Genomic DNA, 57671 nt, shown 5'->3' on the forward strand with positions numbered 1-57671 from the left:
TAGGCCTGGCTGCCGGTGTAGCCGAAGTGGGTCAGGTAGTCGATCGCCTTCAGGCAGGCCTGGCGATAGGCGACGGTGGCGTCGAGGTAATAGTTGACGCCGTTCTCGACGCTGATGCCTTCGAAGGTCAGCCATTGCTCGTAGTGCGGCTTGACGATGCTTGGCATGAAGATAGGCGAGCTGATGTTGTACTTCGCCATGCCGCCCTTGATCAGGTCGAAGCCGACGTGGCTGACGCCGTCCATTTCAATCGCGCCGCAGAAACCGATTTCGCCGTCGCCTTGGGAGAAGTGCAAGTCGCCCATCGAGAAGCCCGCACCCTTCACATACACCGGGAAGAAAATCCGCGTGCCGGCCGACAGATCCTTGATGTCGGTGTTGCCGCCATGCTCGCGCGGCGGCACGGTGCGCGCCGCGATCTTGGCCATCTCGTCGAACTTGGCGCCGGTCAGGCCGCGCAGCACGGCGGTGCTCGGATCAGGCGGCTTGGCCAGGCCCTTGGCGGCCAACGGCGCTTCGCGGCGATTCCATTCGGCCAGCAGATCGTGCGACGGCAGGCAACCCATCAGGCCCGGATGCGTGAGACCGGCAATGCGCACGCCGGGGATGTGGCGCGAGGTGGCGTACAGGCCCTTCAGGTCCCAGATCGCCTTGTCGGCATCGGGAAAATAATCGGCCAGGAAGCCGCCGCCGTTCTCCTTGGAAAACACGCCCGAGAACCCGACCGGCGTGACCGGCTTGATGTCGAGCAAGTCGATCACCAGCAGGTCGCCCGGTTCGGCGCCTTCGACGTGGAACGGGCCGGTCAGCGGATGCGCGCGCGTGAGGTCGACGTTCTTGACGTCGGAGATGTCGTCGGTGTCCTTGATCTGTGCATCGAGGAAATCCAGCGACTCGATCAGGATGGACTCGCCCGGCTTGACCGACGACAGGAACGGCAGGTCGGGATGCCAGCGGTTGTGTCCGAGTTCAGGCTGCTCTGCCAGCGGTACGCCGGGCTTGATCTTGAAGTGTTGCATGCGACTCTCCTTCTCGTGTGGAATGCGGATGAATTGACGATTTATTCGTTGGGAATGCCGGGCACCGGGCACTCCGGCGTGCCGGCGGTCTTGCGCGTGATCGCCTCGACCTGGGCGCGCGCAGCCTGCGGATCGTTGACCCAGGTCTTGTAGAAGTCGAGCGGGCAATCGGCCACGCCCGCCGAGGACTCGCCGGAATTGATCTTGCCGGTGTAGCCGCGGTGCAGCAGCTTGAACAGATGGTTCTGCGACTGCCAGTTGCGGCGCGCATCACGGATTGCGCTGACCGACAGTTCGGCGTACTGGATGCCCATCTCTTCGGTCTCGCACTCGCCCAGCGTGCGGCCGTCAAAGCCGATGATTGCCGAGTGGCCGAAATAGGAATACACGCCGTCGAAGCCGGCCGCGTTGGCGACCGCAACGTAGACGTTGTTCATCCACGCCATCGCCTTGGACACCAGTATTTGCTGTTCCTTGGCCGGGTACATGTAGCCCTGGCAGCGCACGATCAATTCGGCGCCCTTCATGGCGCAGTCGCGCCAGATTTCGGGATAGTTGCCGTCGTCGCAGATGATCAGGCTGATCTTCAATCCCTTGGGGCCGTCGCAGACATACGTCTTGTCGCCCGGATACCAGCCCTCGATCGGCGTCCACGGCATGATCTTGCGGTACTTCTGCACGATCTCGCCTTGGTCGTTGATCAGGATCAGCGTGTTGTAGGGCGCCTTGTGCGGATGCTCTTCGTGGCGTTCGCCGGTCAGCGAAAACACGCCCCAGACGCCGGCGATGCGGCAGGCTTCCGAAAACACGCGGGTCTCTTCGCCGGGGATGCTGGCGGCGGTGTCGTACATTTCCTTCTCGTCGTACATGATCCCGTGCGTCGAGTACTCGGGAAAAATGACCAGATCGAGGCCGGGCAAACCCTGCTTCATGCCGATCAGCATGGCCGCGATCCGGTTGACGTTGTCCATCACTTCAGCGCGGTTGTGCAGGCGCGGCATCTTGTAATTGACGACCGCCACGCCCACCGCATCTTTACTGCTTGATATGTCTCCATGCCTCATGACGCTACTCCTCCTTCAAAACGTTTCAGAACAGGTTCTTACACCGACAGGTATTTGCTGATGGTCGGCGCATCGACGTTGGCGCGCGTGTCTTCGTAGACGAAGCGGCCCTTGTCGATCACCAGGAAGCGGTCGGCGATCTCCAGCGTGAAGCTCAGCACCTGTTCCGATACGATGATGGTGAGCTCGCGGATCTTGCGGATCTCTTTCAGGCTGCGTGCGATGTCCTTGATGATGGACGGCTGTATGCCTTCGGTCGGCTCGTCCAGCAGCAGCACGCGCGGATTGGTCGCCAACGCGCGCGCAATTGCCAGTTGCTGTTGCTGCCCGCCCGACAGGTTGCCGCCCTTGCGGCTGCGCATCTCGTACAGCACCGGGAACAGTGCATACAACTCGTCCGGCACCTTGCCGCGCGCATCAGCGGCGAGGCCGGTCTGGATGTTTTCCAGCACCGTCATGCCGGGGAAAATCATGCGCCCCTGCGGCACGTAGGCGACGCCGCGCGAGACGCGCTGATGGCTTTCCAACGCGCCCAGTTCGACGCCGTCGATCTTGATGCTGCCGTCGCGCAGCGGCAGGATGCCCATCAGCGTCTTGAACAGCGTGGTCTTGCCCATGCCGTTGCGGCCCATGACGGCGACGATTTCTTCCTTCGCCACCGACAGGTTGATGTCGTGGATGACGGCACTCTGGCCGTAGCCGGAAGCAAGGTTGGATACGTTGAACATGACTGGCTCCGGGAATGAATTAATGACCTAAGTAGACGTCGATAACCTTCGGATCGGACTGCACCTTGTCCATGCTGCCTTCGGCGAGGATCTTTCCCTGGTGCAGCACGGTCACCTTGTGTGCGATGCTCTTGACGAAATCCATGTCGTGCTCGATCACCACCACCGAACGGCCCTGGCTGATGCGACCCAGCAGTTGCGCGGTCTTTTCGCGTTCGGACACGCTCATGCCGGCGACCGGTTCGTCCAGCATCAACAGTTCCGGTTCCTGCATCAGCAGCATGCCGATCTCCAGCCACTGCTTCTGGCCATGCGACAGCAAGTCGGCTTGCGTATATAAGTGCTGATCGAGGAAGATTTCTGCCGCCACCGATTCAACGCGCGCCACCACATCCGGCGAGCGCTTGAAGGTCAGCGCGCCGAACACCTTGCGGCCGCGCGGGAAGGACATTTCCAGGTTCTCGAACACACTGAGGTTTTCATAAATCGACGGCGTCTGGAACTTGCGGCCGACGCCGGCGCGCACGATGGCGTGCTCGCTCATCTTGGTCAGCTCGTGGTTGTTGAAGCGGATGCTGCCCGAGGTCGCCTGGGTCTTGCCGCAGATCAGGTCCAGCACGGTGGTCTTGCCGGCGCCGTTGGGGCCGATCACCACGCGCACTTCATTGCGCTGGACGTAGAAATTAAGCTTGTCGACCGCCGTGAAACCGTCGAAGGAAACCGTCAGGTCCTCGATCGCCAGCACGGGGTGATCGGTCGATTCGAATCCGATGGGTGCGTTGCTCATTTGCTGGCCTCCAGGTTGGCGCCGTCGATGCTGATCTCAGTGGAATCCGGCTTGGTGGCCGCTTTCGGTTTCGCCGCGTCAGGCTCTGCCGCTTTTTTCGGCTTGCGGGAGAATTTTTCCATCAGGCGCTTGCCCTGCTTTTCATACACGCCGGCCAGACCATTCGGGAAGTACATCACCACCGCGATGAACAGTCCGCCCATCAGGAACAGCCACAGCTCGGGGAAGGTTTCCGAAAAATACGTCTTGCCGAAGTTCACCAGCAAGGTGCCGTACACCGCGCCGAGCAGCGACATGCGACCGCCGACCGCCGCGTAGATCACCATCTCGATCGACGGCACGATGCCGACGAAGGACGGCGACATGAAGCCGACCTGCAGGGTGAACATGGCGCCGCCGATGGCCGAGAACATCGCCGCCACACAAAACACGAAGACCTTGAAGCTGGCCACGTCGTAACCGGAGAAGCGCACGCGCTCTTCCTTGTCGCGCATCGCCATCAGCAGGCGACCGAGCTTGGAGGTCAGGATGTAGCGGCCGAACAGGATGCAAGCGAACAGCAGTCCGGCGTTGACGAAGTACAGGATCACCTTGGCGCTGTCGGTGCGGATGTCCCAGCCCATCAGCGTCTTCAGGTCGGTGATGCCGTTGACGCCGCCGGTCAGGCCTTGCTGGCCGATGATCAGGATCGACAGGATCGCGGCAATCGCCTGCGTCACGATGGAGAAGTAGACGTCGCCGACACGGCGCTTGAACATCGCCATGCCGATGATCAGCGCCAGCAAGGTCGGCACCGCCAATACCGCCAGCACGGTGAAGCTGAAGCTGTGGAAGGGCTGCCACATCGTCGGCAGCGAGGTGATCTGGTTCCAGTCCATGAAATCGGGGATGCCGGGCGTGGACTGGATCTTGGTGCTGATCGGGTCCGACGCTTCGAGCTTCAGGAACATCGCCATGCAATAGCCGCCGACGCCGAAGAACACGCCCTGGCCGAGGCTCAGGATGCCGCCGTAACCCCAGCACAGCACCAGGCCGACGGCGACGAAAGCGTAGGACAGGTATTTGCCGACCAGGTTGAGACGGAAGATGTCCAGGCCCAGCGGAAAGATCACCAGCAACAGCACTCCCAATATCAGCAGTCCGATCAATCCGGATCTGCCGCCCAATAATTTTTCGTATGCTGCATTCATTGTCGAACCTCGCTAAGGGAATCTGGGATAGCTTTTTCTTACTTGCGTACGCGTGCCGAGAACAATCCCTGCGGACGCAGCATCAGGATCAGGATCACCGCCGACAACGTCAGCACCTTGGCCATCGAACCGGTCAGGAAGAACTCGGCGGTGGACTGCGTCTGTGCAATCGAGAAGGCCGAGGCGATCGTGCCGATCAGGCTCTGTGCGCCGCCGAACACCACCACCAGGAAGGTGTCGACGATGTACAGCGAACCGCTGGTGGGACCGGTCGAGCCGATCGTGGTGAACGCCGCGCCGGCCACACCCGCGACGCCGCAACCGAGCGCGAAGGTGGTGCGATCGACCTTGCGGGTATTGATGCCGACGGCGCCGGCCATGACACGGTTCTGCATGGTGGCGCGCACCTGCAAACCCCAGCGCGAACGGAACAGCAGGATGAAGATGCCCCCTGTCAGCAACACTGTCAGGCACATCATGAACAGGCCGTTGATCGGGATGTCGATGGCGTCGGTCGGCTTGAACGAACCGAGCAGCCAGTCGGGCAAGGTGGCGCTGACTTCCTTGGCGCCGAAGATGGAGCGAAAGGTCTGCTGCATCGCCAGGCTCAGGCCCCAGGTCGCCAGCAGCGTGTCGAGCGGCCGCTTGTAGAGGCGGCTGATCAGCAGCAGCTCGGTGAGGTAGCCAAACCCGTAAGCGACGATGAACGACAGCACCACCGCGCCGAAGAAATAGAACGGTTGCAGGCTGGGCGCATAGGTCGTGGTCAGGTGCGACAGCAGGTAAGTGATGTAAGCGCCGATGGTCAGGAATTCGCCGTGCGCCATGTTGATCACGCCCATCTGGCCAAAGATGATGGCCAGGCCCAACGCCATCAGCAACAGCACGCAAAACACCGACAGGCCATTGAAGCCCTGCATGGCGAAGATGGCGAAAAATTCCGTTAGTGAGACCATGTTGACTCCCGCCCTGGGTGATTGATAAGCAATGTCCGGGTACTTCAAAATTCAATGATTCAACTGCAACTGCAACTACGTGGGCGGCAGCGCCCGCATGTCACTACAGACGCCGCCGCTTTGCTGCCAACAAATCAACTACCGGTAGGCGATTTATTGATAACCCTTGGGGAAAGGATTCGGTTCGATCAGGTCCGACTCGTAGATGACTTTGAACTGGCCGTCCTTCTGCGCTTCGCCGATGCGGGTCTTGCTCCACAGGTGATGGTTGGCGTGGACCTTGACGTAGCCTTCCGGCGCGGTCTTCAGTTCCAGACCAGGCGATGCGGCGACGACCTTGTCGACGTCGAAGCTGCCGGCCTTTTCAACTGCCGCCTTCCACAGCCATGGGCCGAGGTAGGCTGCCTGCGTAACGTCGCCGATCACCGAATTGGCGCCGAACTTGGCCTTGAACTCGGCCACGAATTTCTTGTTGTTCGGGTTGTCGAGGCTTTGGAAATATTTCATCGAGGCGTAGAAGCCTTCGACGTTTTCGCCGCCGATGCCGAGCATTTCATCTTCGGTCACGGAGATAGTCAGCAGGTTCTGCGTCTTTGCCGTCACACCGGCCGCCTTCAGCTGCTTGTAGAAGGCGACATTGCTGCCGCCGACCACGTCGGCGAAGATGACGTCAGGTTTTTTCAGCTTGATCTTGTTGATCAGCGAACCGAACTGGGTGTTGCCCAGCGGGTAATACTCTTCGCCGACCACCGAACCCTTGAGCACGTTCTCGATGTGCTTGCGGGCGATCTTGTTGGAGGTGCGCGGCCAGATGTAGTCGGAGCCGATCAGGAAGAAGGTCTTGGCCTTCTTCTCTTTCGCCACCCAGTTCAAGCCGGCCAACACTTGCTGTGTGGCTTCCTGGCCGGTGTAGAAGACGTTCTTGGATTGCTCCAGGCCTTCATAGAAAGTCGGGTAGTAGAGCAGACCGTTGTCTTTTTCGAAGACCGGCAGCACGGCTTTGCGCGAGGCCGATGTCCAGCAGCCGAACACGGCGGCGACGTGATCGTTCTCGAGCAGCTTCTTGGCTTTTTCGGCGAAGGTCGGCCAGTCGCTGGCGCCGTCTTCCTGGATGATCTTGATCTTGCGACCGAGGATGCCGCCCATGGAGTTGATCTGGTCGATCGCCAGGCGCTCGGCCTGGATCGAACCGGTCTCGCTGATCGCCATGGTGCCGGTGGCCGAGTGCAGCTGGCCGACCGTGACTTCGGTGTCAGTGATGGCCAGCTTGGTGGTGTTGATCTTGGCGGTCGGGAACTGCTGCGCCATGGCCAGGCCGGGGAACGCCATGGCTGCACCGGCGGCGCCTGCGACGATGCCCATCATGATCTTGCGGCGTTGGGATGAAGGCGGTTTGGAAGAGGAACGGTGCGACATGCGGTACTCCTTTCGAGCGTTATTGGAAGTAATCGGACGTGGTCGTGTCGATCAGGCTGAATCAGTTAAATCGATTGATTCGATTGAAACAAAACGAGGCGAAAGCCGGGACCGACATGCGAGTGTTCTCTCCCTCCCACTGTGCTTCCTGCTCGTTCTGGGATGGAGAATAGGTTTTGCGGTGCGGCGCAACAATACGTTGTTTGACGTAAAACCCGGGAGCGGGTGGGCGTGATTGCGAGCGCCCGGTCGCACAGGTTTCGCTCGTGCGCGGCATGGTATTGGTGCGTTTTCGTGAGATCCGGAGGGGGCGCGGCTGCCGTGTTTTGGTGAATCGAAGCAAAACACGGCCGCATACGCCTGTCCGCATACGTCATTTGACGTATGCCGTCCTGGGCCGATTGGTTTGAAAATTGCTTCGTCGGGAAGAGGTCGCGGCGATTGCACACGGAGTGCCGTAGTCGCCGCTTCCGCCCTCACCCCGGCATTGATCACCAACGCGAGCAAACATTGACCAATCCCGCCATCCAACGCATCGTCAAAGTCCGGCGCGACTACAACACCTGGGTCGCCAACGAGACGCTGGAAGACTACGCGCTGCGCTATACGCCGCGCTCGTTCCGGCGCTGGTCCGAGTTCCGCCTGGCCAACACCGCCCTGGGCGCGACCTCGTTCCTGGCGCTGGAAGCGATCAGCGGCGCGATCACGCTCAGTTATGGCTTTACCAACACTTTCTGGGCGATCGCCTGCGTGGTGGTGCTGTTCTTCCTGACCGGGTTGCCGATCAGTTATTACGCCGCCAAATATGGCGTCGACATGGACCTGCTGACGCGCGGCGCCGGCTTCGGCTACATCGGCTCGACCGTCACCTCGCTGATCTACGCCAGCTTCACCTTCATCTTCTTCGCGCTGGAGGCGGCCATCATGGCGCAGGCCATCGAGATCTATTTCGGCCTGCCGCTGGTCTATGGCTATGTGCTGTGCTCGCTGATCGTGATTCCGATGGTGGCGTACGGCATCACGCTGATCAACCGCCTGCAGATGTGGACGCAACCGCTGTGGATCGTGCTGCTGACGCTGCCGTATATCTGCGTCCTCTATAAAGAACCGGAAGCGCTCACCAACCTGATCACCTTCGCCGGCCGTGCCGAAGAAGGCGGGTCGTTCAACATCTATCTGTTCGGCGCGGCGGCGACGGTGGCGTTTTCGCTGATCGCGCAGATCGGCGAACAGGTCGACTTCTTGCGCTTCCTGCCGGAAAAGACACAAGCCAATCGCGGCCGCTGGTGGACCGCGCTGCTGCTGGCGGGTCCGGGATGGATCCTGCTGGGCGGCGCCAAGATGCTGGGCGGCGCACTGCTGGCCTTCCTGGCCGTGCAACATGAAGTGCCGATGGGCAAGGCGGTGGAGCCGACCCAGATGTACCTGATCGGCTATCAATACGTGTTTTCCAATCCGGCGCTGGTGCTCGGCGCGGTCGCACTGTTCGTGGTGGTGTCGCAGATCAAGATCAACGTCACCAACGCCTATGCCGGCTCACTCGCCTGGTCCAACTTCTTTGCACGGCTGACGCACAGCCATCCGGGCCGGGTGGTGTGGCTGGTGTTCAACGTGCTGATCGCGGTGCTACTGATGGAGCTGGGCGTGTTCAATGCATTGGAACACGTGCTGGCGCTGTACAGCCTGGTGGCGATCTCGTGGATAGGCGCGGTGGTGTCGGACCTGGTCATCAACAAACCGCTCAAGCTGAGCCCGCCGCATATCGAATTCAAGCGCGCGCACCTGTACGACATCAATCCGGTCGGCGTGGGGTCGATGGCGATTGCCTCCATCCTCTCCGCCATCGCGATGTCGGGCGTGCTCGGCAAGCTGGCGGCGGCGATGTCGCCGTTCATTGCGCTCGGCACCGCCTTGCTGATGGCGCCGCTGATCGCCATCGCGACCAAGAGCCGCTATTACATCGCGCGCGAAGACACATTGCCGGAACATCTCCATACGGGCAAAGATGCTGATCATCAACACGCCGAGCTCGAATGCGTCATCTGCGGCAACCAGTTCGAGATGCCCGACATGGCGCACTGCCCGGCGTACCAGGGTGCGATCTGCTCGCTGTGCTGTTCGCTCGACGCGCGCTGCAACGACCGTTGCAAGACGCCGGCGGCGCGGCTGCCCAATCAGGTTTTCAGCACCTTGCAGGCCCTGCTGCCGTCGCGCTTCACGCTCAAGCTCAACACCCGCATCGGCCACTACCTGATCGTGTTCGGCCTGATCTCGGGCGGCCTGGCGGTGGTGCTGTGGATGCTGTACTTCCAGCAGATGGCCGGCATCTCGGGGCTGACGCCGAGCGGTCCCGATTCCATCCAGAGCATTTTCATCAAGCTGTTCTGTACGCTGCTGGTGCTGATCGGCGTCGGTTCGTGGTGGCTGATCCTGACCAATGAAAGCCGCAGCGTCGCGCATGAAGAATCGGAACGCCAGACCAATCTGCTGCTGCAGGAAATCGAGGCGCACAAACAGACCGACGCCGAACTGCAGCGCGCCAAGGAAGCTGCCGAATCCGCCAATCTGGCCAAGAGCCGTTTCGTCACCGGCATGAGCCATGAACTGCGCACGCCCTTGAACAGCATCCTCGGCTATGCGCAGATCCTGCATGTCGATGCCACCATCCCCCCGGCGCGCAAGGATGCAATTGCGGTGATCCGCCGCAGCGGCGAACATCTGCTGAGCCTGATCGACGGCCTGCTGGACATCGCCAAGATCGAAGCCGGCAAGATGCGGCTGGCTTCAGATGAACTGGCGCTGTCGGAATTCCTCGAACAGATCGCCGGCATGTTCGCGCCGCAGGCAGAGCAAAAAGGCCTGAGCTTCCGTTTCGAAAAAACCGGCCGCATCCCGCACATCGTGCATGCCGACCAGAAGCGCCTGCGCCAGATCCTGATCAACCTGATCGGCAATGCCGTCAAGTTCACCGACAGCGGCAGCGTGACGGTGCGGGTGCGTTACCTGCGCGAGATCGCCTACTTCGACATCATCGACACCGGCATCGGGATTGCCGATGACGACCTTGATCGCATCTTCCTGCCGTTCGAACGCAGCAGCGCCGCCAACCTGCGGGAAGACATCGGCACCGGCCTCGGCCTTGCCATCAGCAGTATGCTCACCCACATCATGGGCGGCGAGCTGGCGGTCAAGAGCAAGGTTGGCAGCGGCAGCAGCTTCCATCTGAAGATCTATCTGCCGGAAGTCCACGTGCCGCGTCCGCGTCTCAAACTGGAAGACCAGATGTCCGGCTACATCGGTCCCTCCAAACGCGTGCTGGTGGTCGACGACCAGGCCTCGCAACGCTTGCTGCTCAAGGAGATGCTGCTGCCGCTGGGCTTCGAGGTGGTCGAAGCCGACGGCGGCATCGCCTGCCTGGAAGAACTCACGCGGCGTACACCGGACCTGGTGCTGCTCGACATCGCCATGCCGCTGATGGACGGCTGGTCGGTGGCGCGCGCCATCCGCGCACGCGGGCTGACGCAGCTGCCGATCATCATCGTCTCGGCCAACGCCTTCGAGAGTGGGCACGAGCGCGGCCACGAACGCAGCAACGACGGCGACGGCGTTGAGCCACCGCTGTACAACGACTTCGTTGTCAAGCCGGTGTCGTATAACGAATTGCTGTCAAAGATCCGGCAGCAGCTGCGCATCGACTGGGTATCGGCGGTGGTCTTGCCGCTTTCCACTCCCGCGAAAGAAGCCGTCGTCGCGCAGCCGATGATGCTGGTTCCCTCGCAGGAAAAATTGCAGACGCTGCTGGAGCTGGGTTCCATCGGTTACGCCAAGGGCATCCTCAAGAAGCTCGACGAGATGGAACAACAGAATTCGGCTTACCTGCCCTTCACCACGGAACTCAGGCAACTGGTCAAGCAGTTCCGCCTGAATGAATATGTCACCCGTATCAAGGAGATGATTCGTCATGATGTCAACAACGTTTGATCGGCATGTCGTCCTGATCGTCGACGACAAGCCCGACAACCTCGCCATGCTGTCCGACTCGCTCGACGAGAGCGGCCACATCGTGCTGGTCGCCACCGACGGCATCAGCGCGCTGGAGCGGCTCGACTACATCACGCCGGACCTGATCCTGCTGGACGCGATGATGCCGGGCATTGACGGCTTTGAAACCTGCAAGCGCATCAAGCTGATCAAGAGCGTCAACCACGTGCCGGTGGTGTTCATGACCGGCCTGACCGAGACCGAACACGTGGTGCGCGGTTTCGAAGTCGGCGGCATCGACTACGTGACCAAACCGATCAAGCCGCAGGAAGTGGTGGCGCGCATCGGCGCCCACATCAAGACCGCGCGCATGATGTCGCAGGCGCGCGGCATGCTCGAACACGCTGCGCATGCCGTCATCGTCCTCAGCGGCAACGGCCTGCCGCTGTGGCAGACCAGCAAGGCGTCGCTGTGGCTGGAAAAATATTTCCCGGCCGGCACTGCCGCCGTGAATGCCGGTCACAAGCTGCCGATGATGCTGCAATCCTGGCTCAACGAAAGCCTGGTGCGCCAGCGCCAGGGCAATGGCGACATCCGCCCGCTGGTGACGACGCAAGGCGACTGCGAACTGCGCATCGCGCTGTCGGCGCCCGGCCAGGGGAATGAAATCACCTTGCTGCTGGAAGAGAAAAATATCGGCGCTGAAATTGCAGCCGCCGCAGCAACAGCAACCACTGCCCTGCTCCGTTCAGCCGTGCAAGGCAGCGAGGCATTGACGCCCGGAAGCTTCCACCTGACCCCGCGCGAGAGCGATGTACTGGCGTGGCTGGGCAAAGGCAAGACCAACCGCGACATCGCCGAGATCCTCGGCATGAGTCCGCGCACCGTGAACAAGCATCTCGAACACATCTTCGTCAAACTCGGCGTGGAAACACGCTCGGCGGCGGCGGTGCTGGCGAGCAGTGTGCAACAGGCGCCGACGCCGAGGAGCGGCAGCGGCCTGTTGCAGTAGTCGCCGTCAGGCAGCAACCGCGGCGGACTGATCAGCCTTCATCGTTTCCCAGAATGCGCCGTCGCCGCGCACCGTGGTGCGATTGAGCACACGCCGTTGCAATGGCGACAAGGGCGTGGCGCGATGCGCGACACGGAAGTTGTCCGCCACCACGAAGTCGCCTTCCTTCCATTGATGCCGGTACACCGCGCCTTCGCGCGACAGATGACGGTCGAGCGTGGCGATCAGCTGTTCGGTGGCGTCGCGTTCCATGCCGATGATGCTGTTGGTGAGGCCGACGTTCAGGTACAGACCGTCGACGCCGGTATGCGGATGCGGCATCACCAGCGGATGCACCACGTGGTTGCGATGCGTGGTCTGCAATCCCTTGATCTGTGCTTTCATTTCCTCCGGCAAGCTGCGCCAGGCTTGCTGCAAATCGGTGAACAAGGTGTCGCCGCCGACGTCCGGGCGCGCCTCCATATGCCACAACGACATCGGCGTCGGCACCGTGCGGAACGAGCCGTCCGAGTGCCAGTAGCGACCGACGCCGGTATAGCCTTCGGTAGCGCGGCTGGCGACACGGAAGATCTGCGGATAGCCGGGAATCTGCCCCGGCGCCGGCGGGAACTCTTCCAGCGCGCCGAACACCTCCGAGGCCGCGATCTGCGCCTGCGGTTCCAGCACGGGACCGGGAATGACCAACAGGCCGTACTCCAGCAGCGCCGCCTGCAATGTCTGCTGCGCATCCCGGTCGTCGCCCAGCCGGGCCAGGTCGACGTTGTGAATGCGTGCGCCGAAACCGGCGCTCATGGGGATGATGTTCATGGTGCTTCCTTTCGTGAGAATGACGAGGCGCAGGTCCAGCCTGAGGGTCGTCCGGGGATCGCGATTGCAATCGACGCCCTTATCTTGGCCCTCATCGGGCAAGGGCGGAACGTCTGCATCGGGCATATGATTCATTCCAACGAGGAATAAAGCGCGTCATATCAGACCAAATTCATGCCAGAGACGCTATCATCCATTCCATGGAGGAATCGACATGGATCGCCTGAATGCAATGGAAACCTTCGTCAACGTGGTCGAAGCAGGATCGTTTTCGAGCGCCGCGCGGCGTCTTGAGGTCGGCCAGCCGGCGGTGTCAAAGACGGTCGCACAACTGGAGGAACGCCTCGGCGTACGCTTGCTGCTGCGCTCCACGCGCGGCCTGACGCCGACCGAAGCGGGCCAGCGTTTTTATGAACGCGCCTTGCGCGCCATCGGCGAAGCCGACGAAGCCGATCGCAGCGCGCGCGGCGCCGGCAACGAACTGTCGGGGCCGCTGCGGATTTCGGCGGCGCTGACCTTCGCGCGCCTGCGCATCCTGCCTCATCTCAAACCTTTCCTCGACCGTCATCCCCAACTCAGCCTCGACGTGGTGCTGGACGATCGGCATATCGACATGCTGGAAGAAGGCATCGATGTCGCGCTGCGCATGGGCGCGCTGAGCGACTCCGGCATGACGGCGCGCAAGATTGCGCAAGGCGCGCGCTCGGTCATCGCCACGCCGGCCTACTTCGCGGCGCACGGCGTGCCGGCCGGGCCGGCCGACCTGAGCCGGCACGCGGCGGTGATTTACGGACGCGGCAGCGGCGGCACTACCTGGTCGTTCCGGCGCGGCGCCGATGAGGTGTCGGTATCGGTCAGCGGACGCATCAAGGTCAATGCCGCCGAAGGCGTGCGCGCCGCCGTGCTGGCGGACATGGGGCTGGCGATTTCATCGGAATGGATGTTCGAACCGGAACTCGCGAGCGGCGAGCTGGTGCGCGTGCTGACCGACTGGAGCCTGCCGCCGATCGACTTGTGGGCGCTATATCCCGGAGGGCGCATGGCCAGCGCCAAGGCGCGCGCCTTCGTCGCCTATGTTGAAGAGTTGCTGGCGGCGCCGGTCTGAGCCGGCGGCGCGGCATGGCAAGTCAACGCTTCTTCTGCAAGGCCTTGAACGACTCCGGCGACCATGGCCGCATCGCCAGGATCAGGCTGGTGCCGTCGCGCTGCGCCAGCGACAGCTCCAGGTCCTGGTGATGCAGCGCCGAGAATTCCGCGGCGATGCGGCGCATGTGCTGCTGCATGAGCGCATTGCTGGCCGGCGACAGCATGCCGCTCACCATGCTCATCTTCTCGCGTTCGCCGTCGAAGCGTGAATTGAAAAAATCGTTGCGCAGCTGGGCGCGGAAATACTGCTGTATCGGCCCGCCCGGCAGCCAGCTGAAATCCGGCGCCACGCGCACCCGGATCTTGTTGTTGGGCAGCAGGTCGATGATGCCCAGCTTGTCGAGACGCGTCAGCAGACGCACACATTCCGCACGAGAGAAATCGAAGGCCTCGAGGATCTCTTCCATGCTCCAGTGATTGACCGCGTGCACCGCGATCAGCAACAGCCGCGGGTCCGACACCAGTTTATTTTCCTGTTCGGTGGTCAGTTGCGCCGGTGTGGCCGCATCGTGCGCCACCATGCGCGCAAGGTCGCTGATCTGGATGCCCAACAGACCGCACACCTGGTCGAAGCGCTCCAGCGAAAAACTCTTCTCTGCAAACACCCGCTTGACGCTGGCCTCGCTCAGGCCAAGTCCCTTGCCGAGCTTTGCATACGTCATGCCGCGCGCCTTGAGCACGTTCTTGAGGGCGTCGATCAATGCCTGCGCCTGTGCCATCTGTATCTCCTTCGATCTGATTTATCGAAAAGTATCACATATCAATACTTTCATATAAATGTAACGCAACTTTTCATGAAATAAATACAAATACCGATACCGTTGATACAGTCCGCCTGCGCTTCAACGACGCGCTTCCATCAACGTAACTTAAACGTAAAAAACGGAGAACAACCATGAACACATTGAACCTGCGCCGCATCGTTTCCACCCTTTCCCTCTCCTTGGCCTTCGCACTGTCGTCGGCCCTGCTGGCGCAACCGGCATCGGCGCAGTCGACTGCCAGCGACGCCTCCGCATTGTCGGTCGTTGCCTCGATCGCCGCGCCGGCCTTCTTCATTTCCGAAGGCGGCGAATACCTGGTCAAGAGCGTCGAAGCTTCGGGCAAGGGCTCAGTCTATGTACTGGAAAAAATCGGCGCCGGCGTACGCGGCTCGGTGACCATCACCGCCAACGCCAGCGGCGCCGTGTCGGTCGGCGTCGGTTCGGTCATCCAGGCCACCGCCACCTCGGCCGGCATGCTGCTGGTCAGCGCCGGCAAGGTGCTGGCGATCATCCCGAACGAACTCGGCAAGGCGCTCATGAAGAGCAAGAAGGTTTCCTGAGAATTAAAACGACCGCAGCACCCGATCATTCAACGACACGGAGCACAACATGATAAAAAAAATCGTCCTCGCCGCGCTGGTGGCATTGCATCTGGCGCTGCCCGCCATCGCGCATGCCGGACAGGCATGCGAGCAAAAGCCGCCGACCGAAACACGTGTTACACAAGGCATCGCCATGGCCGTCAAGGCCGTCGCCCAGCTCGACGCCAGCGGCGCCGACGTGGTCGTCATCGCGCGCGCCGGCCAGGACCTGAGCAAATACCATCAACGCTATTCGCATCTCGGCTTTGCTTACAGGCAGGACGGCCACTGGACCATCGTGCACAAGCTCAACGAATGCGGCACCGCCGTCAGCAACATCTACGAACAAGGCATGGGCCAATTCTTCCTCGACGATCCTTATCGCTTCGAAGCGGCGATCACCGTGCCGGCGCCGGAAGTACAACAACGCCTGCGCGCCGTGCTGACCGATCCGACAAAAGTGCTGGCCGGACATATTGCCGCGTACAACATGTTGTCGTACGCCTGGGGCGACAGATACCAGCAATCGAATCAATGGGTATTGGAAACATTGGCAATGGCGCAGGAAAACAGCATCCACACCCGCGAGCAGGCGCAGGCATGGCTCAAGTTCAAGGGCTACCAGCCGACCGTGCTCGACCTCGGCCCGATGACCCGGCTCGGCGCGCGCATGTTCAAAGCCAACATTGCCTTCGATGATCATCCCAACGACAAGCGTTTCAGCGATCGCATTGAAACCGTTGGTGCTGATTCTGTATTCGCCTTTCTGGAACAATCGGGAATGCAGACGTCCCATTTTGTCGTCGGTCTCTGAATCTTTCACGATCGTGCACAAAAAGCCGGCGGATTTATCCGAACAATGCAGCCGATTGTCCGTGCCTCAGGAACAAAGACCTCCAGTCAGATGATCCATGTATATCAGTCATTTTCCTTTCAGATAACGCAAAAATAAGTGGTTGCAAAACAAAACTCTGAACCTATCTCGGTAGTGCGCCCGGCGGTACTTGCAAATTTTCTTCATCAATGTGCTGCCGGCATCGCTGTTGTTTCAACTACATATTTAACTTACTCAGAGAGAATAAAATGAACATCGCAAAAATTATCGCCGCTACTGCCCTGATCGCCGCTGCCGGTTCCGCACTTGCTGAAACCCCATATCCGCCACAACAAGCGTTCACCTCGACCAAGACCCGCGCTGAAGTCGTCGCCGAAGTGAAGCAAGCCGGTGGTGACCTGGGTCGTCGCAACTATCAGGACACCTTCAATCCTGCTCCGGTTGCATCGAGCAAGACCCGTGCTGACGTGCTTGCAGAACTGAGCCAGACTCGCGGCGACGTCGCTCGCAACAACTACATCAACACCACACGCTGATCGACCGCTGCATGTCGATGACAGACAGTCCGCCCCGGTTCTCAACCGCCGCGGACTGAAGCTTTTCCAACGAACCGGCGAACTGCAATCTCTGCAATGACGCCGGTTTGTCGCGTTCTTCCCGCCTCTTTTCTTCTCGCCCTCTGCTGTTCTCCTCACGCGTTTTTCCTGTGCCGTTTTCCGCATAAACAAAGCCGTAAATAGTCGTTCCAGATCGCGTCGCGTCTTCCTATACTCGCTCCCATTTGGTGCATCCGCGCCAACGGGATGCAAGACCTCGCCGGCTATCCGCCGACATTGAAACGCATCCCCCCATTTCACGACAACAAGGAAAATATCCATGAAATTGCGTGCTTCACTGTCCCCGCTTCTGTTGGCATCCACCCTCGCGCTGGCCCTGCTGCCGGCCGCCGCCCACGCCGACAAGCTCGACGACATCAAGAAGGCCGGCGTGCTGCGCGTGGCTGCTTTTGACGGCAATCCGCCGTTCGGTTACGTCGATGCTGCCAGCAAGAAAATCGTCGGCCTCGACATCGACTACGCCAATGAACTCGGCAAGAAACTCGGCGTGAAAGTTGAAATCGTTCCGACCAATCCGGCCAACCGCATTCCGCTGTTGTCGTCCAACAAGGTCGATCTGGTGTTCGCCAATTTCACCATCACCGAAGACCGCGCCAAGGTCATCGACTTCAGCATTCCTTACTTCGCCTCGGGCCAGCAATTCCTCGCCAGGAAGGGCGTGCTGAAGAACGCCGACGGCATCAAGGACATCCGCGTCGGCACCGACAAGGGCACCACCATGGAAACCACGCTGCGCGAAAAGTATCCCGACACCAAGGTGGTACTGTATGACGACACCCCGCTCGGACTGGCCGCGCTGCGCAACGGCAACATCCAGGCATTCAGCCAGGACGGTTCCAAGCTGACCGCGATCCTGGCGTCGCTGCCGGACAAGGACAAATATGAAATCCCGGCCTTCGCGATCTCGGAAGAATATGAAGGCGTCGGCGTTCCCAAGGGCGAAGCGCGCCTGGTTTCGTACCTGAACGACTGGCTGCGCGACCTGGAAAAATCCGGCACTGCGCAACAGATCTATGACAAGTGGTTCGGCCCGCAAAGCAAATCGCCGCTGCCGCGCCTGTTCAAGATCGGCGACACCAAGCTGCGCGACAAGTAAGCAGATCTTCGTCGATGAGAACCAGCCGCTGCGTGCGGCTGTTCTCGTTTTTACCGTATCAATGATCTCGACTGGTCCCCATGCTCTCCCATTTCGACACCAGCCAGCTGCTCGCCCCCAAATACCTGCTGTGGATGTGGCACGGCTTCCAGACCACCCTGCTGCTGAGCGCCGCGACGGTGGTGCTGGCGACGCTGCTCGGCTTCTTCCTGGCGGCGGCGCGTTCCAGCGCGCATCCCGGCTTGCGCGCACCGGCCGCGGCCTACACTTCGCTGTTCCGCAACACGCCGCTGTTGGTGCAATTGCTGTTCTGGTATTTCGGCGTGCCAAGCCTGTTCCCCGAAGGCGCGATGGAGTGGCTCAACGCCACCCACAGCATCCGCTTGCTGGGTGTGCTGACGCTGAGCTGGCCATCGTTTGAATTCCTGGCGGCGATGATCGGCGTGGTGCTCTACTCCACCGCTTACGTCAGTGAAGAAATCCGCGCCGGCATGCGCGGTGTGCCATCCACGCAATCGCTGGCCGGCGCCGCCATCGGCCTGACCCGCTTGCAGGTGATGCGCTACATCGTGCTGCCGCAGGCCGTGCGCATTGCTCTGCCGCCCCTGCTGGGCCAATACATGAACATCCTCAAGAACACCTCGCTGACGATGGCCATCGGCCTCGCCGAATTGTCGTACACCTCGCGCCAGGTGGAAGCCGAGACCTTCCGCACCTTCCAGGCCTTCGGCTTCGCCACGCTGCTGTACATCGTCGCCATCGCGCTGATCGAGAGCATCGGTCACTGGCGTCTGCAGGCGCGCCTCGCACATGCCGGCAAGGGGAGACATTGATGGAATTCTCCGTGCTGCTCGACAACCTGCCCTATCTGCTGTGGGGATCGTATCCCGATGGACCGCTCGGCGGCGCCGCATTGACGCTGCTGCTGAGCGTCGGCTCGGCGCTGCTGTCGGCGCTGCTGGGCGTGGTGTTCGGCGTGGTGCTGGCGATGAGCAGCGGCATCTTGCGCAACCTGCTCACGCTGGTGTTGGGATTCTTCCGCGCGATTCCGGTGCTGATGCTGATCTTCTGGACTTACTTCCTGCTGCCGATTGCGTTCGGCATCGACGTGCCCGGCGTGCTGTCGGTGATGTTTGCGCTGTCGCTGGTCAGCGCCGCCTATCTGGCGCATTCGGTGGCGGCGGGCATTGCCGGCATTCGCAGCGGCCAGTGGGATGCCGGCCTTTCGCTCGGCCTGCCGCGCCTGCATGTGCTGCGCTGGATCGTGTTGCCGCAAGCGCTGCAGATGATGCTGCCGTCCTTCGTCAATCAATGGGTGACGCTGATCAAGGACAGCTCGCTGGCCTACATCGTCGGCGTCGGCGAATTGTCGTTCGTGGCGTCGCAGGTGAACAGCCGGCTGATGATTTATCCGATGGAGATTTTCATGTTCGTCGGCGCCATTTATTTCGTGTTGTGCTCGGCGCTGGAACAATTCGCGGCATGGGTTGGACGCTACTTCCATCCCGAAGCGATCGCTGCACGACATGTGATTCGTACACACAAAAAAGAACCGGAAAACACGCTGCCGGAGGCCTTGCCTGAAATCGCCTGAGCCGTCAGGAAAATGTGATACATTCGTCCGCTTGCTGTTCCTTGTCGTCCCCGCGGCTTTGGTTATAATCGCAGCCCCCCATAAGAATAATCGACCATGAAATCGAACACACAGACATCCCACGCAACAATTTACGGGCAAGACATCAGCCTGGCGTGCCCGCATTGCGGGCAGCTCATGCTGCAGCTGTCGCCGGATGCGCGCCCGATCCAGGAAAAGAAAGTGGCCTGCCCGTCATGTTGCAAACAAAGCAAGATGGCCAAGCTCAAGACCAGCAGCGGCGATACTTACCAGCTCTACATCCGCCAGATCGATCCGAATGCGCGCATCGGCGTGTACAACTACAAGAAATAGTAATTTTTGCAGGACTGGCTCCGCATAATCCTGCATCCCCAAACAAAAAGCCCCGCACGTTGCCGTGACGGGGCTTTTTTGTATTTGCGCAAAAAACTTATCCAATTGCTGCAAACCTTTTCATATGGCAACGCCAACATGTGAACAGATTCAATGAGGAGATTCGCGCAGCCCAGTGCTATCTGCAAAGTGGCCGCGCATTGAATCCGCTCACCGAATCTGTCCGCATGTTGGCGCTGCTGTGCAGAAGAGAAGAGAGTGAGTTCACTATACCTTCCTCATCGCCCCACAGCTACGAATCAATCCGAGCATGCATGCGCGGATTTTTCATAACTAAGCCGCCGCGGCGATCACTTCCTGATTCTGTCCCCGACGGAAGCCCGCCGCCGGATGCCGTTCCGGCAGCAGCGGCGAAGCGCCACCCAGCTTTTCGCGCAGCGTGCCTTCCCGATATGCAGTCTTGTAGCGGCCGCGCCGTTGCAGTTCGGGCGCCACCAGGTCGGCAAAATCTTCATAGGCTTCCGGCGTGACTGCGTAACTCAGGTTGAGGCCGTCGACGTCGGTCGTATCGACCCAGTGCTCGATCGCGTCAGCCACCTGTTCCACCGAGCCGATGAACAGCGGACCGCGGCCGCCGATGGCGTTGTGGCGCGCCAGCTCGCCGACGGTCCAGACACGATCCGGATCGCCGATGGTGAAGTTCTCCAACGCCGAGCTGATGCCAGCATCGAGCTTGAGGTAACGGATAGGCTCGTCGGGATCGTATTTGGAAAAGTCGATGCCGGTCCAGCCCGAGAACATCGCCAGCGCCGCCTGCGGATTGATGTAGTTCTGATAGTCGCGGAATTTGTCCTGCGCTTCCTTTTCGGTGCGGCCGACGATGATGGTCGCCATCGAGAAGAACTTGATGTCGTCGGCATGGCGTCCCGCCAGCACCGCCTGGCTGCGCGTGTCGGCCACCACCGGCGCGATGGTCTTGATGCTCGGGCCGCTCAGGTAGATGCATTCGGCATGGCGGCCGGCGAAGGCCTTGCCGCGCGTCGACGAGCCGGCCTGGAACAACACCGGCGTACGCTGGCGCGAGGGCTCGGTCAGGTGCACGCCTTCCAGCTTGAAGTATTTTCCTTCGTGCACGATCTTGTGGATAAGGCGCGGATCGGCGAACTCGCCGGTGGCGACGTCGCGCAACACGGCGCCGTCTTCCCAGCTCGATTCCCACAGCTTGTAGACCACGTCCATGTATTCGTCGGCGATGTCGTAGCGCTCGTCGTGGGCCGTCACCTTGCTGTGGCCGAGCGCGCGCACGCCACTGGTGCTGTGACCGGTGACGATGTTCCAGCCGATGCGGCCGTTGGTCAGGTGATCCAGCGTCGACATGCGCCGCGCGAACACGTACGGCGGCTCGTGGTTGGCGTTGCTGGTGACGCCGAAGCCGAGATGCTTCGTCGCGTAAGCCATCGCCGAAATCGACAGCATCGGATCCTGCTTCGGCACCTGCGCGCCGTAGCGCAGCGCGGTGTCGAGATTACCGCCGAAGACGTCGTTGACGCCGATGCTGTCGGCCATGAACAGCGCATCGATGAAGCCGCGCTCCAGTACCTTGGCCAGATTGACCCAGTAGTCGAGCGTGTTGTAAGTCAGCGAGCGATCACGCGGATGGCGCCACAGGCCCGGCGAGTGATGCACCGGGCTGTGCAGCGCGAACGCGTTCATGCGGATTTCTTTTGCCATGATTTTTCCTTGAATGAACCTAGGCCGCGTTCAGCGCAGCCGCGTAGTTGTGATTACTGTGATTGCCGACCGCATCAAGACGCGGCGCCAGCAGCACCGCCTGGCGCAGCAACTCGGCGATGGTGCCAGACTCGAACAGCACGCCGCGCAAAGGCAGGCCGCTGGTCGAAATCAAGGTCGACGGCTGGCCGTCGGCGCCGATCACGGCGAGCGTCTGCGGATCGGCGTCGATGCCGAGCTTGAGCGCACTCGGCCGCACGTAGCCTTTCTCCAGCAGACGTCCCAGCAGCGGTTCGCCGCTGACGCGCTTCCACACGTATTCGAAGCCGGTGCAATTGATCACGGCGTCGGCCACCAGCGTCAACGCCGGCTGCACTTGCTGCTGGCCGCGCAGGCGCACCGCCACGGCGACCTTGCCGGCCGACTCTTCATGCAGTTCGACCGGCGTGCCGGTGTGCACCTGCAACCGACCCGCAGCGCGCACGGCCTCGAACACGGCCGCGCTTGGCGGCGGCACGCGATGCAGGAACATGTCCCAGTACGCGCGCACATGGCGCATGAAGCGTTGGCGCTCGGTCAGGGCGGCGGCTTTCCACAGGCGCGTCAAATGCGGACGCACCGCCATCACCACGCGTTGCCAATCTTCGCCGCTATCCCTGGCCTTGGCGATCTGTTCACGTACGGCGCGCAGGATGGCGCGCGCGGTAGTCGGTGCGCCGGTATCGGTCAGGAACTCGGGCCACGCCGCGACTTCATGGCGCGCCACCGGCACCAGGCCGCGGCGCGAGACCACGTGATACTTGCCGCGATAGCCGCGTGCTTCCAGCGCCACCACGGCGTCGATCATGGTCAGGCTGCTGCCGATCAGCAGCACGTCGGCGGCGCCCTTGAGCTTGTCGAGCGCATCCGGATTCCACGGATCGGCCAAGTAGCGGCCATCGTCTTCCAGCGCCTGCGTGACGGCGAAACCGGGACGCGATTTGAATACGCCTGGCGCCAGCAACAGATGATCGGCGCTGAACTCGCGCACGGCGTGACCGTTGTCGACAGTCACGCGCACGCGGCCATGATCTTCGGTGACGTCGCTGACCTTGGCCAGGATGTGTTCGACTTCCACGCCAGGCGCAGCGTCCTGCAGCGCCAGCCGCAACTCGTCGCGCAGGTAGTCGCCGAACATCCAGCGCGGCGCGAACGCCAGCAGCTTGTCGTCAAATTCGTTCCAGCCGGAGCGGTCGGCGCGCAACTGCAGCCAATTGGCAAAATGCGCGGAGTCTTCGGGACGCAGGCTGAAAGCCTTGGCCGGACCGTTGAGGCGGTGGCTGAAGTCGGTGGTGGAATACGCCAGTCCGCGTCCCAGTTCGGGATTCGGATCGAAGATGCGGATCAGCAGCGGCGTCTGCGCCTGGCGCAGCAGGCGGATCGCGGCGAGCGTGCCGGCCATGCCGCCGCCGACGATGGCGACCGAGCGTTGTGTGGTGTGGTTGGACATGCGGCCTCCTGAGAGAAATTTAGAATGGCTTGTCGCCCTTGACGGTCACGCGGTAACCGGAGCGCACGTTGGGGAAGTAGTCCCACACCGCCAGATGCTGGGCGCTGCGGTTATCCCAGAACGCGATCGAATCCGGCTGCCAGCGAAAGCGCACCTGGAAATCCGGCTTGGCCAGATGCTGGTACAGGAAAGCGAGGATCGCCGCGCTCTCTTCGCGCGGCACATTGTCGATGTGCGTCGTGAAATTGGAATTGACGAACAAGCCCTTGCGGCCGCTCTCCGGATGCGTGCGCACGATCGGATGCGAGGACTTCGGATAGACGCGGTCTCGGTCGTCGATGCCCTTGCCGCGATTGCGGCTGCGATACACCTGCTCGCCGTCGTGTGTCGCGGTCAGTCCCAGCAGGTAAGTCTGCAGGCCCGGCGACAGCGCTTCATAGGCCGCATAGGTATTCGAGAACAGCGTGTCGCCGCCATGCTCGGGCAAGGTCTGCAGATGCAGGATGCTGCCCAGCGGCGGTTCAGCGTCGCACGACACGTCGGAGTGCCAGCGATCGCCGGCGATGCGCACGGTATTGTGGTCGGCGTGGATCGGCAGGATTTCGGGATGGCCTTCCGGGCCGCGCGTATTGGGATGCACGTGCAGCTCGCCGAAGTAGCGGCCGAAGCGCTTGTGCTGCTCCAGCGTCAGCGGCTGGTCGCGAAAAAAGATCACGAGATGGTCGAGCAGGGCCTGGCGCACTTCGGCGACCTGCTGCGGCTCGAGTGGCCGGGTCAGGTCGATGCCGTCGATCTCGGCGCCGATCAGCGGCGTGACCGGCTTGACCTTGATGGTCTCGTAGCGCGTTGTTGCTGTCATGAGGATCTCCTTGATGTTATTGAATTTCGGCGGCTGCTGCGCCGATGTCTTGCGCTGCATCGGCGCCGCGCCGGAACGCTGCCGCCGGATGCGTATCGGGCAGACGCGCACCGGCGCCGTAGAGTTTCTCGCGCAGGGTGCCGGGGCGGTATTCCTTCTTGTAGACGCCGCGCTTCTGCAACTCCGGCACCACCAGTTCGACGAAGTCGATGTGACTTTGCGGCTGCAGCGTGTAGCTCAGGTTGAAGCCGTCGATGTCGGTCTCGTCCATCCATTCCTGCATGATGTCGGCGACCTGTTCCGGCGTGCCGACCAGCACCGGTCCCTTGCCGCCGATGGCGTTGTGCTGCGCCAGTTCGCCGATGGTCCAGACGCGATCCGGATCGGCCACGGTGAAGCCTTCGATGGTCGATTGCATGCCTTCGCTCTTGCTGTATTGCAGCGGCTCGTTGACGTCGCGGCCGGCCAGGTCGACGCCGCTCCAGCGCGAGAACAGCGCCAGCGCGCCCTCCGGGCTGACGTAGCGGCGGTAGTCTTCGAGCTTGGCCTTGGCCTCGGCCTCGGTGCGACCGACGATCACGGTCAGCAGCATGAAGAACAGGATGTCCTTGGGATTGCGGCCCAGTTGTGCGGCGCGCTGGCGCGTGTCGGCGACCGAGGCGCGGATGATGTTCTTCGACGGGGCGCTGACGAACACGCATTCGGCGTGGCGTGCGGCGAAGTCCTTGCCGCGTCCCGACGAGCCGGCCTGGTACAGCAGCGGCGTGCGCTGCGGCGTCGGCTCGCTGAAGTGCACGCCCTCGATCTGGTAATGCGGCCCTTCGTGGCGGATCACGTGCACCTTGGACGGATCGGCGAAGGTCTTGCTTGCCCGGTCGCGTTTGACGGCGTCGTCTTCCCAACTGCCTTCCCACAGCTTGTAGACCACGTCGAGATAGTCGTCGGCGATCTCGTAGCGCAGGTCGTGCGGCTTGCTGGGACCAAGTCCGAGCGCCTTGCTGCCGGAGTCGCCGAAGCTGGTCACGATGTTCCAGCCGACCCGTCCCTTGGTCAGCTGGTCGAGCGTCGACATGCGCCGCGCGAACAAATAGGGCGGCTCGTAGGTCACGCTGCTGGTCACGGCGAAGCCGAGATGCTCGGTGACCTGCGCCATCGCCGCCACCAGCAGCAGCGGATCGAGGCGCGGGAACTGCAGGGCGCCGCGGATGCCGGCGTCGTGCGAGCCGCCGTAGACGTCGTAGGTGCTGATGCCGTCGGCCCAGAACAGGCCGTCGTACTTGCCCTGCTCGGCCACGCGCGCGAGGTTGCTCCAGAACTCCAGCGTGTTGTAGTCGAGCGACTTGTCTTGCGGATGCGACCACAAGCCCGGCGACAAATGGCTGGGTGCAAACGTGACGAAGGCGTTGATCCTGATTTCCTTGCCGGTTTTTTTACTCATGTCATCCTCATCTCAAAAATTTGTATTCAGGTCCACGCCTGCAGCGCGGCAAACCACGCCAGGCTGACGCCATAACCGGCCAGCGTGAAGCGGCCGTTCCATCGCAGCGCGACGATGCCTCCCGGCACGTCGGCGGCGCGCGCCATGATGGCGATGGTGGCGCCGTAAGGCGTGATGCCGCCGGCCAGCACCCAGCTCGACAGGAACACGAAAGCCAGCACCACCGGCTTCAGTCCCAGCAAGGCCGGATCGGGAATCGCCGCGCTGACGATGCCGATGCCGACCACCGCGCCGACACCGAGCTGCGCCACCGCGATGATCGCCGGCAGCAGCAAGCCGGCCAGCAGCACCGGATGCAAGGCCGCCTGCGCCAGCAAAGCCGGGATCGCCTGCAAGTGCAGCGCATGGCCGAGCAGCGTGCCGAGCAAGGCACCCGAGGCGATCATGCAAATCTCGGTGCGAAAGCCCGGGAAAATCTGAAACAGGCGCTGCCGCATGCGCCGCGCCGTAAGCGCCAGCGCTGACGGCACGCCGGCGCGTGCGTACTGGCGCACCAGCCACAGCAAGGCCACCGGCGGCACCACCAGCATCACGCCGTCGCTGACGCTGGCATGCAGCAAGAACGCCGCCGCCAATGCTGCGGCGATGACCGCGAGGATCAATGCGACGAAACCGTTGACGGCACGCCAGTCGGCGCGCGTCGATGAAATTTTGATCGCCGCAGCAGTCTTCCAGTGCACCCCGTCCAGCAACCAGCCGAGCAGCAGGTAGCTGAGCGACAAGGCCATCGCGTACGGCAGCAATTCCTGCCAGTGCAAGGCCGGCACCGAGGCCAGCGCCACCGCAAAACCGATCGACAGCGGCGACCACATCGCCATCGTGCCGAAGCCGCGGATGATCGCCACCGACGATTCGCGCAAGCGCTGCGCCTGCAATTGCGCATCGCCGCCGGCGGCCGCCAGCGTGTTGCTGCGCCGGACCATGTTGCCCAGCAAATTGATCGCGCCGACGTTGAGCACGATCGCCAGCAAATGCGCACCGGTGGTCAGCACCACGTAGCGGCGCGACTTCGGCTGGCCGATCACGGTGTAGCCGACGCGGCGGATCAGCGGCGAAGTGCGCGCCGCTTCCACCATGAAACCCATCGCCGCCAGAATCGCCGCCACCGTGGTCGAGCGGTCCAATCCCTGCGCTACCACCTGCCAGCCGGACGGCCACGACAGCAATGCCGCCAGCGCCAGCAGCAAGGTCAGCCACACGGTGGTCTTGACGATGCGCGCCAGCACATGCACCTCGCACAGCAGGTATACCGTCAGTCCGAGATCGGCGGCGTAGCCGAACCAGACTGCCGCGCCCTGCCCTGCCGACAGATCGCGCAACAGCACGCCCAGCGCCACTGCGCTCAGTGCGAATGTCGACCACACCGCGCGACTGCCGAACGACAGTCGTGGCAAGAATGTGGTCAGCGGCAATTTGTCGGCGAGTCGGTTCACGGCAAGATGACTAGCGCTGCAAGGTCGAGTCGAACTGCTCACCCAATTCGGCCTGACCAAGGATCTGCGCGGTGCGGTCGTGACCGGCGTGCAGCACGTGGGTTTCCAGATCGCGGATATAGCGTCCCAGCGGATGTTCGTCGAACTGCGCAGTCGCGCCGGAGGCATGCACCACGGTCTGGGTCAGCTTGAAGGCGGCATGCGCCGCGGCCGACTTGGCGCTCATGGAAATCAGTTCGGACGCCACCACGTCGGATTTCTGCCAGCTCTCGATGGCGACGTTGAACAGGGCGGCGGCGCTGTCGAGCGTGATGCGCATCTCGCCGGTGCGCAGCTGCGTGATGGCGTTGGTGGCGCGGCCGCGTCCCTTGATGTAATCCAGATACCAGCCGTACAGCCCCTCCGACGCGCCCAGGTAATTTGCCGCGAAGCCGAGGTGGTAGCGGCCCTGCCAACGCCCTTTCGGATAAGAACCCGGCTCGCCCAGCACGTGGCTGTCGGGCACGAACACGTCCTGCAGCGTGATCACCGAGCTGCGCGCGGCGCGCATGCCGTGCGGCTGGTACCAGTCGTCGCTGAGCGTGATGCCGGGCATGTCCGGCTCGAGAATCACCATCATGTGGTTCTTGAAATAATCGTCGACGCCATCGATCGCCACGAAGGCGACGATGTAGTCGGCCAGCGGTCCGTTGGTGGCGAAGTTCTTGACGCCGTTGAGCTGCCAGCCGCCGTCCACGCGTTTGGCCTTGGTCTGCATCACGTACATGTTGGTGCGGCCCGGCTCGCTGCCGACCGAGGCCAGCAGGCTGAACTTCGAGGTCAGCGGTTGCAGGAAGCGTTCACGCTGCTGCGGCGTGCCGAGTTCCTCCAGCAGCCACAGCGTGTGGTTGTGCACCTGGTAACAGTGCGCAGTCGAACTGTCGCCGCGCGCGATGGTGCGCACCGCCTGCAGGAACACGCCGGGATCGCGGCCCAGCAGGCTGCCGTCGCGACCGCCGTTGTTGCTGGTCGCCGCGGCGTGCAGCAGGCCCAGTTCATGGATGCGCTTGAGGTTCTCGACCGGCAGCTTGCCGTCACGCTCGTGCGCGATGCTCCAGGCGCGGAAATCGGTGCGCGCAAGCTGGTCGAGCGTGCGGAATTCTTCGCGCTCAAGGATGGTGTGGGGGCTTGCCATGGTGTCTCCTGATATGAATGTGGGGTGAGCGACCGCTGCGCTTATGCGGCGATGGCGCTCACGATGTCGGTGTTTTCATGTACCTGCACGACTGATTCGGCGTAGTGGCAGGCGGCCCAGTGCGCCGGTCCGAGCTGGCGCAGCAAGGGCTTGCTCTCGGCGCAACGGCTGTCGGCGCGCGGGCAGCGTGGATGGAAGGGGCAGCCCGACGGTGGATTCAGCGGCGACGGAATCTCTCCCGTCACAACATCGTCATCGAGTCCGCTGTCCGGATCCGACACGGCGATCAGCGCTTGCGTATAGGGATGGGCCGGGCGATTGACGACCTGCTCCTTGCTGCCGATCTCCATGAACTGGCCGAGGTAGAGCACGCCGATCTGCGTGCTCATGTAGGCCACCACGGCAAGGTCGTGCGAGATCAGCAGATAGGTCAGATTGAGTTCGGCCTGCACGTCCTTGAGCAGGTTCAGCACTTGCGCCTGGATCGAGACGTCGAGCGCCGATACCGGTTCGTCCAGCACCAGGATGCGCGGCTCCAGCGCTAGTGCGCGGGCGATCGCGACGCGCTGGCGCTGGCCGCCGCTGAGTTCATTGGGCAGGCGCTCGGCATAGTCGGCGCGCAGGCCTACCAGTTCCAGCAGCTCGGCCACACGGCGGGCGTAGGCGTCGCTGTTGGCAAGCGCAGGCGCAGCTCCGTCCGCGGCAGGATTGCCGGCGTGGCGGCTCCATTGTTTCCAGCGCTGGATGCGCAGCGGTTCGGCGATGATGTTGCCGATCTTCATGCGCGGATTGAGCGCGCCATACGGATCTTGCAACACCGGCTGCAGGGCGCGGTAGCGCCAGGCGTCTTCGCTCGCCGACGCCTGGGCGCCGAAGCGATGGCCGTCGATGACGACCTGTCCCGAGGTCGGACGCTCAGCGCCCATGATCAGTTTGGCGATGGTCGATTTGCCCGAGCCCGATTCGCCGACCAGGCCGAAGGTGCCGCCCTGCTCGATCGTGAACGACACGCCCGCCACCGCCGCCAGCGTGGCCGGGCGCGCGAGGAAATGGCGGCGCACCTGGTAGTCCTTCTTCAGGTCGCTGACTTCAATGAAGGTGTTCTTTAATTCATTGCTCATGCTGCCTCCAGCGGATACCAGCACGCCACCTGATGCTGTCCGTCGCCGCCATCGGTGGCCGCCAACGGCGGATACGATTCCTTGCACAGCGCCGCAGCACGCGTGCAGCGCGACGCGAAACGGCAACCGCCGCCGTGCTGGCCGGCGGCCGGCGGCTGGCCCGGGATTTCCTGCAGGCGCGCCATGTTGGCGCTGATCTTCGGCGTGGCGTCGAGCAAGCCGCGCGTATAGGGATGCGCCGGCCTGGCGAAGATGCGCGCCACCGGACCTTGTTCGACGATGCGGCCGGCATACATGATCGCTACCTCGTCGCAGAATTTGGACACCGTGTGCAGGTCGTGCGTGACCAGGATGATGGCGGTGCCGCGCTCACGCTGGATTTCCTTGAGCAGGCGCAGGATCTGCTGGCGGATGGTGACGTCGAGGGCGGTGGTCGGCTCGTCGGCGATCAGCAGGTCGGGCTGGCAGGCAACATTGATGGCGATCGAAATGCGCTGGCGCATGCCGCCGCTGAACTGGTGCGGATAAGCCGCCGCGCGTTGCGCCGGCGCCGGGATGTGCACGCGCTTCATGACGTCGATGGCGCGTTGCCAGCGGCTGCGGCTGCTGCGCTCGCCGTGGTGGTATTTGAATACTTCGCCGATCTGGTCGCCGATGCGGTAGAGCGGGTTGAGCGAGGTCATCGGATCCTGCAGGATCATGCCGATCTGGCCGCCGCGGATCTTGCGCATCTCGTCGGCCGATTTGGTCGCCAGGTCCTCGCCCTTGAACAGCACCGAGCCACCGGTGACACGGCCGAATGCCGGCAACAGGTTGAGGATGGACAGGCAGGTCATGCTCTTGCCCGAACCGGACTCGCCCACCAGTCCCAGTGTCGCGCCTGCGCGCAGGCCGAAGCTGATGCCGTCGACCACCTTGACGCGACCGCCCGGCGTGGCGATGTCGGAGGTCAGGCCGCTGACCCTCAAGACTTCCTTGCTCAACACTTCCTTGCGCAAGACTTCGTGATTATGGATATCCGCCGCGCCCATCAGTCCGCCTCGCCGATCAGGCGCGTGCCTTCGCGCAGATGATCACCCGCCAGGTTGGCCGCCAGCACCGTCAGCATCATCACGATGCCGGGCATGACCGAGGTCCACCATGCATGTTCCAGCTGGCCGCGGCCGTCGGAAATCATGGTGCCCCACGACGGATCGGGCGGCTGCACGCCGAGGCCGAGGAAACTCAGCGCCGCTTCCAGGATGATGATCAGGCCGATGTCCAGCGTCAGCAGCACGAGGAAGGTATTGCGTACGTTCGGCAGGATGTGGCGCAAGGCCACGCGCAACGGCGAGGCGCCGGCCAGGCGCGCCAGCAGCACGTAGTCGCGGTGCTTGACGCTGAGCGCTTCGGCGCGGATCACGCGGGCGAAGCGCGCCCAGTTGGCGATGGTGACGACGATGATGACGTTGGCGGTATTGGGACCGATCACGCCGATCACCACCATCGCCAGGATCACCGGCGGCAAGGAATATTGAATGTCGGCCAGGCGCATCGTGACGCTGTCGATCCAGCCGCCGAAATAGGCCGACAGAATGCCGATCAGCGTGCCGCCGCAGCCCGCCAGGAACACCGCGCAGAACGCGATGAACAGCGACAGCCGGGCGCCGAACATGGTGCGGCTGAGCACGTCGCGACCGAGCTGGTCGGTACCGAACCAATGCGCCAGCGACGGCGCCTGCAAGGCGCTGCCGAGGTCGATGCCATTGGGATCGTAAGCGGTCAGCCACGGCGCCAGCGCGGCAGAGACAATGACCACCGCCAGCACCGCCACCGACAGATGGAACTGCCAGTGCCGCGTCCAGCGCAACCAGGCGGGACGGGACGAACGTACTGCGGGCACGGACGACTGCGACTGCGGTAACGATGGAGCGTGCTGGATGATGGCGTCAGACATGGCTAATCCTCGGATCGATCAGGGCGTACAACAGGTCCACCGTGAAATTGATCACGATGAACAGCAAGGTGGAGACGATCACGGCGGCTTGCACCACGGTGAAGTCGAGCTGGTTGATGGATTCCACCATCAGGCTGCCGAAGCCGGGCCAGGAGAACACCGCTTCGATCGACACCGCGCCGCCGATCAGGATGCCGAACTGCGACGCCGCAAAAGTGATCACCGGCAGCGCCGCATTCTTGAGCGCGTGCTTGAGCACCACCACGTGTTCCGGCACGCCCTTGATGCGCGCCATCTTGACGTACTCCGATTGCAGCACGGCGGTGAGGTTGGCCTGCGTCAGCCGGCACAGGCCGGCGGCCGAATACCAGCCCAGCGCAATCACCGGCAGCACCAGATGCTGCCAGCTGCCGTAGCCGCCGGTGGGCAGCCAGCCGAGGCCGACCGAGAACAGGCGGATGAACAGCAGCGCAAAGAAAAACGGCGGCGCGGCCTGGCCGAGCGCCGCAAATATTTTTGAGAACTGATCGGCGAAACCATCCTTCTTCACCGCCGCCGCAATGCCCAGCGGCACGCCGATGAAAATCGCAAACGCCAGCGCGCTCAAGGTCAGCAACAGGCTCGGACCGAGCCGGTCTTCGACGATGCTCAGCGCCGGCACGCCGAAGTGGAAGGAGTTGCCGAAGTCGCCGCGCACGATGGTCGACAGAAAGCGCGCGTATTGCACGGGCACCGGATCATTAAGGCCGAGCTGTTCGCGGAACAGCGCGCGGTCGGCTTCCGTTGCTTCCGGCGGCATCATCAGGTGAGCCGGGTCGCCGACCATTCTCACCATGACGAAGATCAGCACCGACATCAGCAGCAAGGTGACGAGGGCGGAGCCGATGCGGCGCAACAGGAAAGCCGGCATGTTATTTCCAGCCTGCCGTACGGAAGTTCAGGAAGCCGGAGCCCTTTTGCACGTCCCACTGCACGCTCTTCTTCTTGGCGTAAATATAGAAATACTCCGACAGGAAGAAACCGGCAGCGTCGTCATGCAGGATCTGGCCGACCTGCTCGAAGATCTCGCCACGCTGCTGCGCGCCCGACACGCTGTTGACCTTTTGCAGCAAGGCCTCGACGTCCGGATTGTTGTAGTTGGACCACGAGCCGTCCTTGGAGAACGCGCCGCCGACTGGATGGATCGGGTCATACAGGGCGTTGGTGAATTGCGACAGGGCCAGCGGACCGGAGGCGTGGGTATTGTTCAGGCGCTGGAAGGCGGCGTAGGTCAGGCGGTTGAGTTTGACCTTGACGCCGATCTGGCCCCAGTAGGCGGCGACGGTTTCCGACAATTCTTTCGGCAGGTCGCCCTGGATGTTCAGCGTGGTTTCGAAACCGCTTGGATAGCCGGCCTTGGCCAGCAATTCCTTGGCCTTCTTCGGATCGTAGGGATAGGCCTTGATCGATTTCTTCGCGCCGTACGGATAGTAGTTGGAGATGAAGGTGCCGAGCGGTTCGCCGACGCCGTGCAGCACGCTCTTGATGATGGCGTTGGTGTCGATCGCATAGCTCAGCGCCTGGCGCACTTCACGCTTGGAGAACGGCGAGGCCGGATCGTCGGTGTAGACGCGGATGTACAGCGGCGAGGCCACCGGCGATGAAATCACGTCGAGGCCGGCTTCCTTCTTCAGGCGGTCGTAGTCGGGGAACGGCAGCACCACGGCGACGTCGATCTCGCCGCGCAGGATGGCGTTGACGCGGCTGACCGGCTCGGTGATGGCCTTGAAGATCAGGGTCTTGATCTTCGGTTTTTCACCCCAGAAATCGTCGAAGCGTTCCAGCACCAGCTCGCTGCCGCCGGGCGCATAGCGCTTGACTTTATAAGGGCCGAGCGAGATCGGCGCCTGGGCGAAGGCGTCAGGATTGGCCAGGCTGGCGAGGTAGTCGCCGGGCAGGATGTACAGGTAGCCGGCCACCTTGTTCTGGAAGGCGCCGTCCGGCACTTTCAGCTTGAAGACGACGGTGTAGGGGTCAGGCGTCTCGATGCTGTCGACGATCGGTGCGAAGTAAGGGCGACGCGTGCTCTTGCTCTTGGGATCGAGGATGTGCTCGACCGAAGCCTTGACGTCCTTGGAGGTGAACTGCGTGCCGTTATGGAACTTCACGCCCTTGCGCAGCTTGTAGGTAAACACCTTGGAATCGGGAGAGATCGTCACGCTGGTGGCCAGGCGCGGCACGATCTTGCCCTCCAGATCGAAGCCGTACAGCGTGTCGTAAATCTGCCAGCCGTAGCGCAGCGAATCGCCGCTGATGGTGACCAGTCCGTCAAGATTCTGGAACTCCTTTTCCACGCCGACCACCAGCGTGTCGCGATCGACCGCCGGCTTGTCGGTGGTGGCGTGAACGACGCCGGATGCCAATACTGAGGCGGCCAGTACGCCGCCGGCCAGCAAGGCCTTGATGACTTTGGAAAACACCATGCAAAAACTCCCTCGTGACGCTGTCGCGCCCTGTTTGTTATAGACAAAAAATGAAAAGTGAAGGACGGCCCGCGCTCATGCAGGCCGTCGCCGATGATCCGGAATTACTCGACGCTGTGCGCCACCACCGGTTCGCCTTCGATGCTGACCGAGGGCTTGCCGTCGGGGCCGACCGGCACGTCGCCGACCAGCGTGATGCGGTACAGCTGGCGCTCGAACTCGGTCTCGTAGATGTCGACCGGCGCCAGATGGGCGGTGGATCGGTTGTCCCAGAACGCCAGCGAACCTTCTTCCCATTTGAAGCGCACGGTATATTCCGGGCGCACCACGTGTTCGAACAGCAGCGCCAACAATTGCTCGCTCTCGCGCGGATGCAGGCCGACGATGTTCTTGAGGAAGGACGGGCTGACGTACAAGGCTTTTTCGCCGGTCTCGGGATGCACGCGCACCAGCGGGTGATGGCTGATCAGCGGCGTGGCCGCGACCTTGCTGACGAATTCCTGCTTGGCCTTGTTGCCTTCCGGCGGCGTGAACTTGTGTTCGCCCTGCAAGGTGTCGACGAAGGCGCGCAAAGCCGGCGACAAGCCGTGGTAGGCGGCCACCAGGTTGGTCCACTGGGTGTCGCCGCCGTAGGGTGGAATCACCACGCCGCGCAGGATGGAGGCGGCCGGCGGATTGATCGCGGCGGTGACATCGGTATGCCAGCCGGTCCACGGCCGCACCAGGCGCGCGCCGTCGAAGCGGCTCTTGAAACGGTCGCGGCCGACCGAATAGACCTCCGGATAACCGGGCTCGTAACCGAACACCGGATGCCCCAGCGTGAGGTCGCCGAACTGCTTGCCGAAAGCGACGTGCTGGGCGTGGCTCAGGTGCTGGTCGCGGAAGAAAATCACTTTCCATTGCAGCAGCGCGGCGCGGATTTCGGCAATTTCTTCGGAGGCCAGCGGGTGCGCCAGGTCGACGCCGGAAATCTCTGCGCCGATGTGCACGGCCAACGGCTTGACGCTGATGCGTTGATAAGTCGGGATGGTGTTACGGGTGATCGCGTTCATCATTTCTCCATGCGTGGTTGCGCGCAGCAACGAAATATCGGAAGTCGTGGTCCATACTTTCAACGCAACGGATAACGCTCGCGATCTTCAGGTATGGAGAAGTGCATCCCTACAGTCCGGGTAGGATGCGATGGGGTGAAGGCGATTATAGGAAGTGAAAATCGCCCGCGTCCAAGAACGATTTCGTATAACTTTAGAAGGGATTGTTGCGTTTCCTCTAGTCAAGCAGAGGCGGCGCCAAAGCGAATATGGGTATGCGGTTTACGGCCTTCGCTTTGTTGCGGAATACGACGTTGCAGCAAGCGTTCTGCAAATAAAAAAGCGCGCCGGCGGAGAACCGGAGCGCTTTTTATTTTTACGTTCTTTACTGCACGCTTTACCGCAGTTTTTACTGCGATGGCAGAAACGTCATTCCTTCTCGCGCAAGCTGGCCGGCATCGCGAAGGTCAGCAGCAAGGCGCACAGCAGGGTCATGCCGCCGATCGCATACAGCGCCGGCGTGGTGCTGCCGGTCAGGTCCTTGATGCGGCCGACCATGACCGGGCTGACGATGCCGCCGAGCTGGCCCAGCGTATTGATCAGCGCGATGCCTGCCGCTGCGCCGGCGCCGGTCACCAGCTTGGGCGGCAGCGCCCAGAAGGCCGGGATGGCGGCCACCACGCCGGCGCCCATGATGCCCAGCGCGACGATCAGCAACACGGTCTGCTTTTCAAACACGCCGGCGGCGAAGAAGCCGATGGTCGCCAGCACCATCAAGCCGATCACGAAGCGGCGACGCTCGCCGCGCGCATCGGACAAGCGGCCGACGATGATCATCGCCGCGGCGCCACAGATATAAGGCACCGCCGTGAGCAGACCGATGATGGTCGGATTCTGCGTACCGGCCGTGCGGATCAGATGCGGCGCCCAGAAGTTGAGGCCGTAGGAACCGACCTGGATCAGGAAGTACACCAGCCCCAGCATCAGGAAGCCCGGCGTCTTGATGGCGCTGAGCAGAGAGTGGCCGCGCTCATGCGAAGTCGGACGCGCGACATTGGCGGCGAGGATCTGCTGCTCGCGCTGCGTGAGCCAGCCGGCGTCTTCGATCTTGTCCTTGAGCTGCCACAGCACCACCAGGCCGAGGCCGATGCACGGCAAGCCGCCCAGCATGAACAACCAATGCCAGCCGCGGATGCCGAAGGCGCCTTCCATGTGGCCGAGGATCATGCCCGACACCGGCGCGCCGATCAGGCCGGCGAACGCCGACGCCAGGAACAGCATCGAGGTGATGCGGCCCCGATACGAGGATGGGAACCACAGCGTCAGGTAATACAGCACGCCGGGCGCGAAGCCGGCCTCCATCGCACCGATCACGAAGCGCAGCGCATAGAACTGCCACTCGCTGGAGACGAACACCATCGCCGCCGTCGCCAGTCCCCACGAGATCATGATACGGGCAATCCAGCGCCGCGCGCCGACCTTGTAGAGGAACATGTTGCTCGGCACTTCGAACAGCACGTAGCCGACCACGAACAGACTCGCGCCGAGACCGTAGGCGGTGTCGCTCAGGCCGAGGTCGCCCTGCAGCTGGAATTTGGCGAAGCTGATGTTGATGCGGTCGAAGAACGCGAACAGATAGCAGATCATGATCAGCGGCATGATGCGCCAGGCGGCCTTGCGCACGATGGCGACGAGGCTGTCGTCGTGGTCATGAGGCGTGACGAGTTCTTGCGGGGCCGATGCCGGCCCTGCGGCGGTGTTGGAATGCATGTTGTCTCCTGTTGGTGCGGCAGGAAAATGCCGCGCCGGTGGTTGATGGCGATGTGCTCTTGTGGTTGTTCTTCAGGCAGCCGCTTGCAGCGCGGCCGGTATCGGATGCAGGTCGCAGTTGCGTCCCGCCTTGGCGAGCTGGCCCGGTACGTCATGACCCAGCAGCGCCGGCAGCTTGCGCGACAAGGCCAGCAGTTGCGGCAGGTCGATACCGGTCGCGATGCCGGTTTCGTCGCACAGGTTGACCAGGTCTTCGGTGCAGATGTTGCCCGAGGCGCCCGGCGCGAAGGGACAGCCGCCGAGCCCGCCGAGTGCGGCGTCGAAACGGCGCGCGCCGACTTCGTACGCAGCCACGACGTTGACCAGGCCGAGACCGCGCGTATTGTGGAAATGCAGCGTCAGCGCCGCCGCCGGCAACACCGCCAGCACGCGTCGGACGATGCGCGCGACCTGGCGCGGATTGGCCATGCCGGTGGTGTCGGCCAGCGTGATGCCGTCGACGCCGAGCCGGAGATAGGCGTCGACGATGGCCAGCACGCGGTCTTCGTCGATGCGGCCTTCGAACGGACAGCCGAAGGCGGTGGCGATGGTGGCGTTAAGGGTGACATCATGCGTGACATCCATTCCGGGGCGCCGCGCCAGTGCGACGATGTCGCCGAAGCCCGCCAGCGATGCCTCGCAGCTCATGCGCATGTTGGCGCGGTTATGCGTCTGGCTGGCCGACATGACCATGTTGAGTTCGTCGGCGCCAGCCAGCAACGCGCGCTCGGCACCCTTGAGGTTGGGGATCAGCGCGACGTAGACGACGCCGTCCTTGCGTGCGATGCGGCGAAACACGTCATCGCCGTCGCGCAGCGCCGGGATCGCCTTCGGCGACACGAAGGAACCCGCTTCGATGCGCGTGAAGCCGGCTTGCGACAGTCCGTCGATGAGCGCAATCTTGTCTTCGGTGGACACCCAGCTCGGCTCGATCTGCAAGCCGTCGCGCGGCGCCACTTCCTGCACGATCAGGCGATTGGCATCATTGTTTTTGACGGCGCTCATTGCACCACTCCTTCCTGTTGCAGGCGACGGATTTCCGCTGCATCCAGTCCCAGGCCGGACAGCACCTCGACGGTGTGTGCGCCGAGCGCCGGACCTTGCCAGCGGATCTCGCCGGGCGTGTCGGACAGCTTTGGCACGATGCCCGGCATCTTGACCTTGACACCTCCCGGCAACTGCGCCGACAAGATCATGTCGCGCGCCTGATAGTGTGGATCGGCGACGATGTCGGCGATGGAATAGATGCGACCCGAAGGCACGCCGGCCTGTTCCAGCACTGCCAGCACGTGTTCCATGCTGTGCAGCGAGGTCCAGCCGGCGATGGCGGCATCGAGCAGCGCGACTTGCTGCACGCGGCCGTCGTTGTGTTCGAAGGCCGGATCGTCGGCCAGGTCGGCGCGGCCGATGGCGTGCATCAGGCGCTTGAAGATCGGGTTGCTGTTGCCGGCGATGACGACGTAGCCGGCGTCGCGGGTCGGATAGGTATTCGATGGCGCGATGCCGGGCAAGGCGCCACCGCTGCGTTCGCGCACGTGGCCGAGCAGGTCGTATTCCGGCACCAGGCTTTCCATCAGGTTGAAGACGCTCTCGACCAGCGAGACGTCGACCACCTGGCCGAGGCCTTGTCCGGTCTTCACGCGCAACAGCGACATCAGTGCGCCGATCACCGCATGCAGCGAGGCCAGCGAATCGCCCAGGCTGATGCCGGCGCGCGCCGGTACGCCGTCGGGTTCGCCGGTGGTGTAGCGGATGCCGCCCATGGCTTCGCCGATGGCGCCGAAACCGGGACGGTCTTTGTACGGACCGGTCTGGCCGTAGCCGGAGATGCGCACCAGGGTCAGCTTGGGATTGATTTCCTGCAGTACGTCCCAACCGAGGCCAAGGCTTTCCAGCGCGCCGGGTTTCATGTTTTCAATCAGCACGTCGGCGTCGGCCGCGAGCTGCTTGATCAGCGCGATGCCTTGCGCCGACTTCAGGTTGACCGACAGCGATTTCTTGTTGCGCGATTGCAGGTACCACCACAGCGAGGTGCCCTCGTGCAGCTTGCGCCATTTGCGGATGGGATCCCCGTTGACGGGGGCTTCGATTTTGATCACGTCGGCGCCGAACTCGGCCATCACGCGCGCGGCGAACGGCGCGGCGATCAGGGTGCCGATTTCGATGACGCGTATTCCTTTGAGCGGTCCACTCATGACAGTCTCCTTTTCCTTTTTTACAGGATAGGAAAAGAGTACTGTCGGCGTCCAACCGCAAATCGGCAAGCAGCGTTCGCCAAACGCGAACGCTCGCTATTTTTTCTTTTTCTTTTCTTGTGCAGGCTTGCTTGCTGCGCCGGCACGGTCTTCGGCCGTGGACAAATAGTCGTACAGCGCGCGCGACACCGGCGACAAGCCCTTGACGTCGCGCGCCACGATTTTCAGTTCGCGGCTGGCCCAGTCGTCGCTCAGGGCAATCGCGGTCAGGCCGAGCGAGCGACCGATCGCTTCGTACACGCCGGAAGGAATCACGCCCAGTCCCATGCCGGCTTGCGCCATGCGGCACACGGCATCGAAGCCAGGCACGTGGATACGCATCTTGAGCGACTTGCCGCTGCTGCGCGCAGCGAGGTGGGTGCGTGCATTGATAGAACTGTCGGCATGCAGGCCGACGTGGTCGAAGTCGAGCGTGTCGGCGAAGGCCACCGTCTTGCTGCCGGCCAGCGCATGGTTGTCGCGCATCACCAACACCAGCCGGTCGCGGCGATACAGCCCGGTGTGCAGATCATGGGTTTCGGTGTCGCCGGAACAGATGCCGAGATCGGCCCAGCCGTCCTGCACGCCCTTGACCACGCTGCCGCTGGGACGCTCTTCGAGGTCGAGCTTGACTTGTGCGTGCAGCTGCGAAAACGCCATCAGATCTTCCGGCAGGAACTCGACGATGGCCGACAGGTTGGCGACCATACGCACGTAGCCGCGTACGCCTTGCGCATGTTCAGACAATTCGAGGCCGATGGTTTCGACGCTGAGCAGCACGCGGCGCGCATGCGTGAACAGCGTCTCGCCGGCCGGCGTCAGTTGCATGCCGCGCGCGTGGCGCACGAACAGAGCGACGCCGATGGCTTGTTCCAGTTCGACCAGACGCTTGCTGGCGGCGGAGACGGCGATCGCCTCACGCGCGGCGGCGCGCGTGAGCGTGCCCTCTTCCTGCACCGAGACGAACAGGCGCAAGGTGGTGAGATCGAGGCGGCGTAGCAGGTTGCTGGTGAGCGTCATGGAAGGTCGGAGTGGATCGCTTCGGTCAGTATTCAGCGTGCAGTGTGCCACTACTCCGGCGCCTCTGCTGGCGCGGTATCAGCGCCGCGGTTCTTCCCCATCTTTGCGACCGGCCGCCTTGTCTTCGTACATGCCCTGGTCGGCTAGCTTGATCAAGGTCTCGGCATCCTGGGCATCCTGCGGATAGAAGGACACGCCGACGGACGCGCCCACGGTCATGCCGTCGGCGCCTTCGACATCCTGCAGGCACAGCAGCGGCGGCGCCAGTACGTTCTCGATCTTCGTGCGCACCTTGTCGGCGAAGGCGGCATCGGCGACGCCCCAGAACACCAGCACGAACTCGTCGCCGCCGAAGCGCGCCACCACATCGTCGTCGCGGGTGATGGCGCGCAGCCGCTGGCCGACCTCGACCAGCGTGAGGTCGCCGTATTCATGGCCGAGCTTGTCGTTGATGGCCTTGAAGCGGTTCAGGTCGATGAACATCACCGTGAATTTGTCGAACAGCTCGGCGGCGCGGCGACCGCGCTTGTGAACGGCGGCGTCGAGGTAGCGCAGCACCGCTGCGCGGCTGGTGACGCCGGTCAGCTTGTCGGTACTGAGCTCGCTCTGCATTTCCATGAAGTTCTGCGCCAGTTGGCCGATCTCATCGCGCCGCTCGATCTTCAGTGCGACGTTCATCTGGCCCTTGCCGATGCGCGCCGCCGCACGCGACAGCCGGCGCACGTCGCGCACCACCCACTGCACGATGCTGAGGCCGAGCGCCAACGCGATGACCACCGCCAGCACCGCAATCACCACGGTCCAACGGGCGTTCTGGTCGAGCGTGTCGAGGAAGTCGCTGCGCGGCACCGCAACGACCGTAACCCAAGAGAGGCCGGCGCCGCCGCGCACCCACGAATACGCTGCATACGTCAGCTCGCCGTCTTCACCGGCAAAGGTGAAGGTGGTGTCAGCGCCGCCGATGTTCTCGATTTCGGCGAGGTGTTTCTGCAGCGTTGAATAGGCATTGCGGATGATCAGGCTGCGGCTGTTCTCGGCGCGCAGGCGGCCGACCTTGCCTTGCTGTTCGCTGTAGATGTTCTCGCCGTTGGAGGAGGCGATCAGCTCGCCGTTGGATTCCATGATGAAGGCTTCGCCATGGCGGCTGACATGCAAACCCCTGACGAAGTCATTGAGCGCCTTGAGCGATACGTCGGTCGCCACCACGCCTTCGAACTGGCCGTTCTTCGACAACACGCGGCGTGCGCGCGTGGCGACCAGGTCCTTGTCCCAGTAGTTGATGTAGATGTCGCTCCAGACATCGCGGTCGCTGTGTTGCGCGGCGACGTACCATGGCCGCGCACGCGGGTCGAAGTCGGTGGCGTCGTTCTTCGGCATGCTGAGCTGCCCGCCGATGCTGCTGAAACGATAGGCGCTGCGGAAACCGTCGGCGGCGCGCTTGACCCGCAGTTCGGCGTCGTCGAGACCGTAGCGGAACAGGCCGACGAAGTCGCCGCTGCGGTTGCCGTAGAACACATAGTTGTTGAGGTCCGGATGCAGCGAAGTGGCGATCCAGAAGCGCGAACGCAGGTTGTCGAGATCGGCGTTCAGGTCGGTCGCGGCCGGCATGCCGCGCGGAAAGGCCGACTCCAGCACCGAGGCGGCGCCGTCAATGTGGCGCTCTACGGTCAAGGCCACGCGGTCTGCGGTCTGGTCGAGCAATTGCTCGGCCACCGACACCACCGCATGCCGGCCGGCAAGATAGGACAGGATGCCGACCAGCAAGGACACCAGCAGGATCAGCACGACGAACGGCAACACCAACACCTTCGCCAGCGACGATGATGAGCGGAGTAGGTGGATCATGTGCCGTTCCTTGCTTTTTGCTTGCTTGTTTTAATGTTTTCCGTCGTCGCGCAAGACACAATGCGACCCGCTGCGAACGGTATTCCCCTTGTTGCTTATCGGCTGCCGGGCGCAAAAATTGAAGCGACTGAGCGTGCTTTTTCCCGCGGGCGGCGTCAAGGACGTCTCGGGACATCATTCATGACTTGGCGTTATTGCGCAAGGTCCGTGCGCAGGATGAAGAGGGAGGACGACGGAAGTGAGATGAAAGTGAGACGGAAGCGCGACAGATTGGCTGGGCGCAAGGCTGCGGCGACAGTTCGTTCCGGGCCGAAGCATTCATGGCGCAGACGGTTCTACACTTGCAGCATCGCTTTTTCCCTGAAGGAGTATTCCGTGGCTATAGTCGCTCCAACCGAAATCGGCATGTCCTGCGTCAACATCGACGAACTGATCACGTTCTATGTGTCTGCGTTTTCGTTTTCGCTGGTCAACAAGATCGTGGCGCCCGCCGTGTCTGACGGCGGCTCCCTCTTTAGCGATGCCGGCTATGCCGTTGCCAGACTGCAGGCGCCGTTTGGCGAGCGGCTGAAATTGCTTGCGCCGAACAATCCGCCGGTCCATGCGCCCCGATCCAGGTCCGCCGCGAATATTTTGCGGGAGCCGCATGCGGCATTCCTGACATTCATCGTCGATGACATCGGGCAAGCGTCGCAGCTCGCGCTGGAATGCGGCGCCGCATCCCTGGCTGCGCCCGTCAGGATCAGGCCCGACTTGTGCATTGCGCTGCTCCAGGATCCGGAAGGAAATTACATCGAGCTGGCGCAGTATGACGACATTTCACTGTACCGGCCGGATCTCGCGTCCGCGCCGGGACGTGTATCGTAGTATCCGACGTCATCTTCCGGGAATCCGACATGAATCAACTCGCCCAACCCCGCTTTGCCCGAGTCGCCGCCGTCATCGGCGATCCGACGCGCGCGCTCATGCTGTCGCGCTTGCTGGACGGTCGCTTCTATACCGCGAAAGAACTGGCCGACCACGCCGGCGTGACGGCGCCCACGGCGTCGCAGCATCTGAAGCTGCTGGTCGACGAGCGGCTGGCGAGCGTCCGCGCGCAAGGCCGGCATCGCTATTTCATGCTGGCCGACGGCAATGTGGCACATGCGCTCGAGGCCCTGCTGCGCGTGGCAGACGGCAGCTTGCCGGAAACCACGCGCTGGCAGGCGCCGGCGATGCGCGGCCTGCGCCATGCGCGCAGTTGCTACGGCCATCTTGCCGGCGAGCTGGGTGTGCAGCTGTGCCGGAGCTTCGTCGAACGGGGCTGGGTCGCAAGCGCTGAAGGCGACGGGCATGACTATCCGTTGACGCAGGCGGGTGTCGCAGGTCTGAAAGAACTCGGCCTGCCGGCGGAGCTGGTCGATGGCTTGCAGAGTAAGCGAGCACTCTATGGCTGTGTCGACTGGTCGGAGCGACGCGACCACTTTGCCGGCCCGCTGGCGGTGGCCCTGCTGGATGCGTTCATTGAACGCGGCTGGCTTCGTCGCGATGAAGCCAGCCGGGCCCTGACCGTCACCGCCAGCGGCAAGGCGGTGTTAATTCCTTCCCTGGCGGTTCGTTAAGTATTGCAAGGAAAAAGTCGCGCTCTTGCGCATCCGCTGCCCGGCGGCTATATTACGCACGTCGAAAAAGGCAGACTTGGTGTGGTCCAGCCCAGGTCCTTCCTCAGGGTCTGTTAACAGGCTTTGGGAAGCTCTGTCCATGCCCGTGCATGAGTCCCACGACGAACATCGGCGCCATCCGGCGCTTTCTGTTCGTCTGTGCGGTTCTCAAGACAACGAACCGCTCCGGTCGAACGATCACCAGGGAGTCTTTCATGCACGCGTCATCCGTTCCATCCGTTCTACCCATCCATGATGTAGTCATCGCCGGCGCCGGTCCGGTGGGCTTGTTCCTGGCCTGCGAATTGCGTCTCGCCGGCGTATCGGTGCTGGTGCTGGAGCAGGCCGGCAATCCGCAATCGCCGCTGAAGCAATTGCCCTTCGGCATGCGCGGCCTGTCCATTCCGACCGTCGAGTCCCTTCATCGGCGCGGCCTGCTGGATGCCGTCAAGGCGCCCTCGCCCACTACGAACGCGTCAGCCTCGACTCCGCATTGGCTGCAACAGCAACGGCGCGCCGGCGGCCACTTCGCCGGCATGCAGTTTTATCTCGATCAGGTCGATCGCGCGAAGTGGCCGACTCACTTATCTGGTCCGGCCGATGCCGGGGTCGCCACCGACATGCAACACATCGAAGCGGTTCTCGCCGCACGCGCTCACGGGATGGGCGCGGAGATCATGCGCGGCGCCGGCGTGGATGGTGTCGAACAGTTGGATGAGCACGTGGACATTCATGCCGGCGCTCAGACGTTCCGCGCGCGCTGGCTGGTCGGATGCGACGGCGGACGCAGTACCGTGCGCAAGATCGGCGGCTTTGAATTTACCGGCACCGCACCGGAGTTCACCGGCTACTCGGCTGAAGTCGAGTTGGCCGATCCGCAACTGCTGCAGCCGGGTCGCCACTACACGCCCGCGGGCATGTTCACCTTCCAGCCGCCGGGCACCATCGCCATGGTCGACTTCGACGGCGGCGCGTTTCATCGCACGCAGCCGATCACGCGCGAACATGTGGAGTCGGTGTTGCGCCGCGTCTCCGGCGTTCACGTCACTGTGACGGCGCTCAGGCTCGCCGCCACCTGGACCGACCGCGCCCTCCAGGCTGCGACTTATCGCAAGGGGCGCGTGCTGCTGGCCGGCGATGCCGCGCATGTCCACTCGCCGCTGGGCGGTCAGGGACTGAATCTAGGCCTCGGCGATGCGATGAACCTCGGCTGGAAACTAGCCGCGACCATTCGCGGCGATGCACCGGAGGGCTTGCTCGACAGTTATGAGACAGAACGTCATCCGCTGGGTGCGCAAATACTAGATTGGTCGCGCGCGCAGGTCGGCCTCATGCGTCCGGGTGAAAGTTCGCGCGCGCTGGCCGCCATCATCCGCGATCTGATCGGCACACGCGACGGCGCGACTTATTTCGCCGAACGGGTCTGGGGCCTGTCGTTGCGCTATGAACTCGGTGACAAGCATCCGCTGGTCGGCCGCAGCGCACCGGATTTCATGCTGGCCGACGGCAGCCGGCTCGGCGAGCATCTTCGCGACGGCAAAGGTTTGCTGCTGGATTTCGGCGCCGATGGTTCATTGCAAACGACGATGCGCCGCTGGCAGGATCGCATCACGTATCTCGCAAGCGATGCCGGCGACAAGCTCGGCCTGAGCGCCTTGCTGGTGCGACCGGACGGCATCGTGGTATGGGTGAGTAAGGGCGCAGCGGACCCGGAGGATATTGCCCGGGCCGCTACACGCTGGTTCAAATGTTTAACGTAGCGGCACGTTAATCCCGAACAGGATCGACGAATAGCGCCCCTGCCCGACGTTCAGATTGCTGCTGTAGTCGACGATGAAAGACGTGCCGCCAGCCAGCAGCAGACGCATGCCGATCCCGGCAGTCCAGTTGCCTGTGAAGCTGTCGTCCGAGCGGATCACGTAGGCCGGCCCTGACGACGCCAGGTCGGCATACGAAATCCCCGCTTCGCCCGCGCCGGAAAACTGCCGGCGGTATTCGATGCGGCCGCGCGGCGTCCACATGCCGACGCGGCTCAGGTACTGGCCTTCGGTGCGCAGGCCGAGCGTGCCGCTGCTGGTGCGCACGCTTTGCTTGAAATAGGTCAGCGCGTTGTTGCCGGCGGCAGCTTCGGTGTATTGCCCCAGCGTGGTCGAGGCCAGGTCGAGCTTGCCGTAGGGTGACCACATCCAGCTATTGCCGCGGAATTCATAACCGCTAGACAGCGCGACGAACATTTGATTGCCGCCGCGCTGGCCGGTGGCGAAGCTGCCGTCGTCCGTCACATAGCGCGTCGAGTCGAAGTTGAGCGCGCCGTAGCCGAGCATGCCGTCGACGAAAATGTTCGGCGTCGGCCGGAAGCTGCCGTACACCGTCGCCACCACGCTCTGCCCGACGCTCTTGCTGCCGTTCTCGCCGATGTCGCTGCGGTCGCGGCTGTAGCCGGTGCCGACGCCGATGGTCAGCTGATCGCTCAGACGATAGTCGGCACCCATGCTGATGCCGTTGGTGGCGAAGCGGAAACCTTCCTGCTGGCCATTGGCGTTGCGCTGCCCGAAGTCGACCGTGCCGGCAATCCACAACGACAGTTCCTGTTTCGCGTTATTGGCGGTCTTGTTCGGCAATTCAGGCAAGGCGTCGAGATCCTTGCCGGCGCCTGCAAGCGGCTTCGCGTCGGACTTGCCGACCTGACTCAGCAGCGGCCAGCCCACTTTGCGCATGCCCGCCTGCAACGGTGCACCGACCACGCGATCGACTTCGTCATCGTTCCATTGCGCCAGCAGCGGCTTGGCCGGTGCGACCGGCTGTGCAAACCCGAGACCGAAACTGGAACGCGCCCAACCGTCGCCGTGCAGGCTTTCCAGACGACGACTGAAGTTGCCCAGCTGTGCCGTGGCGAAACGGCTGGCGGTCTGTCCATGTGCTGCGACCAGTCCTTTGACCTGGACATCGTTGGCGGCATTGGGGCGTGCGGCGACGGTGATGTTCACGATGACCGCTGCGGATGTACCGAAGGCATTTGTCAGCGTATAGCTGAACTGCACGCTGCCGCTGAATCCTGCCGCTGCCGTATAGATGATGTCGGTGCCGCTCACTACCGCGGTGCCGGATCCCGGTGCGCCGGTAATCGTGACGGCCGTGACCGGGCCGTTGGCGGCAGCCGCGCCGACATGCAGCGTGACGGCTTGCCCGGCTTGCACGGTAGCGGTTTGCGCCGCCGAAGTCGGCGCGCCCGGAGACGTCACGGTGACGGTCACCGTGGCCGGCGTAGAGGTGCCGCCCGGTCCGGTGATGGTGTAGGTGAAGCTGTCGGCGCCGACATAGTTGGCGGCAGGCGTGTAGAGCACGTTCAGGCCGTTGACGACGGCTGTGCCGTGCGCAGGTGCGCCTGCCGAAACCGTGGTGATGGACCCGCTATCGTTGGCAGTCACCGGAATCGTCACCGCCTGATTCGCCGGCGTGTTGGCGCTGTCAGCCGCTGTAACCGGAACGCCGGCGCTGACGGTCAGCGTGAAAGTCTGCGCCTTGAGGATCGGTGCCGGCGTGCTGCTGTCGGTTGCCGACGCCGTCACGGAAAAACTTCCCGCCTGCGTCGGCGTACCCGAGATCGTCGCACTCGAAGATGTTGTGGAGAAGGTCAATCCCGCCGGCAAACTGGTCACCGTGATGGCGCCGTAGGGTGCAGCGCCACCGCTCCAGGTGAGCGTCTGGGTATAGCTTGCACCCTGCGTCGCAAACCATGTCGTTGATGGCGTAATCACGATCGTCGGCGCGCCGACAGTGATGATGACGGTCGCCACGCCCGAGGTGCCGATAGCATTGGTCGCCGTGTAGCTGAAGGTATCCCCGCCGCTGTAGCCGGCGGTCGGGGTATAGGTAAATGCGTTGACGCCGTTGGGTGTTGCCGTGCCGTGCGCCGCCCCCGTCGTGATGCTCAGGGAGGTCGGGGTGCCGCCGGTAATCGACACCGGGATATTGTTATTGCTGCTGCCGTAGCCGACCGCCGTACCGCTGTTGGCGGTCACCGGGGCACCCGCACCGACGGTGCCGATGAACGCTTGCGCACCGGTGAAATTGTTGCTGTCGGTGGCGGTAATCGTGAAAGAAAATCCACCGGCGACGGTAGGCGTCCCGGAAATGGCGCCGGTAGCTGCCGTGAGGTTCATGCCTGTCGGCAACGCGCCGCTGGTGACTGCGTACGTATACGGGGCAGTGCCGCCGCTGGCAGTCGCCTGCAAAGTGAGAGCAATGCCGCGCTGCCAGTTGGCCGCCCCCATCGACACCGCAATCGTCGGTCCGACCGCATAGGCCGGATTGAACCAGCTCGCCGGCATCAGCAACAGGAGTGCCGTCGTCAACGCGACGACACTTGGCCATGCTGCTTTTGCCGCGATGCGTACACGTCGCCAAAGTGAGTTCAATACCGAGGTCAATAGCGGCGACGAAAGAAAGCGACGTGCGACGCCGTTGGTACCGAGTTGAAACATGCATCCCCCCGGATGATCATTTTGGTTGCGGTTCATAGTTTTGTCTTATGAGCAACGGCCGAATTACGCGCTGCATAGCCTCCACAGGCTATAGAGAAACCCCCATCCGGTATGTAGCCCAAACGCGCTACAACGCCGGTGCTTCTTGCCAGATGCCACGATGGAGAAACGATGAAAGTCACGCCGCGAATGGGCGTTTGAAACCGACGCGATTTGCATTGCCCTGTTTTTTGCGGGCAATACTACAGAGGCGCCAGCCGGCGCTTGACCGCCTGTCTCACTTTTTGAAAATTTTTAATTGTCAAATGGACAAGCAATAGATTTGCTTTGTTTGCGACGGCGCTCCTGCCAACCGGCTTGCGCGAACGGAGCGCCGCAGTTACGTTATGGCCTGCTGCAGAAATCACTCAAAAAAATGCCGACAAACACGCTCTGCCATCAACCCAAGAATGTGCGCACGACAATGCCGGCATCACTCACGCGCATGCTGTGCGTGGTCCTGTACGTGGGGCTATGCATGCTGATCACGGCGTGCGCAGAAGCGCCGCGCAGGCAGGCGGATGCGATCGCGCAGTCGGCTGGTTTGCAGCGTGAACAGGTACGTGCGGGATCGTTCCTGCTGACCGTGTATGTGCGCCTGACGCGTACCGACCTGCCGGTCACCGTGTATATCGAAGGCGACGGCCTGGCCTGGCGTACGCGCACCCAGCCGTCGGACGATCCGACGCCGCGCCGTGCGCTGGGCTTGCGGATGGCGGCGGCAGACCGCAGCGCCAATGTGGTGTATCTGGCGCGGCCGTGCCAGTTCACGCCGATGAACGACAACCCGCAATGCGATGCCGCTTACTGGACCGGAAAACGTTTCGCTCCCGAGGTGGTGGCTGCGATGAATGACGCCGTCAGCCGCTACATGGCGCGCCTGCCCGGGCAGCGCGTCAACCTGGTCGGCTATTCGGGCGGCGGCGCGATTGCCGTGCTGCTTGCCGCCAGACGGCAGGATGTCGCGTCCTTGCGCACGGTGGCCGGCAACCTCGACCATGATGCGGTCAATCGCCTGCACCGCGTCTCGCTGATGCCGGACTCACTCAATCCAATGGACGTTGCTGCCAAGGTCGCCGGTCTGCCGCAACTTCATTTCAGCGGCGCCGACGACAGCATTATTCCGCCGTCCATCGTGCACAGCTTCGTCGCCAAAGCCGGCGCTTGCGCGCAAGAGCAAGTGGTCGGCGGCATGACGCACGAAGGTGACTGGGATGCGCGATGGCCGCAATTGCTGGCGATCCAACCGCGCTGCAAATGAGGAAAATGAGGCGGCGGAGCGACTGAACGCGCCCGGCAACCTATTTGCCGCCGGTGACGTCCAGGAAGGTGCCTGTGATGAAGGACGCCTCGGCGCTTGCCAGCCACAGAATCGCGCGTGCGACTTCTTCGGGCTGGCCGCCTCTTCCCATCGGGATCGAATCCTTGACGCGATCCACCCGGCCCGGCTCGCCGCCGCTGGCATGCATCTCCGTATAGATGTGTCCGGGGCGGATGCAGTTGACGCGTATCCCCTCGCGCGCAACTTCTTTGGCGAAGCCGGTGGTGAAGGTCTCGAGGGCGCCCTTCGACGCGGCGTAGTCGACGTATTCGTTGGGACTGCCGAGCCGGGCCGAGGCCGATGAAATGTTGACCACGACGCCGCCGCGCCCGTTGTGGCGCGTCGACATGCGCTTCACCGCCTGCTGCGCACAGAGGATGGGGCCGATCGCGTTGACCGCGAAGATGCGCTGCATGCGCGCGAAGCCGAGATCCTCCAGCCGTGACTGCGGCGCCAGCATGGCGGCGTTGTTGACGAGGACGTCGATGCGGCCGAAGCTGCGGTCGATCGCCGTGAACAACTGCGCGACCTGTTCCGGATCCGCGCTGTCTGCGCGCACCGCCAATGCGCGACGTCCGAGCGCCTCCACATCGGCTACTACCGCGAGCGCGGCGGACTCGTTGGAGACGAAGCTGATCGCGACGTCGTAACCTTGTTCCGCCGCCAGCCGAGCGGTTGCGGCGCCCACGCCGCGGCTTCCGCCGGTGATCAGGATCAGCGGCGCCTGTGAGTGTGACTGTGAGCGTGAGAGGGTATCCATTTTGCAAACCTCCATGTGATGGTGAAGATCGGGCGCATGCATTCCTGCGCCGTCAACCGATGATGATGGTGCCGGCGGCAATCACTGCGCATGCCAGCATTTTTCGGACCGTGAGAGTCTCGCCGAGGAAGAAGTAACCGATCAGCGCCGCAAACAGCACGCTGGTTTCACGCAGTGCCGACACCGCGCCCATGGGTGCGCCGGACATGGCGTAGATGACGATGCCGTAGGCCAGCAGCGAGACCAGGCCGCCGATGGAAGCCGTGGCGAATCCGGGCCGCAGGGTGAATAAATTGCCGGCGCCGCGCAGGCCGATATAGACCGCCGGCATCAGCACGCCCCACAAGGCGCACATCCAGACCGTGTAGGCCATCGGCGCGCCGGACAGGCGCACGCCAATGCCGTCCACCACGCTGTAGGCGGCAATGAAACAACCGGTCCCCAGTGCATACGGCAGGCTCGGCACCGCCAGCTTGCGTCCGTTGAAGGCCAGTGAAATGATGCCGCCGGCCACCAGTGCAATGCCGAGCAAGGCGCTCATTTCCACCCGCTCGCCGGCGAAAGCCGATGCCGCGATGGTGATCAGCAAGGGAGAGGAACCGCGCGAAATCGGATAGGTTTGCCCGAGGTCGCCGGCGCGATAGCTGCGCACCAGAAACAGGTTGTAGCCCACGTGCAGCACCGCCGAGAGCACCGCATACATCCAGCTGGCCTGGGCGGGCGGTGCGAGGAACACGGCGATCACGACACTGGCCAGCGCCACCGCCAGGCACATGACCGTCATCGACCACAGCCGGTCGGCGCCGCCGCGCAGGAGTGCGTTCCAGCTGGCGTGCAGCAAGGCCGCAAAAAGTATCAGAGCAATGATGTGAAAGGGCATGCGCCATACTAAGCAAAGCGGCGCTGCGGTTAAAGCGAAGTCTCCTCATTGAGGCATGAGCAATACCTCATGCCTCATATGTCAGCGATAATTTTGCTCAGCCTCGCTCGATTCCGCCAGCAGCCAGTCGCGGAAACTGACGACATGGGGCTGCGATTCGATGCCTTTCGGACAGACAAAATAATAGGCGACCGGCGACGGGAACGGCGCCTTGAACAGCCTGACCAGGCTGCCGTCGCTGATCTCGGCCTCCACGTGGCCGCTGCGCGCCAGGGCGATCCCCTGCCCCAGCAATGCCGCCTCGATGGTCATGTTGGTGTCGGCGAAGCGGACGCTTTCCTTGAGCGCGGACATGCTCACGCCCACCTGTTGAAACCACAGCGCCCACTTCGGCACCAGATCGGCGCCGGCGCGCGTCAGCAGCGGATAGCGCAACAATTCAGAGGGCTTGCGCGGCGTGCCCAGGCGCGCCAGCAGGTCCGGACTGGCGACCGGGAAGATCTGTTCCCTGAACATGAATTCCGAATGCAGGCCCGGATAATTGCCGTTGCCGAAACGGATCGCCACATCCGGTTCGGTGCTGGAAAAATGGATAGCCTTGTCGGTGGTTTCCAGCGTGACCAGGATTTCCGGATGCAGCCGTGACAGGCTGGGCAATCTCGGCAGCAGCCATTTCAGTGCGAAGGAATAGGTGGTGCTGACCTTGAGCCGGACCCGGCCCTTTTGCTCACGCAGATCGGTGAGCGTCGCCTCCAGGTTCATGAAGAACTCGCGCACGATCGGCGCCAGCGCCGCGCCTGCGGGCGTCAGGGTCAGTGATTTTCCGCGCTGGAACAGCTGCAATCCCCAGAGCTCTTCGAGATGCCTGAGCTGATGACTGACCGCGCTTTGGGTGACGTGCAACTCCTCGGAAGCGGAGGTGAAGGTGGCATGGCGTGTCGCCACTTCGAAGGCGCGCAAGGTGGCGGTGGGAGGAAGGTCTCTCATTGTCTTTGCGGCGAACAGCTGGGAGATCGCCTGTCATGAATGAGAGCTCATGATAGAACATTTCGGATAATTTTCCGGGATGCTGATTTCTACAGTTCTACGATAGCGACCCCGAGTACGTCTCCTGGCAAACGGCGCGCAAGGCTTCGGCGAACAATTGGTCCGCCTTGCGCTCGACGCCGTCCGAGCGCCTGAACAAGGCGATCGGCGACAGCGTCCAGTCAAACGAATACGGCACGATCGCCACGCCGGCGACACGCACCAGCTCTTCCGCGATGTCGGAGGGCACGATCGATATCGCCCGCTCATTGGAGACGATCATTTCGCCGATCAGTTTCGCCGAGTAGCTTTCCACCACCGGCGCAGGAGGAACGATCCCCGCGCCGAGGAAGATATCGGCCACCTGCTCGCGCATCGGCGTATTGGGCGCGCCCAGTATCCAATCCAGCTCGACCATCTTGCGCCAATCCAGGCGTACGCGCCCCAGTTGCGCCGCCAGGCGGCGGCTGGCGATCAGTCGCGGCTGCTGGCGGTACAGCACCTCGAAGCGGATGTTCTCCAGGTTGACGCCGGACGACGCGCGCCCGATCACGAGATCGAGAGCGTGCTCGCTCAGTTGCGCCAGCAACTGGTCGCTGGTGCCCTCATGAATGGTGACGGTCAGCCGCTGGTCGCCGTCAGGCCGGGTGCGCTGGATCGCGCTGGTCAGCAACTGCCCCGAGATGAAGGGCGTGATGCCGATATGCAGATGGCCGGCATGGCCGGAAGCCAGCGTCTCGATGTCGCGAACCAGGTGGCGCAGATCGTGGACCATCGCCCCGGCCCGCTCCAGCACCACCTTGCCCAGTTCGGTCGGCGCCATGCCGCGCGCCGAACGATCGAACAGCGCGCCGCCGAACATGCCTTCCAACTCCGACAGCGCGTTGGTGATGGCCGGTTGCGTGCTGGCCATGTGCTCGGCCACGCGCGTGAGCGATTTGTGTTGCCGTATTTGCAACAACAAGAGCAGATGGCGCATCTTCAGACGCGTGCTCAAGCGCCTGAGCAGGGCATTTGCGTCAAATACCTCCATCAGATCCGACTTTCATCATGAAAAAGTGATGGGCACATAATAAAACAAAATGATCTGGATATACCTCTTCCCTAAAATCGCTTCAAGTCATCGCATCGCGTGATCGCCGTGACGAGCGCAAAAGAAAAGCGGTTTGGGCGCCAAAACCAACAATAACGTCCAACCAATAACAAATTGACAACAACCTGCCGCCGGCAATCGCCCGGCACATTGGAAAGAGGACGAGCACATGAACACGACAGACCGACAAGCCGCGCTGGATTACCACGAGTTTCCAACCCCCGGAAAGATCACCGTCAACGCCAGCAAACCCCTGGTCACCCAGCGCGACCTGACGCTGGCCTATACCCCCGGCGTGGCGGCAGCCTGCGAAGAGATCGTGGCCGATCCGCTCAATGCATTCCGCTACACGGCGCGCGGCAATCTGGTCGGCGTCATCACCAACGGCACTGCCGTGCTCGGGCTGGGCAACATCGGTGCGCTGGCATCCAAGCCGGTGATGGAAGGCAAGGCGGTCCTGTTCAAGAAATTCGCCGGCATCGACGTCTTTGATATCGAGATCAACGAGACCGATCCGGACAAGCTGGTGACGATCATCGCCGGCCTGGAAGCAACCTTCGGCGGCATCAACCTGGAAGACATCAAGGCGCCGGAATGTTTCACCGTCGAACGCCAGCTGCGCGATCGCATGAAAATTCCGGTGTTCCATGACGACCAGCACGGCACCGCGATCACGGTATCGGCCGCCTTCATCAACGGCCTGAAGGTGGTCAAGAAAGACATCAAGGAAGTCAAAGTGGTGGTCTCGGGCGCCGGCGCCGCCGCTTTGGGCTGCCTGGAACTGATGATGGACCTCGGGCTGCCGCTGGAAAACATCTGGGTGACCGACATCGAAGGCGTGGTCTACGAAGGCCGCCCGACGTTGATGGATCCGGACAAGGAACGCTATGCGCGCAAGACCGACTTGCGCACGCTGGCGCAGGTGATCGAAGGCGCCGACGTCTTCCTCGGCGTGTCCGCCGGCAACGTGCTGAAAAAGGAAATGGTCGCCACCATGGCTGCGCGTCCGCTGATCCTGGCGCTGGCCAATCCGACCCCGGAAATCCTGCCCGAAGTTGCGTTGGCAGTGCGCGACGACATCGTGATGGCGACCGGTCGCTCGGACTATCCGAACCAGGTCAACAACGTGCTGTGCTTCCCGTACATCTTCCGCGGCGCGCTCGACGTCGGCGCCACCACCATCACACGTGAAATGGAAATCGCTGCGGTCTACGCCATTGCCGGCCTGGCGGAAGAAGAGCAGAACGACGTCGTCGCAGCAGCCTATGGCAGCTACGACTTGTCGTTCGGTCCCGACTATTTCATCCCGAAACCGTTCGATCCGCGCCTGATCGTGCGCATCGCGCCGGCCGTCGCCAAGGCCGCCATGGAAGGCGGCGTCGCCACGCGCCCGATCGCCGATCTGGACGCCTACGTGGAACAGCTGCAGCAATTCGTCTACCACTCGGGCGCGTTCATGAAGCCCTTGTACGCCGCCGCCAAGCAACGCGTACGCGACGGCGACAAGGCCCGTATCGTCTTTACCGAAGGTGAAGACGAACGCGTGCTGCGCGCCGTGCAAGTGATCGTCGACGAAAAACTGGCGCGGCCGATCCTGGTCGGCCGCCCCGAAGTCTTGCTGGCGCGCATCCAGAAATTCGGCTTGCGCCTGCGTCTGGGACAAGACGTCGAAGTCACCAGCCCGGATTACGACGAGCGCTTCCATCAATACTGGACCACGTACTGGGACCTGATGTGCCGCGAAGGCATCACCAAGGAAATGGCGCGCGTCGAAATGCGCCGTCGCCTGACGCTGATCGGCGCCATGATGGTGCGCCTGGGCGACGCCGACGGCATGATCTGCGGCACCGTCGGCGCGTACCACGACCATCTGCGCTATGTCGACCAGGTTATCGGCAAGAAGCCCGGTGCGAACACCTATGCCGCCATGAACATCCTGCTGCTCGATCAGCGCACGGTGGCCCTGGTCGATACGCACGTCAACGATGACCCCAGCGCCGAACAGATCGCCGAATTCACCATCGCCGCCGCGGAGCAAATGAACTGGATGAATCTGGTCCCCAAGGCGGCGCTGCTGTCGCGCTCCAATTTCGGCTCGGCCAGCTCCGCATCCGGCAGCAAGATGCGTCGCGCTTTGAACATCATTACCGAGCGTGCGCCGACGCTGGAAGTCGACGGCGAAATGCATGGCGACTGCGCATTGGATGAAGCCCTGCGTCTGCAGATTCTGCCGAGCTCCCGACTGAAAGGCTCCGCCAATCTGCTGGTGTGTCCGAATGTCGACGCCGGCAATATCGCCTACAACCTGCTCAAGACGGCAGCGGGCAGCAACGTGGCGGTCGGTCCGTTCCTGCTAGGCGTGAATGCGCCGGTGCATATCCTGACGTCCAGCTCGACCGTGCGACGCATCATCAACATGGCGGCGCTGACCGTCCTGGATGCGAATCGTCCGGCGTGATGATGCTCTTTGTCTGAGCTGATGGCGAGATGCGGCCGTGGCAGCCATGCTGTCACGGCCACATCAAGGTCTGAAGATGTCGAAAGACGATCGCAAGCCCCTGACACAGGGGCTTTTTTTACAGCCAAGGCACCGAATAAGTCTTGGTATTGCTGAAACTCTTCATCGCCTCCAGCACGCCTTCCTTGTAACCCAATCCTGAATCCTTGATGCCGCCGAACGGTGTCAGCTCCAGACGATAGCCGGGTACCTCCCGCACGTTGACACTGCCCACTTCCAGCTCGCGCACGAAGCGGGTGATGTAGTCCATGCGGTTGGTGCACACCGAGGATGACAAGCCATAGGGCGTCGAATTGGAAATCCGGATTGCATCGGCGATATCGGTGCAACGGATGACCGGCGACACCGGTCCGAACGTCTCTTGCGCGACCAGTTTGCAATCGGCAGGAACATGATCCAGCACCGTCGGCGAATACAGCGCGCCGTCTCGTACGTTGCCATACAACAGCTTGGCGCCGCAACGCTCGGCATCCTTCACTTTGGCTTCGAATTCCATCGCCGCACGTTCGTCGATTACGGTGCCCATGTCATTGCCTGCATCCATGGGATTGCCGAATTTTATCGCCCGCGTTTTAGCGACAAGCTTGTCCACGAATTCATCTGCGACCGCCTGATGCACGATCATGCGCTTGATGGCTGTGCAACGTTGACCGGAATTCTTGTAGGAGCCGGATACCGCCAGCGTGGCAGCTTCTTCTATATCCGCATCCTCCATGACGATGATGGGATCGTTGCCGCCCAGTTCCAGCACCTGTCGTTTGTAGACAGCCTTGCCGGCAATGTATTTGCCGATCGGCACGCCGCCGGTAAAGGTGACGAGATCGACATCAGCGTTGGTCAGCATTTCATCGGCGATTTCCTTGGGATCTCCCGTCACGACGGAAAACATCTCCGGCGGCAATCCGGCCTCGTACAGGATATCGGCCAGCAGCAATGCAGAAAACGGGGTCTTCTCGGTCGGCTTCAGCACCATGCGGTTGTTCGTTGCGATGGACGGCGCCACCTTGTGTGCCACCTGGTTCAATGGATGGTTGAACGGCGTGATGGCAGAAATGGCGCCCAGCAACGGCTCTTTCATTGTGTAGACTTTGCGCTGCTTGCCATGCGGGGTCAGGTCACACGAAAACACCTGGCCATCGTCCACCAGCGTCTGATTGGCCGCAAATACGAAGACATCGCAGGCGCGCCCCACTTCATAGAGCGAATCCTTTTTGCACAACCCGGACTCGGCGGTAATCAGGTCGGAAATGGCGTCGGTGTTGGCTCGCAACAGCTCGGACGCACGCAGCATGATTTTTGAGCGCTCGAAACGCGTCAGGCTCGATTTGAACTGGCGCCCGATACGGAAAGCGTCGCGAATATCACCGACAGTCGCTTTCGGAATCGTACCGACCAATGTCCCGTTGTAGGGATTGCGCACTTCGATCACGCGATCATTGCCGACCAGTTTCCCGCCTATGCGCATCTTTTGATGCAAAGGCAGTCCGTCTTTCAGTTTGCTCAATTCCGTTAACATCGACATGTCATCTCCTGATTGATTGTTTATTCTTCAGCTGCACTCTTTTCCGGCATCAAGCTGCGGCTTGCATCGCCAGATAGAACACATCGAAATTGCGCAAACGATGATCCGATGGAATCCCGGCCAGCTTGCGGTTGAACATCAGCGGCACGCGCTGCTCGGAGATGCCGCCGTGCGAACGCAAGGGCAGATGCAGCTCGGACAAGTCATGGCGGGTGGTGGCGGTGCCGATCACCGTCAAACGCTCGCTGACGACCACCAGATCGCCGATGCGGTCTTCCGGCAACTCGAAGCGCTTGGCCGCTTCAGCACGCGTCAACACCAACTCGACGCCGGCGATCGCAGCGATCTTGCGCGCCACATCCGGCAGCGTAACCCCCTCGCTCAGATACACGGTGGCGTAAGAACCCAGGGCGCCGTGATGCACGACATAGGGATCGGTAATCGGCAAGATCACGCGCGTTTTTCCGACCCCGACCTTGGCATCCAATGCATCCTGCAAGTAGATGACGTTGGGTGTGCCGGCGCTGTCGGTCTTGGCGTTCATGCCGTGATCGGCAGTCAGGCCGATCACGGCGCCCAGCGCGTCGAGTTGGGTCAGGTAGTGATCCATCATTGCGTAGAAGGCATTGGCGCCCGGCGTGCCGGGAGCAAATTTATGCTGGATGTAATCCGTCGTGGAGAGGTACATGATGTCGGGGCGCTGCGTCTCGAGCAGCTTGACGCCGGCGGCAAAGACGAACTCCGACAATTCAGCGCTGTACACGGACGGCAGCGGCATGCCTGTCAGCTCCAGCAGATT

48 protein-coding genes (2 of these 48 running past the window's edge) are annotated in these 57671 nt (G+C 62.5%); 15 read left to right on the top strand and 33 right to left on the bottom strand.

The features are described from left to right. From fmdA to urtA, 7 genes are all read right to left on the bottom strand, one after another. Window positions 1-1019, bottom strand: partial view of a formamidase gene (fmdA, locus tag E4P32_RS18750; protein ID WP_116435806.1) — the 5' portion only. It extends 160 nt beyond the left edge of the window; 1019 of the gene's 1179 nt are visible here — the first part of the coding sequence; it begins with the start codon at window positions 1017-1019; the stop codon falls past the left edge of the window. A 41-nt stretch (window positions 1020-1060) separates the two neighbouring features. Further along, a complete protein-coding gene (locus E4P32_RS18755; protein WP_116435807.1) occupies window positions 1061-2083 on the bottom strand; it encodes an aliphatic amidase in 1023 nt (340 codons plus the stop codon). Window positions 2084-2121: 38 nt separating this feature from the next. Then, window positions 2122-2811, bottom strand: coding sequence for an urea ABC transporter ATP-binding subunit UrtE (gene urtE / locus E4P32_RS18760; RefSeq protein ID WP_116435808.1), 690 nt, complete (start codon window positions 2809-2811; stop codon window positions 2122-2124). Between the two features lie 19 nt (window positions 2812-2830). Beyond that, entirely contained in the window at window positions 2831-3598 is a 768-nt protein-coding gene (gene urtD, locus E4P32_RS18765) for an urea ABC transporter ATP-binding protein UrtD (protein WP_116435809.1), read from the bottom strand. Next, complete coding sequence (urtC, locus tag E4P32_RS18770) at window positions 3595-4788, bottom strand: urea ABC transporter permease subunit UrtC (protein WP_116435810.1); 1194 nt, start codon at window positions 4786-4788, stop codon at window positions 3595-3597. The genes urtD and urtC overlap by 4 nt, the downstream gene beginning before the upstream one ends. A gap of 38 nt (window positions 4789-4826) precedes the next feature. Then, window positions 4827-5744 (bottom strand): urea ABC transporter permease subunit UrtB, encoded by a 918-nt coding sequence (urtB, locus tag E4P32_RS18775; protein ID WP_116435811.1) that lies wholly within the window; start codon window positions 5742-5744, stop codon window positions 4827-4829. 153 nt (window positions 5745-5897) lie between these two features. Further along, a complete protein-coding gene (gene urtA, locus E4P32_RS18780; RefSeq protein WP_116435812.1) occupies window positions 5898-7160 on the bottom strand; it encodes an urea ABC transporter substrate-binding protein in 1263 nt (420 codons plus the stop codon). 510 nt (window positions 7161-7670) lie between these two features. Between urtA and E4P32_RS18785 the strand changes: the two genes are divergently transcribed. Then, a complete protein-coding gene (locus E4P32_RS18785) occupies window positions 7671-11141 on the top strand; it encodes an ATP-binding protein (protein ID WP_116435813.1) in 3471 nt (1156 codons plus the stop codon). Then, complete coding sequence (locus tag E4P32_RS18790) at window positions 11122-12153, top strand: response regulator transcription factor (RefSeq protein ID WP_116435814.1); 1032 nt, start codon at window positions 11122-11124, stop codon at window positions 12151-12153. The genes E4P32_RS18785 and E4P32_RS18790 overlap by 20 nt, the downstream gene beginning before the upstream one ends. Before the next feature lie 6 nt (window positions 12154-12159). Here E4P32_RS18790 and E4P32_RS18795 read toward each other — a convergent pair whose 3' ends face one another. Beyond that, window positions 12160-12960 (bottom strand): TauD/TfdA family dioxygenase, encoded by an 801-nt coding sequence (locus E4P32_RS18795; protein ID WP_158559742.1) that lies wholly within the window; start codon window positions 12958-12960, stop codon window positions 12160-12162. Window positions 12961-13174: 214 nt separating this feature from the next. Between E4P32_RS18795 and E4P32_RS18800 the strand changes: the two genes are divergently transcribed. Continuing rightward, window positions 13175-14065 carry a LysR family transcriptional regulator gene (locus E4P32_RS18800; protein WP_116435816.1) on the top strand — a complete coding sequence of 297 codons (891 nt, stop codon included), beginning with the start codon at window positions 13175-13177 and terminating at the stop codon, window positions 14063-14065. A 22-nt stretch (window positions 14066-14087) separates the two neighbouring features. On the opposite strand, the gene E4P32_RS18805 is transcribed toward E4P32_RS18800, so the two are convergent. Beyond that, entirely contained in the window at window positions 14088-14825 is a 738-nt protein-coding gene (locus E4P32_RS18805) for a helix-turn-helix transcriptional regulator (RefSeq protein WP_116435817.1), read from the bottom strand. A gap of 176 nt (window positions 14826-15001) precedes the next feature. Here E4P32_RS18805 and E4P32_RS18810 point away from each other — a divergent pair, with 176 nt between their 5' ends. The 7 genes from E4P32_RS18810 (at window position 15002) to E4P32_RS18840 (ending at window position 19947) form a co-directional block, all read left to right on the top strand. Next, window positions 15002-15430, top strand: coding sequence for a hypothetical protein (locus E4P32_RS18810; RefSeq protein WP_116435818.1), 429 nt, complete (start codon window positions 15002-15004; stop codon window positions 15428-15430). A gap of 49 nt (window positions 15431-15479) precedes the next feature. After that, a complete protein-coding gene (locus tag E4P32_RS18815) occupies window positions 15480-16265 on the top strand; it encodes a DUF2145 domain-containing protein (RefSeq protein WP_116435819.1) in 786 nt (261 codons plus the stop codon). A 269-nt stretch (window positions 16266-16534) separates the two neighbouring features. Next, window positions 16535-16822, top strand: coding sequence for a DUF4148 domain-containing protein (locus E4P32_RS18820; protein WP_116435820.1), 288 nt, complete (start codon window positions 16535-16537; stop codon window positions 16820-16822). Window positions 16823-17162: 340 nt separating this feature from the next. Further along, a complete protein-coding gene (locus tag E4P32_RS18825) occupies window positions 17163-17999 on the top strand; it encodes an ABC transporter substrate-binding protein (RefSeq protein WP_116435821.1) in 837 nt (278 codons plus the stop codon). Between the two features lie 80 nt (window positions 18000-18079). Further along, on the top strand, window positions 18080-18832 hold the full coding sequence (locus tag E4P32_RS18830; RefSeq protein ID WP_116435822.1) for an amino acid ABC transporter permease: 753 nt from the start codon (window positions 18080-18082) through the stop codon (window positions 18830-18832). After that, entirely contained in the window at window positions 18832-19593 is a 762-nt protein-coding gene (locus E4P32_RS18835; RefSeq protein ID WP_116435823.1) for an amino acid ABC transporter permease, read from the top strand. The genes E4P32_RS18830 and E4P32_RS18835 overlap by 1 nt, the downstream gene beginning before the upstream one ends. 96 nt (window positions 19594-19689) lie before the next feature. After that, window positions 19690-19947: a hypothetical protein gene (locus E4P32_RS18840; RefSeq protein ID WP_135008761.1), complete on the top strand. Its 258-nt coding sequence runs from the start codon at window positions 19690-19692 to the stop codon at window positions 19945-19947. Between the two features lie 333 nt (window positions 19948-20280). On the opposite strand, the gene E4P32_RS18845 is transcribed toward E4P32_RS18840, so the two are convergent. From E4P32_RS18845 to E4P32_RS18925, 17 genes are all read right to left on the bottom strand, one after another. Continuing rightward, a complete protein-coding gene (locus E4P32_RS18845; RefSeq protein ID WP_116435824.1) occupies window positions 20281-21678 on the bottom strand; it encodes an LLM class flavin-dependent oxidoreductase in 1398 nt (465 codons plus the stop codon). 19 nt (window positions 21679-21697) lie between these two features. Continuing rightward, the gene (locus tag E4P32_RS18850) at window positions 21698-23167 is read right to left on the bottom strand and encodes an FAD/NAD(P)-binding protein (RefSeq protein WP_116435825.1); all 1470 of its coding nucleotides are present in this window, start codon (window positions 23165-23167) and stop codon (window positions 21698-21700) included. Window positions 23168-23186: 19 nt separating this feature from the next. Beyond that, the gene (locus E4P32_RS18855; protein ID WP_199525674.1) at window positions 23187-24026 is read right to left on the bottom strand and encodes a TauD/TfdA family dioxygenase; all 840 of its coding nucleotides are present in this window, start codon (window positions 24024-24026) and stop codon (window positions 23187-23189) included. A gap of 16 nt (window positions 24027-24042) precedes the next feature. Beyond that, a complete protein-coding gene (locus E4P32_RS18860) occupies window positions 24043-25464 on the bottom strand; it encodes an LLM class flavin-dependent oxidoreductase (RefSeq protein ID WP_116435827.1) in 1422 nt (473 codons plus the stop codon). A 26-nt stretch (window positions 25465-25490) separates the two neighbouring features. After that, window positions 25491-26957: a hypothetical protein gene (locus E4P32_RS18865; protein WP_135008762.1), complete on the bottom strand. Its 1467-nt coding sequence runs from the start codon at window positions 26955-26957 to the stop codon at window positions 25491-25493. A 10-nt stretch (window positions 26958-26967) separates the two neighbouring features. Next, the gene (locus E4P32_RS18870; RefSeq protein WP_116435829.1) at window positions 26968-28131 is read right to left on the bottom strand and encodes an acyl-CoA dehydrogenase family protein; all 1164 of its coding nucleotides are present in this window, start codon (window positions 28129-28131) and stop codon (window positions 26968-26970) included. Between the two features lie 41 nt (window positions 28132-28172). Continuing rightward, the gene (locus E4P32_RS18875) at window positions 28173-29252 is read right to left on the bottom strand and encodes an oligopeptide/dipeptide ABC transporter ATP-binding protein (protein WP_116435830.1); all 1080 of its coding nucleotides are present in this window, start codon (window positions 29250-29252) and stop codon (window positions 28173-28175) included. Continuing rightward, a complete protein-coding gene (locus E4P32_RS18880; RefSeq protein ID WP_116435831.1) occupies window positions 29249-30283 on the bottom strand; it encodes an ABC transporter ATP-binding protein in 1035 nt (344 codons plus the stop codon). The genes E4P32_RS18875 and E4P32_RS18880 overlap by 4 nt, the downstream gene beginning before the upstream one ends. Beyond that, on the bottom strand, window positions 30283-31188 hold the full coding sequence (locus E4P32_RS18885) for an ABC transporter permease (protein WP_116435832.1): 906 nt from the start codon (window positions 31186-31188) through the stop codon (window positions 30283-30285). Before E4P32_RS18885 ends, E4P32_RS18880 begins: the two co-directional genes overlap by 1 nt. Continuing rightward, complete coding sequence (locus E4P32_RS18890; RefSeq protein ID WP_116435833.1) at window positions 31181-32098, bottom strand: ABC transporter permease; 918 nt, start codon at window positions 32096-32098, stop codon at window positions 31181-31183. The genes E4P32_RS18885 and E4P32_RS18890 overlap by 8 nt, the downstream gene beginning before the upstream one ends. A 1-nt stretch (window position 32099) precedes the next feature. Then, complete coding sequence (locus E4P32_RS18895) at window positions 32100-33650, bottom strand: ABC transporter substrate-binding protein (RefSeq protein ID WP_116435834.1); 1551 nt, start codon at window positions 33648-33650, stop codon at window positions 32100-32102. A 104-nt stretch (window positions 33651-33754) separates the two neighbouring features. After that, window positions 33755-34702 carry a TauD/TfdA family dioxygenase gene (locus E4P32_RS18900; RefSeq protein ID WP_199525675.1) on the bottom strand — a complete coding sequence of 316 codons (948 nt, stop codon included), beginning with the start codon at window positions 34700-34702 and terminating at the stop codon, window positions 33755-33757. A gap of 408 nt (window positions 34703-35110) precedes the next feature. Next, window positions 35111-36451 carry an MFS transporter gene (locus E4P32_RS18905; protein WP_116435836.1) on the bottom strand — a complete coding sequence of 447 codons (1341 nt, stop codon included), beginning with the start codon at window positions 36449-36451 and terminating at the stop codon, window positions 35111-35113. Window positions 36452-36523: 72 nt separating this feature from the next. Next, a complete protein-coding gene (locus tag E4P32_RS18910; protein WP_116435837.1) occupies window positions 36524-37495 on the bottom strand; it encodes a hydroxymethylglutaryl-CoA lyase in 972 nt (323 codons plus the stop codon). After that, window positions 37492-38685: a CaiB/BaiF CoA-transferase family protein gene (locus E4P32_RS18915; RefSeq protein ID WP_116435838.1), complete on the bottom strand. Its 1194-nt coding sequence runs from the start codon at window positions 38683-38685 to the stop codon at window positions 37492-37494. The genes E4P32_RS18910 and E4P32_RS18915 overlap by 4 nt, the downstream gene beginning before the upstream one ends. Window positions 38686-38781: 96 nt before the next feature. Further along, entirely contained in the window at window positions 38782-39744 is a 963-nt protein-coding gene (locus tag E4P32_RS18920; RefSeq protein ID WP_116435839.1) for a LysR family transcriptional regulator, read from the bottom strand. Between the two features lie 78 nt (window positions 39745-39822). Beyond that, entirely contained in the window at window positions 39823-41589 is a 1767-nt protein-coding gene (locus E4P32_RS18925) for a diguanylate cyclase (protein WP_116435840.1), read from the bottom strand. 375 nt (window positions 41590-41964) lie between these two features. Here E4P32_RS18925 and E4P32_RS18930 point away from each other — a divergent pair, with 375 nt between their 5' ends. The 3 genes from E4P32_RS18930 (at window position 41965) to E4P32_RS18940 (ending at window position 44989) form a co-directional block, all read left to right on the top strand. Continuing rightward, a complete protein-coding gene (locus E4P32_RS18930; RefSeq protein WP_135008763.1) occupies window positions 41965-42456 on the top strand; it encodes a VOC family protein in 492 nt (163 codons plus the stop codon). 29 nt (window positions 42457-42485) lie between these two features. After that, window positions 42486-43190, top strand: a complete 705-nt coding sequence (locus E4P32_RS18935) for a winged helix-turn-helix domain-containing protein (RefSeq protein WP_116435842.1) — start codon at window positions 42486-42488, stop codon at window positions 43188-43190. A gap of 254 nt (window positions 43191-43444) precedes the next feature. After that, on the top strand, window positions 43445-44989 hold the full coding sequence (locus E4P32_RS18940; protein ID WP_116435843.1) for an FAD-dependent monooxygenase: 1545 nt from the start codon (window positions 43445-43447) through the stop codon (window positions 44987-44989). On the opposite strand, the gene E4P32_RS18945 is transcribed toward E4P32_RS18940, so the two are convergent. Then, entirely contained in the window at window positions 44981-47713 is a 2733-nt protein-coding gene (locus E4P32_RS18945; RefSeq protein ID WP_158559743.1) for an autotransporter domain-containing protein, read from the bottom strand. The two genes, E4P32_RS18940 and E4P32_RS18945, sit on opposite strands and share 9 nt — an antisense overlap. 517 nt (window positions 47714-48230) lie before the next feature. Between E4P32_RS18945 and E4P32_RS18950 the strand changes: the two genes are divergently transcribed. Beyond that, the gene (locus tag E4P32_RS18950) at window positions 48231-49013 is read left to right on the top strand and encodes an alpha/beta hydrolase (protein ID WP_199525681.1); all 783 of its coding nucleotides are present in this window, start codon (window positions 48231-48233) and stop codon (window positions 49011-49013) included. Window positions 49014-49053: 40 nt separating this feature from the next. On the opposite strand, the gene E4P32_RS18955 is transcribed toward E4P32_RS18950, so the two are convergent. The 4 genes from E4P32_RS18955 to E4P32_RS18970 all read right to left on the bottom strand — a co-directional run bounded on the left by E4P32_RS18955 (window position 49054) and on the right by E4P32_RS18970 (window position 52772). Continuing rightward, complete coding sequence (locus E4P32_RS18955) at window positions 49054-49833, bottom strand: SDR family oxidoreductase (RefSeq protein WP_116435845.1); 780 nt, start codon at window positions 49831-49833, stop codon at window positions 49054-49056. Window positions 49834-49885: 52 nt separating this feature from the next. Further along, entirely contained in the window at window positions 49886-50713 is an 828-nt protein-coding gene (locus E4P32_RS18960) for a DMT family transporter (RefSeq protein ID WP_116435846.1), read from the bottom strand. A gap of 81 nt (window positions 50714-50794) precedes the next feature. Then, window positions 50795-51700, bottom strand: coding sequence for a transcriptional regulator GcvA (gene gcvA, locus E4P32_RS18965; RefSeq protein ID WP_116435847.1), 906 nt, complete (start codon window positions 51698-51700; stop codon window positions 50795-50797). Window positions 51701-51797: 97 nt separating this feature from the next. Then, complete coding sequence (locus E4P32_RS18970) at window positions 51798-52772, bottom strand: LysR substrate-binding domain-containing protein (protein ID WP_116435848.1); 975 nt, start codon at window positions 52770-52772, stop codon at window positions 51798-51800. A gap of 229 nt (window positions 52773-53001) precedes the next feature. On the opposite strand from E4P32_RS18970, the gene E4P32_RS18975 reads away from it, so the two are divergent. Then, a complete protein-coding gene (locus E4P32_RS18975) occupies window positions 53002-55290 on the top strand; it encodes an NADP-dependent malic enzyme (protein ID WP_116435849.1) in 2289 nt (762 codons plus the stop codon). Window positions 55291-55408: 118 nt separating this feature from the next. On the opposite strand, the gene phnY is transcribed toward E4P32_RS18975, so the two are convergent. Next, window positions 55409-56872: a phosphonoacetaldehyde dehydrogenase gene (gene phnY / locus E4P32_RS18980; RefSeq protein ID WP_116435850.1), complete on the bottom strand. Its 1464-nt coding sequence runs from the start codon at window positions 56870-56872 to the stop codon at window positions 55409-55411. Between the two features lie 49 nt (window positions 56873-56921). After that, window positions 56922-57671 carry the 3' portion of a phosphonoacetate hydrolase gene (gene phnA / locus E4P32_RS18985; RefSeq protein WP_116435851.1) on the bottom strand. It continues 480 nt past the right edge of the window, so 750 of the gene's 1230 nt are visible here — the last part of the coding sequence; its start codon lies beyond the right edge, outside the window; it ends in the stop codon at window positions 56922-56924.

This window comes from Herbaspirillum sp. 3R11, from assembly GCF_004563925.1.
In the GTDB taxonomy this organism is placed as follows: domain Bacteria; phylum Pseudomonadota; class Gammaproteobacteria; order Burkholderiales; family Burkholderiaceae_D; genus Herbaspirillum.

Bases quoted from the DNA above. Each gene is read 5' to 3' on its own strand.
- urtA (WP_116435812.1), bottom strand. From the start codon at position 7,160: ATGTCGCACCGTTCCTCTTCCAAACCGCCTTCATCCCAACGCCGCAAG.
- E4P32_RS18830 (WP_116435822.1), top strand. From the start codon at position 18,080: ATGCTCTCCCATTTCGACACCAGCCAGCTGCTCGCCCCCAAATACCTG.
- E4P32_RS18970 (WP_116435848.1), bottom strand. From the start codon at position 52,772: ATGGAGGTATTTGACGCAAATGCCCTGCTCAGGCGCTTGAGCACGCGT.
- E4P32_RS18975 (WP_116435849.1), top strand. From the start codon at position 53,002: ATGAACACGACAGACCGACAAGCCGCGCTGGATTACCACGAGTTTCCA.
- E4P32_RS18910 (WP_116435837.1), bottom strand. From the start codon at position 37,495: ATGAGCGCCGTCAAAAACAATGATGCCAATCGCCTGATCGTGCAGGAA.
- E4P32_RS18870 (WP_116435829.1), bottom strand. From the start codon at position 28,131: ATGGCAAGCCCCCACACCATCCTTGAGCGCGAAGAATTCCGCACGCTC.
- E4P32_RS18755 (WP_116435807.1), bottom strand. From the start codon at position 2,083: ATGAGGCATGGAGACATATCAAGCAGTAAAGATGCGGTGGGCGTGGCG.
- E4P32_RS18810 (WP_116435818.1), top strand. From the start codon at position 15,002: ATGAACACATTGAACCTGCGCCGCATCGTTTCCACCCTTTCCCTCTCC.
- E4P32_RS18815 (WP_116435819.1), top strand. From the start codon at position 15,480: ATGATAAAAAAAATCGTCCTCGCCGCGCTGGTGGCATTGCATCTGGCG.
- E4P32_RS18795 (WP_158559742.1), bottom strand. From the start codon at position 12,960: ATGAACATCATCCCCATGAGCGCCGGTTTCGGCGCACGCATTCACAAC.
- E4P32_RS18890 (WP_116435833.1), bottom strand. From the start codon at position 32,098: ATGCCGGCTTTCCTGTTGCGCCGCATCGGCTCCGCCCTCGTCACCTTG.
- urtB (WP_116435811.1), bottom strand. From the start codon at position 5,744: ATGGTCTCACTAACGGAATTTTTCGCCATCTTCGCCATGCAGGGCTTC.
- urtC (WP_116435810.1), bottom strand. From the start codon at position 4,788: ATGAATGCAGCATACGAAAAATTATTGGGCGGCAGATCCGGATTGATC.
- E4P32_RS18895 (WP_116435834.1), bottom strand. From the start codon at position 33,650: ATGGTGTTTTCCAAAGTCATCAAGGCCTTGCTGGCCGGCGGCGTACTG.
- E4P32_RS18875 (WP_116435830.1), bottom strand. From the start codon at position 29,252: ATGAGCAATGAATTAAAGAACACCTTCATTGAAGTCAGCGACCTGAAG.
- E4P32_RS18800 (WP_116435816.1), top strand. From the start codon at position 13,175: ATGGATCGCCTGAATGCAATGGAAACCTTCGTCAACGTGGTCGAAGCA.
- E4P32_RS18885 (WP_116435832.1), bottom strand. From the start codon at position 31,188: ATGTCTGACGCCATCATCCAGCACGCTCCATCGTTACCGCAGTCGCAG.
- E4P32_RS18905 (WP_116435836.1), bottom strand. From the start codon at position 36,451: ATGCATTCCAACACCGCCGCAGGGCCGGCATCGGCCCCGCAAGAACTC.
- E4P32_RS18860 (WP_116435827.1), bottom strand. From the start codon at position 25,464: ATGAGTAAAAAAACCGGCAAGGAAATCAGGATCAACGCCTTCGTCACG.
- E4P32_RS18805 (WP_116435817.1), bottom strand. From the start codon at position 14,825: ATGGCACAGGCGCAGGCATTGATCGACGCCCTCAAGAACGTGCTCAAG.
- E4P32_RS18940 (WP_116435843.1), top strand. From the start codon at position 43,445: ATGCACGCGTCATCCGTTCCATCCGTTCTACCCATCCATGATGTAGTC.
- E4P32_RS18835 (WP_116435823.1), top strand. From the start codon at position 18,832: ATGGAATTCTCCGTGCTGCTCGACAACCTGCCCTATCTGCTGTGGGGA.
- urtD (WP_116435809.1), bottom strand. From the start codon at position 3,598: ATGAGCAACGCACCCATCGGATTCGAATCGACCGATCACCCCGTGCTG.
- gcvA (WP_116435847.1), bottom strand. From the start codon at position 51,700: ATGAGAGACCTTCCTCCCACCGCCACCTTGCGCGCCTTCGAAGTGGCG.
- phnY (WP_116435850.1), bottom strand. From the start codon at position 56,872: ATGTCGATGTTAACGGAATTGAGCAAACTGAAAGACGGACTGCCTTTG.
- E4P32_RS18790 (WP_116435814.1), top strand. From the start codon at position 11,122: ATGATGTCAACAACGTTTGATCGGCATGTCGTCCTGATCGTCGACGAC.
- E4P32_RS18880 (WP_116435831.1), bottom strand. From the start codon at position 30,283: ATGGGCGCGGCGGATATCCATAATCACGAAGTCTTGCGCAAGGAAGTG.
- E4P32_RS18945 (WP_158559743.1), bottom strand. From the start codon at position 47,713: ATGTTTCAACTCGGTACCAACGGCGTCGCACGTCGCTTTCTTTCGTCG.
- E4P32_RS18825 (WP_116435821.1), top strand. From the start codon at position 17,163: ATGAAATTGCGTGCTTCACTGTCCCCGCTTCTGTTGGCATCCACCCTC.
- E4P32_RS18900 (WP_199525675.1), bottom strand. From the start codon at position 34,702: ATGAACGCGATCACCCGTAACACCATCCCGACTTATCAACGCATCAGC.
- urtE (WP_116435808.1), bottom strand. From the start codon at position 2,811: ATGTTCAACGTATCCAACCTTGCTTCCGGCTACGGCCAGAGTGCCGTC.
- E4P32_RS18820 (WP_116435820.1), top strand. From the start codon at position 16,535: ATGAACATCGCAAAAATTATCGCCGCTACTGCCCTGATCGCCGCTGCC.
- E4P32_RS18845 (WP_116435824.1), bottom strand. From the start codon at position 21,678: ATGGCAAAAGAAATCCGCATGAACGCGTTCGCGCTGCACAGCCCGGTG.
- E4P32_RS18935 (WP_116435842.1), top strand. From the start codon at position 42,486: ATGAATCAACTCGCCCAACCCCGCTTTGCCCGAGTCGCCGCCGTCATC.
- E4P32_RS18960 (WP_116435846.1), bottom strand. From the start codon at position 50,713: ATGCCCTTTCACATCATTGCTCTGATACTTTTTGCGGCCTTGCTGCAC.
- E4P32_RS18850 (WP_116435825.1), bottom strand. From the start codon at position 23,167: ATGTCCAACCACACCACACAACGCTCGGTCGCCATCGTCGGCGGCGGC.
- E4P32_RS18950 (WP_199525681.1), top strand. From the start codon at position 48,231: ATGCTGATCACGGCGTGCGCAGAAGCGCCGCGCAGGCAGGCGGATGCG.
- E4P32_RS18920 (WP_116435839.1), bottom strand. From the start codon at position 39,744: ATGACGCTCACCAGCAACCTGCTACGCCGCCTCGATCTCACCACCTTG.
- E4P32_RS18840 (WP_135008761.1), top strand. From the start codon at position 19,690: ATGAAATCGAACACACAGACATCCCACGCAACAATTTACGGGCAAGAC.
- E4P32_RS18925 (WP_116435840.1), bottom strand. From the start codon at position 41,589: ATGATCCACCTACTCCGCTCATCATCGTCGCTGGCGAAGGTGTTGGTG.
- E4P32_RS18915 (WP_116435838.1), bottom strand. From the start codon at position 38,685: ATGAGTGGACCGCTCAAAGGAATACGCGTCATCGAAATCGGCACCCTG.
- E4P32_RS18855 (WP_199525674.1), bottom strand. From the start codon at position 24,026: ATGACAGCAACAACGCGCTACGAGACCATCAAGGTCAAGCCGGTCACG.
- E4P32_RS18955 (WP_116435845.1), bottom strand. From the start codon at position 49,833: ATGGATACCCTCTCACGCTCACAGTCACACTCACAGGCGCCGCTGATC.